The organism is Streptomyces sp. NPDC058289 (assembly GCF_042880975.1).
GTDB lineage: Bacteria > Actinomycetota > Actinomycetes > Streptomycetales > Streptomycetaceae > Streptomyces > Streptomyces stoeckheimensis.
In genome coordinates, this window is the sequence record NZ_JBHVYI010000005.1 from 55,501 (window position 1) to 109,913 (window position 54,413).

Genomic DNA, 54,413 nt, shown 5'->3' on the forward strand with positions numbered 1-54,413 from the left:
CGCTGGACAAGGCCTGCAAGCCCGGTGCGGTGCTCGCCACCACGACCTCCTCGCTCCCGGTGATCGCGATCGCCCGCGCGACCTCGCGGCCCGAGGACGTGATCGGCATGCACTTCTTCAACCCGGCTCCGGCGATGAAGCTGGTCGAGGTGGTCCGGACGGTCCTGACCGCCGACGACGTGCACGCGACCGTCCGCGGGATCTGCGTTCAGGTGCGCAAGCACGCCGTGGACTGCGGGGACCGGGCCGGCTTCATCGTGAACGCGCTGCTGTTCCCGTACCTCAACAACGCGATCAAGATGGTCGAGCAGCACTACGCCGGCATCGACGACATCGACGCGGCGATGAAGCTGGGCGGCGGCTACCCGATGGGGCCCTTCGAGCTCCTCGACGTGGTCGGCCTGGACGTGTCGCTGGCCATCGAGCAGGTGCTGCACAAGGAGTTCCGCGACCCGGGCCTGGCCCCGTCCCCGCTCCTGGAGCACCTGGTCGCTGCGGGCTGCCTGGGCCGGAAGACCGGCCGCGGATTCCGTGAGCACGCCCCCCGCCGGTAACCCGCGGCAGGCCCACGGGCCCCAAGAACAGGATGCGTGGGGAGGGCTGCTCGGGTCCGCCGGACCCTCACGGCGGACGAACCCTCCCGAGGAGCACTGTGTGCCCAGTGCGAGCCCTCCCCCGCATCCCATCCCGTCCCACCCCCCTCGGGAGCGCTCTCCCGCTCGAATGAAGTACTTTCGCTCTATGTCCCAGCCCGCCAAGACCTCACCCCGCGCCACCGCGGCCTCCGACGCCCCGGAGACCCCGGCCGGTACCAAGGCGGCCGCGCAGCGGCTCAAGATGCGCCGCGAGCTCGCCGCGGCCGCCATGGAGCTCTTCGCGAACAAGGGGTACGAGGCCACGACGGTCGACGAGATCGCCTCGGTGGCCGGGGTCGCGCGCAGGACCTTCTTCCGGCACTTCCGGTCCAAGGAAGAGGCGATCTTCCCGGACCACGACGACACCCTGACCCGCGCCGAGGCCGTCCTCGACGTGGCCCCGGCGCACGAGCACCCGCTCGACACCGTGTGCCGCGGGATCAAGGAAGTCATGAAGATGTACGCCGCCTCGCCGGCGGTGTCGGTCGAGCGCTACCGGCTCACCCGCGAGGTGCCGGCGCTGCGGGAGCGGGAGATCGCCTCGGTCGCCCGCTACGAGCGGCTGTTCACCCGCTACCTGCTGGCCCATTTCGACGAGACCGACCACCACGACGGCAACGACGACCCGCTGCTGGCGGAGGTCGCCGCCTCGGCGGTGGTCACGGCCCACAACCACGTGCTGCGGCGCTGGCTGCGGGCGGGCGGGCAGGGCGACGTGGAGGCGCAGCTCGACCACGCCTTCTCGATCGTGCGCAAGACCTTCGGTTCCGGGATCGGCGCGGGGCGCACGTTGAGCACGGCGCCGGAGCCGGCGCCCGCCGCCGCCCCGGCCTCGGTGCGCACGCAGGGCGAGGTACTGGTCGCGGTGGCCCGTACGGATGCCCCGCTGGACGAGGTCATGCGGACCATCGAAGAGGCGCTCAGAAACAAGTAGGCGACACATCCAGGCGACACACGTCACAGCGGCCGCTCCCGTTCCGGGGGCGGCCGCTTTCGTTTGTCCGAGTTGCCCCTACTCGCGGGTAACTCTGATCGATCATCGCTCATCCGTGCAGGTCAATCGGCAAATGAGAGAAAGTTTTGGCACGCGGTGCCTTGCTGAGTGACACGGGGTGCCATACGTTGAATCTCGTCCGGATGTCCCCGCGATCCAGCCCACTCGGCACGGAACGCGCCCCGGATGCCTGCGTCACCAGGCCTCCCGCACCGCCCCACCACAGGCAACGCGCAGCTCCACCCCAGCCGAATCGACGGCGCCCCAACGCATCGCTCCACGCTCATCGCTCCACCCCCACCGCTTCGCCGCACAGCAGCTCAACGCACCCCGTTTCCCTCAGCGCACCCTCATCAGCGCACGGCCGGAGGCAACACCGTGAAGGACATCCTGGACGCGATCCAGTCGCAGGCCGCGACGGCCGCCGACTTCGCTGCCCTGCCGCTCCCCGACTCGTACCGCGCGATCACCGTGCACAAGGACGAGACGGAGATGTTCGCCGGGCTCACCACCCGCGAGAAGGACCCCCGCAAGTCCCTGCACCTCGACGAGGTCCCGCTCCCCGAGCTGGGCCCGGGCGAGGCCCTGGTCGCCGTCATGGCCTCCTCGGTCAACTACAACTCCGTGTGGACCTCGATCTTCGAGCCGGTGTCCACCTTCAGCTTCCTGGAGCGCTACGGGCGCCTCTCGGAGCTCACCAAGCGCCACGACCTGCCGTACCACATCATCGGCTCCGACCTCGCGGGCGTCGTCCTGCGCACCGGTCCCGGCGTGAACGCCTGGAAGCCGGGCGACGAGGTCGTCGCGCACTGCCTCTCGGTCGAGCTGGAGTCCTCCGACGGCCACAACGACACGATGCTCGACCCCGAGCAGCGCATCTGGGGCTTCGAGACCAACTTCGGCGGCCTGGCGGAGATCGCGCTGGTCAAGTCGAACCAGCTGATGCCCAAGCCCGACCACCTCAGCTGGGAGGAGGCCGCCTCCCCCGGCCTGGTCAACTCCACCGCCTACCGCCAGCTGGTCTCCCGCAACGGCGCCGGCATGAAGCAGGGCGACAACGTCCTGATCTGGGGTGCCAGCGGCGGACTCGGCTCGTACGCCACCCAGTTCGCACTGGCCGGCGGCGCCAACCCGATCTGCGTGGTCTCCTCCCCGGAGAAGGCCGACATCTGCCGGGCGATGGGCGCGACGGCGGTCATCGACCGCAACGCCGAGGGCTACAAGTTCTGGAAGGACGAGCACACCCAGGACCCGAAGGAGTGGAAGCGCTTCGGCAAGCGCATCCGTGAGCTCACCGGCGGCGAGGACATCGACATCGTCTTCGAGCACCCGGGCCGCGAGACCTTCGGCGCGAGCGTCTACGTCACCCGCAAGGGCGGCACCATCACCACCTGCGCCTCGACTTCGGGCTACATGCACGAGTACGACAACCGCTACCTGTGGATGTCCCTGAAGAAGATCATCGGCTCTCACTTCGCGAACTACCGCGAGGCCTGGGAGGCCAACCGCCTGATCTCGAAGGGCAAGATCCACCCCACCCTGTCGCGGGTCTACTCCCTCGAGGAGACCGGCCAGGCCGCCTACGACGTCCACCGCAACCTCCACCAGGGCAAGGTCGGCGTGCTGTGCCTGGCCCCCGAGGAGGGCCTCGGCGTCCGGGACCACGAGCTGCGCGCCACGCACCTCGACGCCATCAACCGCTTCCGCAACGTCTGAGACAGCCTCAAAGGCCAAAGGGACAGCCTGAGATGACAGAGCGCCAGAAGGACCGTCCGTGGCTCATGCGGACGTACGCCGGCCACTCCACGGCCGAGGCGTCCAACGAGCTGTACCGCCGCAACCTCGCCAAGGGCCAGACCGGCCTGTCGGTCGCGTTCGACCTGCCGACGCAGACCGGCTACGACCCCGACCACATCCTCGCCCGCGGCGAGGTCGGCCGGGTCGGGGTCCCGGTCTCCCATCTGGGCGACATGCGGCGGCTGTTCCAGGACATCCCCCTGGAACAGATGAACACCTCGATGACGATCAACGCCACCGCCATGTGGCTGCTGGCGCTCTACCAGGTGGCCGCCGAGGAGCAGGGCGCGGACATCGCCCAGCTCCAGGGCACCACCCAGAACGACATCGTCAAGGAGTACCTCTCGCGCGGGACGCACGTCTTCCCGCCCGGGCCCTCGCTCCGCCTGACGACGGACATGATCGCGTACACGGTCAACCACATCCCGAAGTGGAACCCGATCAACATCTGCAGCTACCACCTGCAGGAGGCCGGGGCCACTCCGGTCCAGGAGATCTCGTACGCGATGTCCACGGCCATCGCGGTCCTGGACTCGGTGCGCGACTCGGGCCAGGTCCCGCCGGAGCGGTTCGGCGAGGTCGTCGCCCGGATCTCCTTCTTCGTGAACGCGGGCGTCCGCTTCATCGAGGAGATGTGCAAGATGCGCGCCTTCGGCCGCATCTGGGACAAGGTCACCCGCGAGCGCTACGGCATCGAGAACGAGAAGCAGCGCCGCTTCCGCTACGGGGTCCAGGTCAACTCCCTCGGCCTGACCGAGGCGCAGCCGGAGAACAACGTCCAGCGCATCGTGCTGGAAATGCTCGCGGTCACCCTTTCCAAGGACGCCCGCGCCCGCGCCGTGCAGCTGCCGGCCTGGAACGAGGCCCTGGGCCTGCCCCGGCCCTGGGACCAGCAGTGGTCGCTGCGCATCCAGCAGGTCCTGGCCCACGAGAGCGACCTGCTGGAGTACGAGGACATCTTCGCCGGCTCGCACGTGATCGAGGCCAAGGTCGAGTCCCTGGTGGCCGAGTGCCTGGCCGAGATCGACCGGATCCAGGAGATGGGCGGCGCGATGGCGGCCGTCGAGTCCGGGTACCTCAAGGGCGAGCTGGTCTCCTCGCACGCCGCGCGGCGGGCCCGGATCGAGGACGGCCAGGACAAGATCGTCGGCGTCAACTGCTTCCAGCAGACCGAGGAGAACCCGCTCACCTCCGACCTGGACGGCGCCATCATGACGGTGGACGGGGCCCTGGAGGCGCAGACCGTCGAGCGCATCGGCCGCTGGAAGGCCGAGCGCCAGGAGTCCTCGGACCGGCAGGGCGGCGGCGACCCGTTCGTCTTCCCGACGGTCATGCAGGCCCTGGACCGGCTCAAGGATGCCGCCGCCGGGGACGAGAACCTGATGGAGGCCACCCTGGAGTGCGCCCGCGCCGGCGTCACCACCGGCGAGTGGTCGAGCGCGCTGCGCGAGGTGTTCGGAGAATTCCGGGCTCCGACCGGGGTCTCCTCGGCCCCGGTGGCCGTGACCGCCGAGGAGGGGACCCCCATGGCCCTCGTCCGCGCGAAGGTCTCCCGTACGGCCGAGGACCTCGGCTCCGGCCGGCTGCGCCTGCTGGTCGGCAAGCCCGGCCTGGACGGGCACTCCAACGGCGCCGAGCAGATCGCCGTACGGGCCCGCGACGCCGGCTTCGAGGTGGTCTACCAGGGCATCCGGCTGACCCCCGAGGAGATCTCCTCGGCGGCCCTGGCCGAGGACGTGCACTGCGTGGGACTGTCCATCCTGTCCGGCTCGCACAGCGCGCTCGTTCCGGACGTACTGGAACGCCTGCGGGCGGCGGGGGCGGGTGACATCCCCGTCGTGCTCGGCGGCATCATTCCGAATGCCGACGCCGTGGCGCTCAAGGAGGCCGGGGTGGCGGCGGTCTTCACCCCGAAGGACTTCGGCATCACGGAGATCATCGGCCGTATCGTCGACGAGATCCGCAAGGCCAACAAGCTCCACCCGCTCGGCGACGCCGACGACACCGCTATCACAGACATCACCGCAAGCACGGAGGTCCCCGCATGACCACGCCCTCTTCCCCGGTCAACCGGCTGCGGCCGCGCCGCTCCTGCCTCGCGGTGCCGGGTTCCAACCCCCGGTTCCTGGAGAAGGCCCAGGGCCTGCCGGCCGACCAGGTCTTCCTGGACCTGGAGGACGCCTGCGCCCCGCTCGCCAAGGAGGGCGCCCGCCACACGATCGTGGACGCGCTGAACAACGGCGACTGGACCGGCAAGACCCGCGTGGTGCGCGTCAACGACTGGACCACCCACTGGACGTACCGCGATGTGATCACGGTCGTCGAGGGCGCCGGTCAGAACCTCGACTGCATCATGCTGCCGAAGGTCCAGGACGCCCAGCAGGTCGTGGCCCTCGACCTCCTGCTGACGCAGATCGAGAAGACGATGGGCTTCGAGGTCGGCAAGATCGGCATCGAGGCGCAGATCGAGAACGCCAAGGGCCTGGTGAACGTCGACGAGATCGCCGGCGCCTCGCCGCGACTGGAGACCATCATCTTCGGGCCGGCCGACTTCATGGCCTCGATCAACATGAAGTCCCTGGTCGTGGGCATGCAGCCGCCCGGCTACGGCGCGGACGCGTACCACTACATCCTGATGCGGATCCTGATGGCGGCCCGCATGCACGACCTCCAGGCGATCGACGGCCCCTTCCTCCAGATCAAGAACGTCGACGGCTACCGCGAGGTCGCCGGGCGCGCGGCGGCCCTGGGCTTCGACGGCAAGTGGGTGCTGCACCCCGGCCAGGTCGACGCGGCCAACGAGGTCTTCTCCCCCTCCCAGGAGGACTACGACCACGCCGAGCTGATCCTCGACGCGTACGACTGGTGCACCTCCGAGGCCGGCGGCAAGAAGGGCTCGGCGATGCTCGGCGACGAGATGATCGACGAGGCCAGCCGCAAGATGGCGCTGGTCATCTCGGGCAAGGGCCGCGCGGCGGGTATGCAGCGCACGACCAAGTTCGAAATCCCGGAGGCCTGAGCACCATGCAGTTCGGACGCACCTACGAAGAGTTCGAGATCGGCGCGGTCTACAAGCACTGGCCCGGAAAGACGGTCACCGAGTACGACGACCACCTCTTCTGTCTGCTGACCATGAACCACCACCCGCTCCACATGGACAGCAACTACGCGGAGAACACGACCGACTTCGGCAAGAACGTCGTCGTGGGCAACTACATCTACTCGCTGCTGCTGGGCATGTCGGTGCCGGACGTCTCCGGCAAGGCCATCGCCAACCTGGAGATCGAGTCGCTGCGGCACGTGGCGCCGACCTTCCACGGCGACACGATCTACGGCGAGACCACGGTCCTCGACAAGACCCCGTCCAAGTCCAAGAACGACCGCGGCATCGTCTACGTGGAGACCAAGGGCTACAAGCAGGACGGCACCCTCGTCTGCGTCTTCCGGCGCAAGGTGATGGTCCCGACCGAGACGTACATCAAGGAGCGCGGCGGCGAGCAGCCCGGCCGCCCCACGCTGAAGGAACAGGGGAAGTAGAACCATGAGCCGACTTGCCCAGACCGCCGGCCTGACGGACGACCAGAGGGACATCCTCAAGACCGTCCGGGAGTTCGTCGACAAGGAGATCATCCCGGTCGCGACCGAGCTGGAGCACCGGGACGAGTACCCGCAGCAGATCGTCGACGGCCTCAAGGAACTCGGCCTCTTCGGCCTGATGATCCCGGAGGAGTACGGCGGCCTGGGTGAGTCGCTGCTCACCTACGCGCTGTGCGTCGAGGAGATCGCGCGCGGCTGGATGTCCGTCTCGGGCATCATCAACACGCACTTCATCGTGGCGTACATGCTCAAGCAGCACGGCACCCAGGAGCAGAAGGAGTACTTCCTTCCGCGGATGGCGCTGGGCGAGGTGCGCGGTGCGTTCTCGATGTCCGAGCCGGGGCTCGGCTCCGATGTGTCGGCCATCACCTCCAAGGCGGTGCAGGACGGCGACGAGTACGTCCTGAACGGCCAGAAGATGTGGCTGACGAACGGCGGCACGTCCACGCTGGTGGCCGTTCTGGTGCGCAGTGACGAAGGACACCCGGAGGGCACCGCGCCCCACAAGTCGATGACGACCTTCTTGATCGAGAAGGAGGCCGGCTTCGGCGAGGTGCGTCCCGGCCTGACCATCCCGGGCAAGATCGACAAGATGGGCTACAAGGGGGTCGACACCACCGAGCTCATCATGGACGGACTGCGCATTCCGGCCAATCGGGTCCTGGGCGGGGAGACCGGCCGAGGGTTTTACCAAATGATGGACGGGGTCGAGGTCGGCCGCGTCAATGTGGCGGCCCGTGGTTGCGGCGTCGCGCAGCGTGCGTTCGAGCTGGGTGTCTCATATGCCCAGCAACGTCACACTTTCGGCAAGGCCATCGCCGAGCACCAGGCGATCCAGTTCAAGCTGGCCGAGATGGCTACCAAGGTCGAAGCCGCCCATGCGATGATGGTCAATGCAGCACGCAAAAAGGACTCCGGGGAACGAAACGACCTCGAAGCAGGGATGGCGAAGTACCTCGCCTCCGAGTACTGCAAGGAGGTGGTGGAGGACGCGTTCCGTATCCACGGTGGCTACGGCTTCTCGAAGGAGTACGAGATCGAGCGTCTCTACCGAGAGGCACCCATGCTGCTCATCGGTGAAGGTACCGCCGAGATCCAGAAAATGATCATCGGGCGACGCCTGCTCGAGGAGTACCGGCTCCAGGGCTGAAAGTCCCTTTTGCGGTAAATCATCCAGTGGTTTTCCGCAAAAGAGTCACTAGCAGTCACTGGCTCACGGCCATCGACTCGGCTTCTGGCTTGCCCAGTTGTTGCGCGCAACCGATAGCATTCCAGTAAAGCCGCCGTCCCGTCCCCCCGTTTGCGGCGCGGCATCACCCGCTACGAAGGTCATCCATGCCCCACAGCCAAACCTCTGCACCTCGCGTCGGCCTCCTCGGTGGACGCCTCGCGCGCGGAGCATCGCCGTGGCTTCTGCCGACCGTCGCCACCGCCGCCCTCAGCCTCACCCGGGCCCGCAAGTCCGGGCGCTGGGCGGCAGTGGCCGTGCCCACCACCGCGCTCGCGGCGGGCATGCTGTGGTTCTTCCGCGACCCCGAGCGTGAGATCACGCAGGGCCGGGTCATCTCGCCCGCCGACGGTGTGGTGCAGAGCATCATGCCGTGGAAGGACGGGCGCACCCGCGTCGCGATCTTCATGAGCCCCCTGAACGTCCACGTCAACCGCGCGCCCCTCGCGGGCACGGTGACGTCCGTGGAGCACATCCCCGGTGGATTCGTTCCGGCGTTCAACAAGGAGAGCGAGAACAACGAGCGCGTCGTCTGGCACTTCGACACCGAACTCGGCGACATCGAGATGGTGCAGATCGCCGGCGCCGTCGCCCGTCGCATCGTCCCGTACCTGCCGGCCGGCACCAAGGTGGAGCAGGGCGAACGCATCGGTCTGATCCGCTTCGGCTCCCGCGTCGACATCTACCTCCCCGAGGGCGTCGAGGTCGCGGTCGAGGTCGGACAGGCCACCACCGCGGGGGTGACCCGAATTGACCGTGACTGAACCTGAAACTCCGGCGAACCTGTCGACGCCCGCTTCGGGCTGGGTTCCCGAGGCTGCCGAGGACGAGTCCACCGAGGACGACATGCCGCTGTCACTGCGGCTGTCGATAGCGGACACCCTGACCCTCGGCAACGCGACGTGCGGATTCATGGCGGTGTACTTCACCACCACCGGGATCCTCATCCCGCACCTCACCGGCAGCGGCGAGCTGGGCATGGCGCGCAGCAGCGCGGCCACGGCCGTGATACTGATGCTGCTCGCCGCGGTCTTCGACCTCTTCGACGGCATCGTGGCCCGCAAGCTGCGCAGCTCGCCGATGGGCGCGGAGCTGGACAACCTGTCCGACCTGATCAGCTTCGGGCTCGCCCCGGCGTACTTCGTGCTCGTCTACGGCATGGTCGCCGAGGACGCGGTGCAGAAGATGTCGGCGCTGGCGGCGATCGTCGTCCTGCTGGCCGTCGTCCTGCGCCTCGCGAGATTCAGCTGCGTGACGATGAAGGACGGCATGTTCCAGGGCATGCCGAGCCCCTTCGGTGCGCTCACGGTCGTCTCGATCGTGCTGCTGGAGCTGCCGTTCATCCCGACCCTGCTGGCGATCGTCGGCGTGGCCTGGTTGATGGTGAGCCGGGTCGAGTACCCCAAGCCGCGGGGTGTCCTCGCGGTGGCGATGCTCAGCTGGATCGTCGCGGCGATGGGCCTGCTGGCCGCGTGGGCGTTCGACGCGCCGGGCGGCGGGGTGCTGCTCCAGACCGGCTGCGCGCTGCAGATCGCTCTGGCGGCGACCATCCCGCTGTTCGCGACGACCCGTCGCGCGAACACGTTCCGCCACAACCGTCGCGAGGCGAGGGCCACCCAGGCCCCGTAGCCTCCGGCCGCACGCACGAAGGGCCCCCGACCGCCACCAGGCAGCCGGGGGCCCTTCCGCATGACCGGGCGGCCTACGCCGCTGCGGGGGCCCTACGCCGCTGCGCGGGCGGAGGTCCCCTACCCGCCCCGCGCAGCGGTGATCCGGCGCCGGGGCCGGGGGAGGGCGCGGCTCGCGCATAGGCTTGGTGTCGGAAAACCGCCAGCCCGGGGGGCGGTCTGCCCTGAGGATGGAGCCATGTACACCGACACGGAGCGTTGCGTACGGGCCGTCCAGTCGAAGGACGCACGGTTCGACGGCTGGTTCTTCACCGCCGTGAGGACCACCGGCATCTACTGCCGCCCCAGCTGCCCCGCCGTACCGCCCAAGGTCGAGAACATGACCTTCCTGCCCAGCGCCGCCGCCTGCCAGCAGAACGGGTACCGGGCCTGCAAGCGGTGCCGGCCCGACACCTCCCCGGGCTCCCCCGAGTGGAACGCCCGCGCCGACGCCGTCGCCCGCGCCATGCGCCTCATCCAGGACGGGGTGGTCGACCGTGAGGGCGTCCCGGGGCTGGCCACCCGGCTGGGGTACTCCGCCCGCCAGGTGGAGCGCCAGCTGGGCGCCGAGCTCGGCGCGGGGCCGCTCGCCCTGGCCAGGGCCCAGCGCGCGCAGACCGCCCGGCTGCTGATCGAAACCTCCGGGCTCCCGATGGGCGACATCGCCTTCGCCGCCGGGTTCTCCTCGATCCGGACCTTCAACGACACCGTCCGCGAGGTCTTCGCCCTGGCCCCGAGCGAGCTCCGGGCGCGGGCGGCCGGCCGGGGGACCGTCCCGGGCGGCGGACCCGGCCAGGTGCCGGGCACCATCAGCCTGCGGTTGCCCTTCCGTGCCCCGCTCACCCCGGACAACCTCTTCGGCCACCTCGCCGCGACCGCCGTCCCCGGGGTCGAGGAGTGGCGGGCGGGCGCCTACCGCCGCACGCTCCGGCTGCCGTACGGCACCGGCGTCGTCGCCCTCACCCCGCAGCCCGACCACATCGGCTGCCGGCTCGCCCTCACCGACCTGCGCGACCTCACCATCGCCATCAGCCGCTGCCGCCGGCTCCTGGACCTCGACGCGGACCCCGAGGCCGTGGACGAGCAGCTGCGCGCCGATCCGCTGCTGGCCCCGCTCGTGGCCAAGGCTCCCGGCCGCCGGGTGCCGCGCACCGTCGATGCGGAGGAGTTCGCCGTACGGGCGGTGCTCGGCCAGCAGGTGTCCACCGCTGCGGCCCGTACGCACGCGGCCCGCCTGGTACGCGCCCTCGGCGAGCCGGTGACCGACCCCGACCCCGAGGGCGGGCTGACCCACCTGTTCCCCACCTCGCAGGCACTGGCCGAGCTGGACCCGGAGTCCCTGGCCCTGCCGCGCAGCCGGCGGACCACCTTCACCACGCTCGTCTCGGCCCTCGCCGACGGCTCGCTCCCGCTCGGCATCGACAGCGACTGGGAGGCGGCCCGCGCCCGGCTGGGCGCACTGCCCGGCTTCGGGCCGTGGACCACCGAGATCATCGCGATGCGGGCCCTGGGCGACCCGGACGCCTTCATTCCGGCCGATCTGGGGATCCGCCGGGCGGCGAAGGGGCTCGGGCTGCCCTCCACGCCCGCGGCGCTGACGGCCCGCGCTGCGCACTGGCGGCCCTGGCGCGCGTACGCCGTGCAGTACCTGTGGGCCACCGAGGACCACGCGATCAACGTCCTGCCCGTCTGACCCCCCACCGACTTCCGAGGAGAGCCATCATGAGCAGCAGCACGAGCAGCACCCGCCAGCACACCGTCGTGGACAGCCCCTACGGGCCGCTCACCCTCGTCGCCGCCGACGGGGTCCTCTGCGGCCTCTACATGACCGGGCAGCGCCACCGTCCGGCCGAGGAGGCCTTCGGGGAGCGCGTCGCGGCCGGGGAGGCCCCCTTCCCGGAGGTCGTGCGGCAGCTGACCGCGTACTTCGCCGGGGAGCTCACCGAGTTCGACCTGCCGGTCCGGCTGGAGGGCACCGAGTTCCAGCGCAGCGTGTGGGAGCAGCTCGTACGGATCCCCTACGGGCAGACCTGGTCGTACGGGGAACTGGCCGCCAAGCTCGGCAAGCCGAACGCCTCGCGCGCGGTGGGGCTGGCCAACGGGAAGAACCCGGTCGGCATCATCGTGCCGTGCCACCGCGTGATCGGGGCGTCCGGCTCCATGACCGGCTACGGCGGCGGCATCGACCGCAAGGTGCGCCTGCTGACCTTCGAGTCCGGAGCCGAGCAGCTCTAGGAGCTCTAGGAGCTCTAGGACTCAGCCGACCGGCGGTGCGATCGCTTCGAGGTCGGCGACGGTGCCGGACATGACGGCACGAACGTGCCGGGTGAGGTGCTCCACCGGCCAGTCCCACCAGGCGAGGGCGAGCAGGCGGGCGATCTCCTCGTCGGTGTGGCGGGTGCGGATGAGGGTGGCCGGGTTGCCGCCGACGATCCCGTAGTCGGGGACGTCGTCCACGACCACGGCGCCGGCGGCGATGATCGCGCCGTGCCCGATGCGCACCCCGGGCATGACCATCGCGTTGTAGCCGAACCAGACGTCGTTGCCGACGACCGTGTCGCCCCGGCCGGGCAGGCCGGCGAGCAGGTCGAAGTGGTCGGCCCAGGACCCGCCCATGATGGGGAACGGGAACGTGGAGGGACCGTCCATGCGGTGGTTGGCGCCGTTCATGAGGAACCGGACCCCGGTGCCCAGCGCGCAGAACTTCCCGATGACCAGCTTCTCCGGCCCGTAGTGGTAGAGCACGTTGCGGGTCTCGAACGCGGTGGGGTCGTCCGGGTCGTCGTAGTAGGAGTACTCCCCCACCTCGATCAGCGGCGAGGTGACCAGCGGCTTCAGCAGGACCACGCGCGGCTGGTCGGGAAACGGGTGGAGCACCGTCGGGTCGGCGGGGAGGGAACTCACGGCTAGATGACCACCAGCGGGACCAGCAGTGCGAAGGCGGCGCCGGCCTCGACCGCGTAGGCGTACAGGGACGGGTGCTGGACGGGGGCCGCGAGCAGGACCACGCTCTGCTGGGCGGCGGCCGCCCCGACCCAGTCGGCGTCGGCGCCGAGGCCGCCCTGGTACCAGCCCTCGCAGGCGCCGGGGCCGGTGACGGCGAGGACGTCGTCCTCGCGGCGGTAGAAGGCTTGCCAGCCCTCGGCCGGCGCGGACCAGGCCTCGAAGTCGGTGAACTGGGCCCAACCGCCGTCGCGGATCGCGGTGTCGAACATCCAGACCGGCACCCCGTCGGGAGTGACCTCGCCGCTCTCCTGCTGGTCGGTGGTGAAGTGGACCATGGGCAGGGCGTCGGGCCCGTCGGCGGTGCTGGGCCAGGCGTACATCGTGATCATTTGCTGAATTCTGTCCTGCTCGGTGTAGGCACGGAATAACGAGCGGAAGGGGCTACGAGGCCTGCGACCTGCGGCCGTTCTCCAGCTCCACGGTGCCCTCGCCGGTGCGCAGGACCCGGCACGCCTCCATGGTGCGCAGGCCCAGGGATCCGAGCAGATGGTCCGTCAGCTCGGCCGGTTCCACCAGCCGCCACGAGATCAGCTCCTCTTCCTGGAGCTTGATGGACGCGAGCTGCTCGGCGTCGAGCACGCCGCCGTCGTAGAGGTACGCGACGAGCGGGGGCCGGCCCGCGCCGAGCGACCAGTCGACGGCGAGCAGCCGGCCGAGCGGCACGTCGATGCCGATCTCCTCGGCGCTCTCCCGGCGGGCGGCCGTGCGCGGGGACTCCCCCGTGTCCGACTCGATGGTGCCGCCCGGCAGCGCCCAGCCCTCCCGGTAATTGGGCTCGACGAGGAGCACCCGGCCCTCGGCGTCCCGGAAGAGGGCGGCCGCTCCGGCCAGCACCCGGGGCAGGCTCGAGATGTAGGTGGCGTAATCATCGGTGGTGGTCACGCCGCAACCCTACCCAGCCGCCCCGGGTGGCCGGGGATCACTCTTCTCCGGTGCCGCCCGGCGGCCCGTCCTCCCGGTCGCGGTTCCTCGACTCCGCCACGCGGCGCAGGCGGGGGTGGCGGGCCGGGCCCTGTTCGGTGATGGCGTCGCCGACCATGGCCTTGACCGCGTCCCGGAGGCCGTGGAGGGCGTGGTGGCGGACGGGGCCCGCACCCGGGTCCTCGCGCAGCTCCTTCACCAGGGCCCAGCACAGGAGCAGCATCACGACCACGAACGGCAGCGCGACCAGGATGGTGGCCGTCTGGAGGGACTTCAGGCCGCCCGCGACGAGGAGTACGGCGGCCACGGAGGCCATCAGCACGCCCCAGGTGACCACGAGCCAGGTCGGCGGGTTCAGGGAGCCGCGGCTGGTGAGGGAGCCCATGACGAGGGAGGCGGAGTCGGCGCTGGTGACGAAGTACGTCATCACCAGGAGCATGGCGATCCACGAGGTGACCGTGCCGAGCGGGAGCGCGTCGAGCATCGCGAAGAGCGAGGCCTCGGTGCCCTCCTTGGCCTTGGCTGCCATGTCGGCGACGCCGGTGGAGTCGAGGCGGATCGCGGTGCCGCCCATGATGCAGAACCAGACGACGGTGGCGCCGCTGGGCACCAGGAGCACGCCGACGAGGAACTCGCGGATGGTGCGGCCGCGCGAGATGCGGGCGATGAAGGTGCCGACGAAGGGCGCCCAGGAGAGCCACCACGCCCAGTAGAAGATCGTCCACGCGCCGAGCCACTCGCTGTCGGTGAAGGCGCCGGTGCGGGTGGCCATCGGGAGCAGCTCGTGCAGGTAGCTGCCGATGCTCGCCGGGATCACGTCAAGGATGTAGACGGTCGGGCCGAGGACGAAGACGAAGGTCATCAGGGCCGCGGCGAGCACGATGTTGATCGTGCTGAGCCATTTGACGCCCTTGTGCAGCCCGGAGAAGGCGGAGAGCACGAAGGCGGCGGAGAGGGAGCCGATGATGATCAGCTCGACCGTGGTCGAGTCCTCGATCCCCGTGGTGATGTTGAGTCCCTTGGCGACCTGGAGGGCGCCGAGGCCGAGGCTGGTGGCGGTGCCGAAGACGGTCGCGAAGACGGCCAGCAGGTCGATGGCCTTGCCGGGCCGGCCGTTGGCCCGCTCCTCGCCCATGAGGGGGACGAAGGCGGAGCTGAGGCGGTTGCCGCGGCCCTTGCGGAAGGTCGCGTAGGCGAGGGCGAGGCCGGCGATGCCGTAGATCGCCCAGGGGGTGAGGGTCCAGTGGAAGAAGGAGTAGTCGAGCGCGGCGCGGGCGGCGTCACCGGTGCCGGGGGCCGCGCCGGAGGCCGGGGGCGGATTCAGGTAGTGGGTGAGCGGCTCGCCCACTCCGTAGAACATGAGCCCGATCCCCATGCCCGCGCTGAACATCATCGCGATCCACGCGAGGTTCGTGAACTCCGGCTCCGAGTCGTCCCTGCCGAGGCGGATCCGGCCGAAGCGGCTGATCGCGAGCACGACGCACATGACGAGGAACACGTCGGCGGCGATCACGAAGAGCCACGCGAAGTTGCTGAGCACCCAGGCCAGCGCGCTGCTCGACGCCGAGTCGAAGGAACTCTTCCCGAGGGCCGCCCAGGCGACCACGGCCAGGACGGAGATCACTCCGATGGCGACGACGGTCCGGTCGGGAGTGCCGTCCGTACCGCCGGCGCCGCCAGTGCCGTCGCCAGGTCCTGCGGACCCGCCACCTGGGGAATCCGGACGTGGCTGTTCCAGTGAATCCGTGCTCATGCGGCCACACTATGCGGGCCTATATCCCTATTTAGGGGTATGCCGCGCCGTGTGTGGCCCAGGCCACGCATGGGCATAGGAGGATCCTCCGGATAGGCTCAGGGGTGGCGCGACTGCACTGTTCGATAGCAAGGGATTAGCAAGGTGACGGACGGAGCAGTAACTGAGACCGCGCGCGTGCTCATCGCCGCGGACAAATTCAAGGGCTCGCTCACGGCCGTTCAGGTCGCGGAGCGGGTGACGGCCGGCCTTCGCAAGGCCGTACCGGGCGTGGAGATCGAGACCCTCCCCGTCGCGGACGGCGGCGACGGTACGGTCGCGGCCGCTGTGGCGGCCGGTTTCGAACGCCGGGAGGTACGGGTCACCGGACCGCTCGGTGACCAGGTCACGGCCGCTTTCGCCCTGCGCGAGGGCACCGCGGTGGTCGAGATGGCGGAGGCCTCCGGGCTCCAGCTGCTGCCGGCGGGTGTCTTCGCCCCGCTGACGGCGACCACCTACGGCTCCGGCGAGCTGCTGAAGGCCGCACTCGACGCGGGAGCGCGCTCGATCGTCTTCGGTGTGGGCGGCAGCGCCACCACCGACGGCGGTGCGGGCATGCTGGCCGCGCTGGGCGCGGTGTTCCTGGATGCGAACGGTGAACCGGTCGGTCCGGGGGGCGGCGCGCTGGCCGGGCTGGCCTCGGCCGACCTGTCGGGCATCGACCCGCGCATCAAGGAGATCGACTTCGTCCTGGCGAGCGACGTGGACAACCCTCTGACGGGTCCGAAGGGCGCTCCGGCGGTCTACGGCCCGCAGAAGGGGGCGTCGCCCGAGGACGTGGCGACGCTGGACGCGGCGCTGGCGCACTTCGCGGTGGTCCTGGAGAAGTCGATCGGCTCCCTGGCCGCCGAGGCGGCGGTTTCGCCCGGCGCGGGCGGAGCGGGCGGCATCGGCTACGGGGCCCTGCTGCTCGGTGCCTCGTTCCGCCCCGGCATCGAGCTGATGCTCGAGGTGCTCGGCTTCGCGCCGGCGCTGGAGCGGGCCACTCTGGTCATCACCGGTGAGGGTTCGCTGGACGAGCAGACCCTCCACGGCAAGGCTCCGGCCGGTGTCGCGGCGGCGGCTCGCGCGGCGGGCAAGCCGGTCGTCGCGGTCTGCGGCCGCCTGCTGCTCACGCAGGAGGCCCTCCAGGCCGCCGGCATCCAGCGGGCCTACCCGCTCACGGACCTCGAGCCGGACCCGGCGGTGAGCATCCCGAACGCGGGGCCGCTGCTGGAGCGGGTGGCGGAGAGCATCGCGGCCGACGTCCTCTGACGAGGCGTCCGCCCTGTCCGACGGCCCGGATCCCCTGACAGGGGGTCCGGGCCGTCGGCGTGTGCGGGGGGGGTGTCCCCACCCCACGCTCCCGAACGGGAAGTGCGCTACGCCTTCGCCGCCGCGAGGAGGTGGGCGGTGGTGACGATCCGGGCGAAGCCGCCGCCCTGGAGGTTGACCGCGGTGGCGGTGGCGAGCTGGTCGGCCGTCAGCCGGGGTGCGTCCGGGCCGGGTTCGGCGGCCAGGTCGAAGGTGTGCGTGGCGTCGAGCGGCACGAGGACCTCGTAGCCCAGGTTCCCGGCCATCCGGGCCGTGGTCTCGACGCACATGTTCGTCTGGATCCCAGCGACGACGAGCTGTCCGACGCCCTGGGCGGTGAGCCAGTCGGCGAGGTCCGGGGTGCCGTAGAAGGAAGAGTTCACGGACTTGGTGACGTGCAGCGCGGCCCGGCCGGCCCGCTCGGCGACGAAGTCCTTGAAGGCGTACCCGGGCTGGTCCGGCGAGAGGACGGAGCCGGCCATGCGGGAAGCGTGCTGCACGAGAACGAGAGGACGGCCGGTCTCCTGCCAGGCGTCCATCAGCGCGGCGATGTTCTCCTCGGCGGCCGGGTTGTTGCGCGGCCCCCAGAAGTCGGAGTCGTCGAAGCCCTGTTGGACGTCGATCACCAGCAGGGCACTGTTCGCGGCGAGCTCGATGTCGGTCGTGGTCGTGGTCGTGGTCGTGGTCGTCTGAGTCGTCGTGGTCGTGCTCTCGTTCGTCATGCCCTCATCCTGGGCGGCCCCTCCCCCTCGAACCAGTACCACCCGGCCCGCGAACCGATGAGATCCTGCCATCGTGGCAGAACCGGGCCCGGAGCGGCCCGAAGTCCGGCTCCGCCCCAGGTCGGGGGCCTCGCGGCGGCATCCGCCGGGGGCTCGGCCCTCCCCTTCGGCACGGCCTCCGTGGCAGACTCACGGCCATGCACCGCGTTGCGATCGTCGTTCAGCCCGGCATCCGCGCTTTCGACCTGGCCGTCATCACCGAGGTCTGGGGGCATGACCGCGGCCACAACGGAGTACCCCCCTTCGAGCTGCGCCGGTGCGCCCTCGACACCGGCCCGATCCCGCTCCCCGGAGGGCTGACCCTGACCCCGGACCGCGGGCTCGACTGGCTCGCCGGCGCCGACCTCGTCGTGGTTCCCGCGCTGGACCGGCCCTGTGACCCGACGCCCGAGCCGGTCCTCGCCGTCCTGCGGGACACCCACGCCCGGGGCATCCCGGTGGCCGCCCTGTGCGCGGGCGCCTTCATCCTCGCCGAGGCCGGGCTGCTGGCCGGCCGCCGGGCCGTGACCCACTGGTCGCTGGCCCCGGCGCTGGCCGGGCGGTACCCCGCCGTGCGCGTCGAGGAGGCCCCGCTCTACGTCGGGGACGACGGGCTGTGGACCTCCGCCGGGGTCGCCTCCGGGATCGACCTCTGCCTGCACTTGGTCCGCGAGGCCCACGGCTCCGAGGCGGCCGCCGCCATCGCCCGCTCGATGGTGACCGGCCCGTTCCGCACCGGCGAACACGCCCAGTACCTGGACCGCCCGACCCCGGTCGCCGACCGTACCGCCGAGGCGCTGGCCCTCGTACGGGAGCGGGCGCTCGGGCGGCTGCACGAGGCGCTGGACGTGGCCACCCTGGCCCGGTGGGCCGGGATGTCCCCGCGGTCCTTCGCCCGGCACTTCGCCGCGTCGACCGGCACCACCCCGCACAAATGGCTCCTGGGCCACCGTCTGGACGAAGCCCGCAAACTGCTGGAGCGCACCGATCATCCGGTCACCGAGGTGGCCCGGCGGGCCGGATTCGCCAGCGAGGTCACCTTCCGCCAGCACTTCACCTCGTACGTCGGCACGAGCCCCCGCGCGTACCGTGCGGCCGCTACCGCACCAGGACCCCCGGGGCCTCCCCCAAACCCCGCCGACAGTGTTAGAAATGGCTCATGACCGGACGTTTTGGCCCACCCAGGGGCTCCGAAGGAGCGCCCGAGGACAGGCCCCCGTCCGAGGACGGGTCCCCACCCGGAATCGGGCCCGGACACGAACCCGGAATCGGCCCCGCACACGGGCCCGGCCGCAGTCGCGCGCGCCGCCTCGCACACCGCCTCACCCGCCCGTTCTCCCGGCTGTTCGCCCACCTCTCGCTCGGCGCCCGCAGCGTCGCCGGCCAGGTCTTCGCCCTCCAGGCCGTCCTCGTCCTTGTGCTGATCACGGCCGCCGCCTCGGCCCTGTTCTTCCAGGCCCGGTACGACAGCCAGCGCGACGCCCGCAACCGCTCCCTCGCCGCCGCCGAGTCCTTCGCGCACGCCCCCGGCCTCCCCGCGGCCCTGGAGTCCGCCGACCCGACCGCCGTGCTCCAGCCGCTGGCCGAGGGCGCCCGCCGGGCCTCGGGCGTCGATTTCATCGCCGTCATGACATCCGACGGGATCCGGTACACCGACTCCCGCCCCGAGCTCATCGGCCGGCGCGCCACCGGCGACCTCTCCCGCGCCGCGGCCGGACAGGCCTTCACCGAGACGTTCCAGGGAAAGCCCAGCGACGTGGTCCGCGCCGTGGTCCCCGTACGGGACTCCGCGGGCACGGTGGTCGGCCTGGTCGCCACCGGCATCGAGGTCGAGAACGTCGGCGACGTGGTCGAGGGCCAGCTGCCCCTGCTCCTCGGCGCGGCCACCGGCGCCCTGCTCCTGGGCACCGGCGGCGCCGCCCTCGTCAGCCGCCGGCTGCGGCGCCAGACCCGGGGCCTCGGCGAGGCCGAGATGACCCGGATGAACGAACACCACGAAGCGGTTCTGCACGCCGTCCGCGAGGGCGTCCTGATCATCGACGCCGAGGGCCGGCTGCTGCTCGCCAACGACGAGGCCCGCCGCCTCCTCGACCTGCCCGCCGACGCCGAGCTGCGGCACGTGGGCGAGCTCGGCCTCGATCCGCCCACGGCCGCGCTGCTGACCTCCGGGCGGGCCGCCACCGACGAGGTCCACCGTGCGGGCGACCGGCTCCTCGCCGTGAACGTACGCCCGACCAAGCCCTACGGGGGCCGCCCGTCCGGCACCGTGACCACCCTGCGCGACTCCACCGAGCTCGCCGCGCTCTCCGGCCGGGCCGCGGTCGCCCGCGACCGCCTCCAGCTGCTCTACGACGCCGGCGTGCGCATCGGGACCACCCTGGACGTGGTCCGCACCGCCGAGGAGCTCTCCGAGGTCGCGGTCCCGCGGTTCGCGGACTTCGTCACCGTCGAGCTGCTGGAGCCCGTGCTGCGCGGCGAGGAGCCCGGCGGTGGCACGCACACCGAGATGCGCCGGGCCGCCATGACCGGGGTCCGCGTGGATTCCCCGCTCCAGCCGGTGGGCGACGTCATCCGCTTCGTGGTGGCGACCGCGCCGATGTCGGCGGCCCTGGACGCCGGGCGGGCGGTCCTCGCGGCCGATCTGAACTCCGCCTTCGGCTGGCGGGCCCAGGACCACGACGGCACCAGGGTGGCCCTGGACTACGGACTGCACTCGCTGATCTCCGTACCGCTCCAGGCCCGCGGGGTGGTCCTCGGCATGGCCAACTTCTGGCGGGCCGACACCCCCGAGCCCTTCGACGAGGAGGACCTGTCCTTCGCCGAGGAGCTGGCGGCGCGAGCCGCGGTCTCCATCGACAACGCCCGCCGCTTCACGCGCGAGCACGCGGTGGCGGTGACCCTCCAGCGCAGCCTGCTGCCGCGGGTGCTGCCCGACCTGAGCGCCGTGGACGTCGCATTCCGGTACCTGCCCGCGAAGGCGGGGGTGGGCGGGGACTGGTTCGACGTGATCCCGCTCGCCGGGGCTCGGGTCGCGCTGGTCGTCGGCGACGTGGTGGGGCACGGGGTGCACGCCGCCGCCACCATGGGCCGGCTGCGGACCGCCGTGCACAACTTCTCCACGCTCGACATGCCGCCCGACGAGCTGCTGGGCCACCTCGACGAGCTGATCGACCGGATCGACCAGGACGAGTCCTCGGCCGACGAGGATGCCGGGGAGGGCGAGTCCTCGAGCGTCACCGGCGCCACCTGCCTGTACGCGGTGTACGACCCGGTGTCCGGCCACTGCGCCATGGCCAGCGCCGGCCACCCCGGCCCGGCCCTGGTCGGGCCCGACGGGGAGGTGGAGTACCCCGAGCTCCCGATCGGGCTGCCCCTGGGCGTCGGCGGGATGCCCTTCGAGGCCGTGGAGCTGCAGTTGCCCGAGGCGAGCCGGCTCGTGCTGTTCACCGACGGGCTGCTGGAGGACCGCGACCGGGACTTCGACACCGGCCTCGGCCTGCTGACCGCGGCCCTGTCCCGGCCGGACCGCAGCCCCGACCAGGCCTGTTCCGACGTCCTGGCCGCGCTGCTGTTCCCGGCGCCGAGCGATGACATCGCCCTGCTCATCGCCGACACCCGGCGGCTCCCGGCCGAGCAGATCGCGGAGTGGGAGGTGCTCCCGGACCCCTCGGACGTGTCCCGGGTCCGCCGCGCGGGCTCCGCGCAGCTCACCGCGTGGGGCCTCGGGGACGTCACCTTCACCGCCGAGCTCATCCTCAGCGAGCTGATCACCAACGCCATCCGCTACGGCACCCCGCCGATCCGGGTCCGGCTGCTCCGCGACCGCACCCTGATCTGCGAGATCTCCGACGGCAGCAGCACCTCACCGCACCTGCGCTACGCGGCCACGACCGACGAGGGCGGGCGCGGCCTGTTCCTCGTCGCCCAGTACGCGGAGCGCTGGGGCACCCGGTACACGGACCGCGGCAAGGTGATCTGGGCGGAGCTCCCGCTGACGGGCGCGGCCGAGCCGCCGCCCCCGGCCGTCGTGGACCTGGAGGCCCTGGAGGACCTGGCCTGGTAGCCGGAGGGCGGTGACGCACGCTCTAGAGCCGGGCGGACAGGCGGGCCTTGGCCTCGGGCCATTCGTCGGCCAGCAGGGAGAAGTACACGCTGTCGCGCCAGGTGCCGTCCGGGCGCAGGCGGTGGCGGCGCAGGACGCCTTCGCGCTGCGCTCCGAGGCGGGCGATCGCGGCCTGGGAGCGGGTGTTGAGGTGGTCCGTCTTGAGCTGGACCCTGCCCATGCCGAGGTCCTCGAAGGCGTGGGTGAGCAGGAGCAGCTTCGACTCGGTGTTGACGGCGCTGCGCCAGTACGCGCGCCCGTACCAGGTCCAGCCGATCTCCAGGCGTTCGTCGGCCGGGCTGATGTCGAGGTACGTGGTCCAGCCGACGGCCTGGCCGCTCGCGAGGTGGATGACGGCGAAGGGGAGGTAGTCGCCCTCCAGCACGGTGTCGAGCCTGGCGCCCAGCTCCTCCTGCGTCTGCGGCGCGGGGCCGCCCTGCCAGCGCCAGACCTCTTCGTCGCGGCCGCCGGCCTCGTAAAGATCGGGGAGATGGCTCCTGGTCAGCGGCTCCAGACGGACGTGGCGGCCGGTGAGCGTGATGGGGGACGGCGACTTGGCAGGCATGACAGAAAAGATAATCTCGGTTTGCGCTAGAGGCAAGCAATTATCGCTCTAGTGCAAACGATCGGCCCTCACCGATCGCCGATCGGCAATCACCGCATCCGGGCCAGCAGCACCGCCACGTCGTCCTGCGGGGCCTCCGGGAGGAGGCGCGCCAGGATCGTGTCGCAGAGGGCCTCCAGGGGCTCTCCCGCGCTCCTCAGGGCATCCGCCAGCCCTGCCATCCCCTCGTCCAGGTCCCGGTCCCGGGACTCGATGAGGCCGTCCGTGTAGAGCACGAGCAGGCTGCCCGGCTCGAGCCGGACCTCCTCCGTGCGGAACTCCCGTCCACCCGTGCCGAGCGGGGTTCCCGGCGGGCCCTCCAGGAAGGTCACGGCCCCGGCGGCCGTGACCACGGCCGGCGGCGGGTGGCCGGCGCGGGCGATGACGCACGCGCCCGTCACCGGGTCGTGGACGGCGTAGACACACGTGGCCATCTCGTCCTCGCCGAGGTCGGCCACCACGGCGTCCAGCGACCGGAGCATCTGCTCCGGGGTCACCTGATGCCGCGCCAGGGTCCGTACCGCTGTGCGCAGTTGGCCCATGACCGCGGCCGCGTGGATGCCGTGGCCCATCACGTCGCCGATCACCAGGCCGGTCCGGCCGTCCGGCAGTTCGATCACGTCGAACCAGTCCCCGCCGACGTCGTGGTCGCTGGCCGGCAGGTAGCGGCCGGTCAGCTCCAGGCCGGCGACCTCGGGCAGGACGTTGTTGGTGAGGCTGCGCTGCAGCGTCAGGGCCGCCGCGCGCTGGGTGGTGTACATCCGGGCGTTGTCGATGTTCAGGGCCGCCCGGGCCACCACCTCGTCGATGAGCACGCAGTCCTCGTGGTCGAAGACCTCGCGCCCGCGCACCCGGGTCACCACGACCACCCCGAGCACCCGGCCGCGGGCCACCAGCGGGACCATGCGGGCGCAGCCGAGAGTGGCCAGGTACGCGCGCAGCGCTCCCGCGCGCGGATCCTTGATCAGGGCCGGGATGTCGGCGGTGAAGAGGTTCATCGCCACGCCCTCGGTGATGACCTGCTCGTAGGCGGTGCCCGCCGGGATCTGGAAGGTCTGCCCGGCGGTCAGTTTCGAGGTGGGCGCCGCCGGGTCCGGAAAGAGCGAGGCCAGGCGGCGCAGCACGCCCCGGGTGGACGCGCCGGCCTCGTCCGGATCCAGTACGGCTTCCAGGAGCTGTACGTCGGCCGAGTCCGCGAGCTGCGGTACCAGCACCTCCACGAGCTCCTGGGCCGTCTGCCCGAGGTCCAGCGTGGTGCCGATGCGGGTACCGGCCTCGGAGAGCAGGGCGAACCGGCTGCGCGCCCGCTCCGCCTCCGCCTGGGCGCGCTGCCCGTCGGTGATGTCGATGAGGGAGGCGATCAGGCCGAGCCGCCGCCCGGAGCCGTCCAGCAGCGGGGCGTAGGAGCAGGACCAGGTCCTGTCGTGGTCGGGGTCGGCGGGGGTGCGGCCGGTGCGCCGGACGTCCACGACGGCGGAGCCGCACTCCAGCACCTTGCGCATGAGCCGTTCGAGCGCGACGGCATTGACCCCGGGCACGACCTCGGTGAGCCGTTTGCCGATGTGCTCGGCGGCGGACACCCCGTTCATCCGGGCGAGGGCGTCGTTGACGCGCAGGAAGCGCAGGTCCGGGCCGAGGGTGCCGAGGCCGATCGGCGACTGGGTGAACAGGCTCTGCAGCGCGGCGAGCGAATCGCGCATCCGCAGGACCTCGGAGGTCTCCACGGCGATCAGCATGGAACCGGTGCGCCCCTGCGGATCGGGTGAGGGCAGGATCCACATCTCCATCGGGACCTGGTGTCCGTCACGGTGGCGCACGGGCAGGGTGCCGACGACCGTCTCCCCGGCCTGGACCCGGCGGGTCAGCTGGTCGGCGAGCTCGTGGTTGGCGTCGGGGACCAGCACGTCGGAGCCCTGCCTGCCGAGGATGTCCTCGGGGCGGTGGCCCAGCAGGTCCTGGGCGGCCAGCGACCACTCGACGACGAGCCCGTCGGCGTCCTCCCGCCACAGGGCGATCGGCAGCAGTTCGCTCAGTACGCCCGCGTACCCGACAGCAGCCACCGGCTGGTCCGGTACCTCGCTCGTCTCCTGGTACGTGTCCAATGCGCCGACCTCACCCCAGGGGGCCCGATTCCTACCGATTCACCCTATCCGAGCCTTCGCCGCCCGGCGCTGTGTCGGGGCGGACGGCACGGATTCCGGCTTCGGGCGGAGCCAGGGCAGGATCACGGTGACCCACACCAGAACGATGTAGAGGATCAGGGCCCCCCACCAACCGTCCAGCGCGCCCCGCTGGAACTGGACCAGGCCGGCGAGGACCCCCGCGAACAGGGCTGCTCCAAGTGGAAGTACGCGTTCGAGCGGCCGACCGGCAGCGGTTCCCCGAGGGTGGACCGCACCCAGTCGGGCCGGCCGCAGCTCCGTGCCGCGGGGCCCCGGCCGGGTACCGGCCATACCTCCGGCTCGGCCCCGGACCGGGCGCCCCACAGCCGGGCTGCTACTCCCAGTCGTCCCAGGGCGGGTCGATGTCCTCGTCCTCCGGGCCGAAGAGCGACTCCTCCGCCCGCGGGGCCGGCGGGGACTGGGCGGGCACGGCGGCGGAGGCGACCGCGACGGCCCGGGCGGCCGGGGCGGGCGTGGCGGGTGTGGCCGCGTCCGGGGTGACCGCCGCGCGGGCGGTCGCCGCCGGGGCGGCTCCGGTCGACGTCTCCGGGTCCCCCGCGCCCGGCTCGGGCTGCGCGCCGCCCAGGGTCCGCAGGATGCCCTCGGCGTACTTGGCGAGCTTGGCCTCGCCGACCCCGCTGATCGTGCCCAGCTCCGCGACCGTCCCGGGCAGCTGGGTCGCGATCTCCCGCAGCGTCGCGTCGTGGAAGACGACGTACGCCGGCACGCCCTGCTCCCGCGCGGTCTCGGCGCGCCACGCGCGGAGTGACTCGAACACCGGCACGGCGGCCGCCGGCAGGTCGACCGGTACCCGGCCGCCCTTCCCGGAGCGCGATCCGCCGGACTCCCTGCGGGAGGAACCGGCCGCCGGCGCCGCCTCCTTGCGCATCGGGACGCTCCGGCGCCCGCCCAGCACCTCGCCGCTGGCCTCGGTCAGCACCAGCGTGCCGTAGTCGCCTTCGACCGCCAGCAGTCCGAGCGCCAGCAACTGCCGTACGACCCCGCGCCATTCGTTCGTGCCCAGGTCCGCCCCGATGCCGAACACCGAGAGCCCGTCGTGGTCGAACTGGATGACCTTGGCGGTCTTCTTGCCCTGCAGGATGTCGATGATCTGGCCGGCGCCGAACTTCTGACGCCGTTCCTTGGCCAGCCGCCACACCGTGGACAGCAGCTTCTGCGCCGGGACCGTCCCGTCCCAGGACTCGGCCGGCGTCAGGCAGGTGTCGCAGTTCCCGCAGTCCGGCGCGCCGGTCTGGCCGAAGTACGCCAGCAGCCGTACCCGGCGGCAGCCGACCGTCTCGCACAGCGCGAGCATCGCCTCCAGGTGTCCGGCCAGCGCGCGGCGGTGCGCCTCGTCGCCCTCGGAGCCCTCGATCATCTTGCGCTGCTGCACCACGTCCTGGAGCCCGTACGCCAGCCAGGCCGTGGCCGGCTCCCCGTCGCGGCCGGCACGGCCGGTCTCCTGGTAGTAGCCCTCGACCGATTTGGGCAGGTCCAGGTGGGCCACGAAGCGCACGTCCGGCTTGTCGATGCCCATGCCGAACGCGATCGTGGCGACCACCACGACCCCGTCCTCGCGCAGGAACTTCGACTGGTTCGCCGCGCGCGTCCGGGAGTCCATGCCCGCGTGGTAGGGCACGGCGTCGATGCCCTGCTCGACGAGGGCGGCCGCCGTCTTCTCCACCGAGGCCCGCGAGAGGCAGTAGACGACCCCGGCGTCGCCGGGGTGCTCGGTGCGGATCAGCTCCAGCAGCTGCTTGACCGGGTTGTTCTTCGCCACGATCCGGTACTGGATGTTCGGCCGGTCGAAGCCGGCCACGAAGTGGCGGGCTTCCTCCAGGCCGAGGCGCGCCGCGATCTCTGCGTGCGTGGCCTCGGTGGCCGTCGCGGTCAGCGCGATCCGGGGCACCTTCGGCCAGCGCTCGTGGAGCATGGACAGCGCGAGGTAGTCGGGGCGGAAGTCGTGGCCCCACTGGGCGACGCAGTGCGCTTCGTCGATGGCGAAGAGCGAGACCGTGCCCCGGTCGAGCAGCCGCTGCGTCCCTTCGGTGCGCAGCCGCTCGGGTGCCAGGTAGAGCAGGTCGAGCTCGCCGTCGAGGAAGGCCTGCTCGACCGCGCGCCGGTCGTCGGACAGCTGCGTCGAATTGAGGAACCCGGCCCGCACTCCGAGCGCGTTGAGGGCGTCCACCTGGTCCTGCATCAGGGCGATCAGTGGGGAGATCACCACTCCGGTGCCCGCTCTGACCAGCGCCGGGATCTGGTAGCAGAGCGATTTGCCGCCGCCGGTGGGCATCAGCACCAGCGCGTCGCCGCCACCGGCCACGTGCTCGATGATCTGCTGCTGCTCGCCGCGGAACGAGTCGTACCCGAAGACGCGGTGGAGCACCTGCTGGGCGTCGGGGATCTCGACGGCTGCTTCGGAAGGGGTCATCCCAGAAGCCTAGCGACCTCCTCGGACACATCCGCCCGGATCCCCTCGGCCCTGTGGATATCCCGGAAGGACGCCCCGGCCCCGCACGCGGCGGCGCGGCCGGGCGCCTCCACGGCCCGACCGGTGACACAGTGGAAGATCTCCCGTATCTCCCGGCCTCCGAGAGGAACACGCGATGTGGCAGCCCGACGGGTGGGACGTGCGCGTCCGCCTCGGCGTCCTCACCCCGCACGCCGATGTCGGCCCCGAGTCGGAGCTGCGCGCCATGGCTCCGACCGACGTGGGCGTGCACGCCGCGCGGGTGCCGTTCCGCGCGATGGGACACGGCGGCGCGATGGACCCCACCATTCCGCTCGCCCCCGTACGGGCCTTCGCCGAGCCCCCGCACGTGGACGATGCCGCCGAGCTGCTGGCGGCCGCCCCCGTGTCGGTGATCGCCTACGCCTTCACCAGCTCCGCCTACGTCATCGGCCCGCGCGGGGAGGGGTACATGCTGGACCGGCTGCGCGAGCGCACCCACGGGCTTCCCGTGGTGGCCACCTGCGCCGCCACCGCCGAGGCGCTGCGGGCGCTGGAGGTCGGCCGGCTCGCCCTCGTGGACCCGCCGTGGTTCGACGAGACGCTGAGCGACCTGGGCCGCGGCTACTACGAGGACGCCGGGTTCGAGGTCCCGTACGCCGCCCCCTGCGGCCTGCCCAGCGGGCAGACCCTCATCGGGCCGCGGGCCCTGCACGACTGGGTGGCCTCGCACGTCCCCGACACCGCGGACGCGGTCGTGATCGGCGGCAACGGATTCCGCGCCGTCGGGGCGATCGCGGCCCTGGAGGCCACCCTGGGCCGCCCGGTCCTGACCGCGAACCAGACGCTCCTCTGGGCGGCCCTGCGCGCGGCGGCCACCCCGACCACCCCCATCACGGCCTACGGCCGGCTGTTCTCGACGGCCTGACCGGCAGGACACCCCCCAAGGCTCCGGCGCCTCCCCGGCCGCCTGCGCGCCGTGCGCCCAGCCGAAATATGATGAGCCCGGGTCTTTCGCGCAGCGGAAGCAGAGGCACATGGACGACGTATCCCGGAGCGGTCCGTGACCCCGCGCCGGCCTCCCCGGCCCGCCAGCGCGGATCTGCTGAGCATGCTGGGCCGGCTCACCGCCCAGGCGCGGGAGGGCGCGGAGCTGCAGCAGGCCCGGGTGGAGCTGGCCGAGGCCCTGCAGCGCGAGCTGCTGCCCGCCTCCCTGCCCGTGACGCCGGGGCTGAGGGTCGCGGCCCGGTACGCGCCCGCCCGGCGCGGCCTCGACATCGGCGGTGACTGGTACGACGGCTTCCGGGTGGCGGGTGGGGCCCTGGCCTTCTCCATCGGCGACGTACAGGGGCACGATGTGGCGGCCACCGCCTTCATGGGGCAGGTCCGGGTGTGTCTGCGCGCCGTGTCCGCCGTCGTCCTCGATCCTGGCGAGGTGCTGAGCCAGGCCAATGACGTGCTGCTCTCGATGGACAGCGAGCTGTTCGCGACCTGCAGCCTGCTCCGCTTCGATCCGCGTACGTGGGAGCTCCAGACGGCCCGCGCCGGCCACGTCCCCACCGTCTGGGCCACCGTCGACGGCCGGTACGGCATCGCCGAGGACGCCGGCGGCCCGCCGCTGGGCACGGTCGCCGGGGCCCGGTACCCGGTGACCCGCCGGAGGCTGACGGAGGCGGGCTCCATCGTCCTGGTCACCGACGGGGTGGTCGAGGGGCCGTCGTTCCCGATCGAGGTGGGGCTGGAGCGCGTGGCCCGGATCGTCGGGGAGGCGGCGGGGGCCGATCCCGACGAACTGGCCGCCGAGGTGATGAAGGTGGCCGATTTCACCGGCCACGCCGACGACGCCGCAGTGCTCGTCCTCAGCCACGACGCGGCGGGACCACGCTGACCCTCCCCCGGCAACCAGCCGGCCGTCCACGCGTGTCACGCCCTGCCGAGGCGCCCGGGCCGTTGTCTGATGCAGTGGTGCGCACCGTGGAATGGCGACGTCCGGCCGAAGCCCTCCTTCGGATCCTCGGGGTCGCCGTCGCCTACCACGCGACCGGTCGGCTCGGCCTGCTGCTGCACGTGAGCGTCGAGGGTGCGGTCGTCACGCCCCTGTGGCTGCCCACCGGCATCGCCCTCGCCTGCCTGCTGTGGTTCGGGCCTCGGATCTGGCCCGGCATCGCACTCGGGACCTACCTCGCCATCGAGCGGATCAGTTCGTTCGATCTCGTCGATCTCGGAATCGTCGCGGGCAACACCCTCGCTCCGCTGTGCGCCTACGCGCTGCTGCACCGGGCGGGCTTCCGCCACGAACTGGACCGGCTGCGGGACGGTCTGGCGCTGGTCTTCCTGGGCGGCCTGCTGCCGATGCTGATCAGCTCCACCACCGGGACCTGGACGCTGGTGCTCACCGGCGACCTGCCGCTCCCGAGCTTCTGGCCGGTGTGGTCGGCCTGGTGGGCCGGCGACACGATGGGCGTCCTCCTGGTGACCCCGCTGCTGCTGGTCCTGCGCCGGGCCCGGCTGCCCCGGGACCCGTACCGGGTGGCCGAGGCGGCGGCTCTGGCGGTCACGGTCGGCGCCGTCACCCTCACGGCCACCCGCAGCTCCCTGTCCCTGCTCTTCCTCGTCTTCCCCCTGCTCATCTGGGCCGCGGTGCGCTTCCGACTTCCCGGCGCCGCACCGTGCGCCCTGCTCGTGTCCGTCCTGTCGATCACGGCGGCGACCGACCGTGCCGGACCCTTCGCCGGCCACACCCTCTTCGAGGTCATGGTCAACCTCCAGGCGCTCAACGGGGCGGCCGCCCTGACCGCGCTGCTGCTGGCGGCGCTCGTCACGGAGCAGGACGACATCCGCCTGAAGATCGAGGAGGTCTGCGAGGACCTGGCCGACGTGGTGGCCCGCCTGGCCCCGCCGAAGGACTGACCGGCGGCACCCGCCCGGAGACGGCCTGGGCCTGGCCTGGGCCTAGGCCGGCAGGATCACCCGCGGCGCGTCGGCCGTGTCGAGCACCGCCGCGATCCCCTGCGCGAGGCGGGGAATGCCGTCCGCCGGGATTCCCGCGATGTTGATCCGCCCCGAGGTGGTGCCGTAGACGGCGTACTGGCGGCGAAGCCGGAGCATCTGGGGCGGGGTGAGCGGCAGCATGGAGAACATCCCCTTCTGCCGTGCCAGCGACCGTGCCCGTTCCGCATGGCCCAGCGCGCTCAAGTGGGCGACCAGATCGGCCCGGTTGGCCATGATCCGGCCCCGCATGACGTCCAGTTCCGCCCGCCAGGCGGCCCGTAGGCCCTCGTCCTCCAGGATCGTGGTCACGACGGCCGCGCCGTGCTCGGGCGGCATCGAGTACAGCGTCCGGGCCGCGTTCTGCAAGGCCGTCTCCGCGTGCCGCACGGCCTGGCCGGAGGCACCGAGAACGATCGCGCAGCCGACGCGGTCGCTGTAGAGGCCGAAGTTCTTGGAGCAGCTGACCGCGATCAGCATTTCCGGCACGCGCGCCGCCAGCATCCGCGTGGCCAGCAGGTCGGCCTCCAGGCCGTCGCCGAGCCCGTGATAGGCGAGGTCGACGAAGGGCACCCAGCCGCCGCGGACGGCAGACTCGGCCAGCGCCTCCCAGTCGTCGAGGAGGGGGTCCACACCCGTGGGGTTGTGACAGCACCCCTGGAGCAGGACGACGTCGTCCCGCCGGGCCTGGCGCAGTTCGCGCAGCACGCCTGCCGTGTCGAAGCCGCCCTCGGCGTCGCGCCAGCCGTACGGACGGACCTTCAGCCCGGCGGCCTCCAGGATGGGCCGGTGGTTGACGTAGGCCGGATCGCTGACCCACACCGTGGTGCCCGGGCGGGTCCGCCAGATCAGATCGGCCAGCAGCCGCAGTGCGCCGGAGCCCGCGACGGTCTGAACGGCCGCGGCCCGGTCGGCCGGTCCGCCCGGTCCGGGGCCCAGGACCAGGTCCAGCAGGGAGCGGTTGAAGGCCGCGTTGCCGGAGAGCCCGCGGTACTCCTTGGACTCCGAGCGCTCCGCCAGGCGCATCTCGGCCTCGCGCACGGCGGCCATGACGGGCGTGGTTCCCGTCTGGTCCCGGTAGACGCCGAGGACCAGGTTCAGGCGTTCGGGCCGCTCGTCGGTGCCGAACTCGTAGGTCAGGTCCCACAGCGGGTCGGTGGGCGGCGGCGGGAGGAGCTCAAGCATCTGCGGGCACCTTGGGTCGTGGGCGGCGGTTGGCGAGGACGACGCCTGCGGTGATGAGGGGGACGCCGATGAGCACGGCGAGGGTCGGCGACTCACCGAGCAGGGGGACGGCGAGCAGGACGACGGCGACGGGGCTGAGGCTGCCGACGACGGAGCTGCGTTCGGCGCCCAGCCTGCGGATGGCGAAGGCGTACAGCAGGCCCGCGCACAGCCCGACTCCGAGTCCCTGCACGACCAGGAACAGCACGATGTCGCTGCCCGCGGCGTGCGCGATGCCCGTCGGGAGCACCCCCGTCAGGACCAGGACTCCGATCACGGCGAAGGAGGGCAGGCAGAGCAGTCCGATCGATCCGACGGGATCAAGGTCCACCTCGCGCAGTCCCACCGTGTAGAGGGCCCACAGCCCGCTGGCCACCAGGAGCGTGCCGGTCCCCGCGAGTACGTCCGTGTCCACCGGAACGACGTAGCGCCAGACGAGGGCGACCACACCGGACGCGATCAGCGCGAGCCCGGCCGCCTGCGTTCCCCGGGGAACTCCGTGTCCGCGGCGGACCATGATGGCGGAGACGAACAGCGGGACCATCCCGGGGACGATCGAGCCGACGAAGGCCGCGGACGTCAGCGCGCCGCCGTGCATCGCCGCCAGGAAGAAGGGCACCCCCGCACCGCAGATGATCTTGAGTGCGACACCCGGCCGCACTGCGGCGATGCGGCGGCGCCGCCGCCACAGGGCCGGGAGCAGGACGAGGAGGGGGACGCCGAACCGCAGCAGGGCCGCGTCGGCCGGCAGGAGGGACGAGGCGCTCAGGGCGCGGGCGCTGAGCGCGAAGGCCGCCCAGATCGCCACGGTCAGCAGGAGGGCCAGCATGCCCTCGGCCTGCGGGGAGAGCCCGAACCGGCCGGGGTGTCCGGCCTTCGGGCCCGCCGCGTCGGGAGGCGCGGTCGCCGGGGTGGTGTTCGTCGCGACCAAGGAAATTGCTCCAGCCTCTGAGAGCGGACCGGTCCGGCCCGTTCCAGGGCAACGCTAGGGCTTCGGGCGGGGCAGTCGATTGCCAGTTCTGCCTCTCAGACATACGTTTGGGGCAGAATCTGCCAAGGAGTAGCCATGGACGCAGTCGATCTGCAGATCATCAGGGAATTGCAGGCCGACGGGCGCCTGTCCAACCAGGATCTGGCCGACCGTGTCCGGCTCTCCCCGTCGCCCTGTCTGCGCCGGGTTCGGCGCCTGGAGGAAGCGGGCCTCATCCGCGGCTACACCGCCATGGTCGACCAGGTCGCCTTCGGACTCCCGGTCACCGTGTTCGTCCGGATCCGCCTCGAACGCCACACCGCGGAAGCGGTGAGGCTGTTCGAAGAGCACGTCGCGGTCATCGAGCACATCCAGGACTGCTACCTGATGGCGGGAAGCAGCGACTACCTGCTCCGGGTCGTCATCGAAGACCTCGAAGCCTACGAAGCCCTGGTGCGCCACCGGATCCACGCCATCCCCGGTATCGCCTCGATCGAGTCGAGCTTCGCGTACGGCAGCGTCAAGCAGTCCAGGACGTACCCGCGGCCCAGCCCGGGCGCATCGAGGCGAGCACCGTCCTCCTGAGCCGATCACGGCGGTCAGCCTCTGGCGGGGCCCAGCCGGTCAGCGGGGCCCAGCCGGTCATCCGCCGATCGGAGCGGAGACGGCGGCGAGGTGGCGGGCGACCTGCGCGGGGTGGGTGAGCTGGGGGTGGTGCCCGGCCCCGTCGATCTCGGCCACCGGGTGGTCCACGGCCTCGACCAGCGGATCGGCCGAACCCACGACGATCCGGACCGGGACGGTCACCCGGTCCAGCAGCGCCCGCGACCGCCGACGTCCGGCGACGTCCGTCCGCAGGGCCGCGACCACGCGGCGGGCCACGCCGCTACGGCGCAGGTCCGCCGCGGCGCTCTCCACCTCCGCCCCCTCGGGGACACCGAGCGTCCGGGCCAGCCGGGCGGCGGACATGCGGCGCATCATCGGCGCGGCCAGGCCCGAGCGGGCGAGCCGGGAGGCGGGTGCCTGCAGGAACGCCGGGGAGATGAGCACGAGGCCGCTGATGCGGTCCGGGTGTTCGACGGCGAAGCGCAGCGCGGGTCCGCAGGCCAGGGAGTGCGCGACCAGCGTGGGGCGGGTGCGCACCGGGCCCAGTAGATCGGCCAGCCACGCGTCCACCGGCCGGGCCGTAGCGGCCGAGCGGCCCAGGCCGGGCAGGTCGGGGGCCAGGACCGGGCCGGGGAGGAAGGGGGCGAGGGGCGCCCAGAGGTCCGCGTTCATCGGCAGTCCGTGCAGGAGGACGTGGTCGGGGCGGTGCCGCTCTCCGCTCACCCAGGTACGGCTGCCCGCCACCTCGGAGAAGCCGTACGGCCTCAGCCAGGGCGAGGCGGCCCCGAACCGGGCGGCCACCAGGTCGTCGGCCCACCCGCGCAGGGCGTCGGCGGCCGGGGGCATCTCCAGGCCGGCGCTCGCCGCGAAGGCGCGGGCGGAGGCCGTCGGGTAGCGGTCGGTGGACAGGAACGCCAGCGTCTCGGGATCGGCGCCGGTCAGCTTGCGCGGCAGGCGCCGCAGCAGGCCGGCGGGGACGGTCCGCCGGGGTGCCCGTACGCCGGTGTGGTCGGCGATCGTCCCGATCAGCTCGGGCAGGAGCGGGGTGCTGTCGTCGAGCACCCAATAGTGCTCGCCCGCGGGCGACGCGGGGACCTCCGCCAGGAACCGTACGAAGTAGTCGATCGTGGCGATCGGCAGGAAGGTGTCGGGGCCGCCGGGCAGGGCGGGAAGCCGGCCGTTCCACAGGTCCTCGACGAGGGCGGCCAGGCCGATGTACTGGCCCGGCCCGATCACGGTGCTGGGGTTGGCGATGGTCAACGGGACCCCCAGGGCGCGGGCCCGGGCCCGCACCGCGAGATCACCTTCGAACTTCGACGCCTCGTACGCTCCCAGCCCGGCGTAGTCGGGCCGGCCTTCGGACGCGCTCACCCGGTACCCGCTGATGTGCACCAGCCGCCGCAGCCCCGACAGTTCGGCGGCCCATTCGAGCACGTTGAGCGCCCCGGTGACATTGGTCGCCCGCGCCTCCGGCACGCCGAGGCCGAAGGCGAAGCGGCCGGCGGCGTTGTAGACGTCGCGCACCTCGGGCAGTCCTGAGAGCGGTCGCGTGATGTCGGCGGCGACGATGTCCAGCCCGCCGGTGTCGACGCCCTGGGAGATCAGCCAGGGGGTGAGGGTGTCGTTGCGCACGGCTGCCGCCACCCGCTGCCCCCGGGTGAGAAGTTCCGCGACGAGCGAGCGGCCGATGAAGCCGGTCGCGCCGAAGACGATCGCGTCCATGAGACTCCTTGAAGAGATCCGATCGAATAGATCGGTCTACATATTTTGAGGTCAAAAAGAAGCCCGCCGGTCACGGCGGGCCGTGTCAGGCCAGCAGCGCGCCGATCTGACGGGAGACGCTGTCCAGCGGCCCCCTGCTGCGGTGCGCCCGGGCCAGCAGGAGGGCCCCCTCGACCAGGGCCAGGATCGTGACGGCGAGGTCGTCGGCGTCCGGACGGCCCTCCAGTTGTGTGCGCAGGGCCTCCTGCCAGGAGGCGTAGACCTCCGAGCACACCTCGTGCAGCGGGTCGCTGGTGGCGGCCATCTCCAGCGCCACGGTGGCCACCGGACATCCCTTGCGCCAGCCCGACTCCTCCAGCCGGTCACCCAGGTGCCGCAGCACCCCGTCGACGAACTCCGCCACGGACGGACTGGAGCCGGCCAGTCCCCCGAGGGCGTCACCGATCATCCCTCCTGCCCGCCGGACGGATTCGCCGACGAGCTGGTCCTTGCCGCCGGGAAAATGGAAGTAGAGCGAGCCGCGGGGCGCGCCACTGGCCGCGATCACTTGATTGAGCCCGGCGCCGAAGTAGCCCCCGGCCTCGATCAGCTCCTGCGTCGCGTCCAGCAGTCGGTCGCGCGTCTCGGCACCCTTCTGTCCCATGGCACCAGACTAGACCGATCTACATATTCTTTCAATCGTTCGCCCGTTCCCCCGAGCCGGTCAGGCATCCATCGCCGCCGCGAAGGCCGCGTAGGCACGCTCCTCGAACAGCACGAACCGCACCTCCTCCACCTCGGTCCGCACGGACCGTACGGTCTCCACCGCGATCCGCGCCCCGTCGTCCAGGGGCCATCCGTAGATGCCGGTGGAGATCGCCGGGAAGGCGACGCTACGGGCTCCCAGCTCGTCGGCGACCCGCAGCGACTCCCGGTAGCAGGAGGCCAACAGCTCGGAGCGGTCCTCGTCGCGCGACCAGACCGGGCCGACCGTGTGGATCACGTGCTCCGCCGGGAGCCGGCCGGCCGTGGTGGCGACGGCCCGGCCCGTCGGGAGGCCCTTGCCGTAGTGGGAGCGGCGCAGGTCCTCGCAGGCGGCCAGGATCTCCGGGCCGCCGCGCCGGTGGATGGCTCCGTCGACCCCACCGCCGCCGAGGAGCGAGGAGTTCGCGGCGTTGACCACCGCGTCGGCCTCCTCGGCCGTGATGTCGCCCAGAACGAGCGTGATGCGCGGCATCGGATTCCCTTCCTTCGCAGGTGGTGCAGGTTATCGACATCTCGACGGCCGCTGCCGGAATATGTGCGCCCGCCGCGTGGTCAGCGAGATTTCGTCTCGGTGGCGTCGAACTTCCGCGTGGGGACGGTGCGCAGCTCCGGCCGGGTCGAGCTTCCGACGGAGGCGGCTCCTGCCGTCGCCGCAGGAAGGATGCGGCTCAGCAGCGGACCGGTGAGCGCGGTGGTCGTCACCGCCATCACCACCATGAGCGAGTACAGCTTCGCGTCCAGGAGGCCGAGCTCCAGGCCCACGCCGAGAACGACCAGTTCGGTGAGTCCGCGCGTGTTCAGCAGGGCGCCGAGCGCAGCCGCGTGGCGGCCGTCGAGCCCTCCGATGCGGGCACCGACGTACGCGCCGACGAACTTCCCGGTCACGGCCACGACCAGGATGGTGGCCAGCTGACCGAGGTCCGATGCGTTCAGACGGGAGAGGTCGACCTTCAGGCCGGACAGGACGAAGTACACGGGGAGCAGGAGCAGACCGCACAGCGGTTCGACCCGTTGCAGCACTCCGTCCCGGAGCGTGCCGTCCGTTCCCCGTGGCAGTACGGCACCGAACAGGAACGCGCCGAAGATGTAGTGGAGCCCCAGCCATTCGGTGAAGGCGGCCGAAACCAGGAGCCCACCGAGTACGAGGGCGAGAAAGTTCCTGTTGCCCGCCCGGCCGCCCTGCTCGTCCTCGGAAACCATGCGGGCCGCCCGACGGAGCAGCGGGCGGACGACGGTGACCATCAGCGCCACGTACGGCACCAGCAGGGTCAGCCACCAGTCGAAGCGCTCGCCCGTGGCGACGGCCACCACCACGGCGAGCAGGGTCCAGGCCAGCAGGTCGGTGATGGCGGCGCAGGCCAAGGCGGTGGCACCGATCCGGGTGTTGGCCAATTTCCGGTCGGCGATGATCCGCGCCAAGACGGGAAACGCCGTCACGGACATCGCGACCGAGAAGAACAACACGAAGCCGAGGGACGATCCTTCGTGATGCGAGGACACCAGCGTCAACGCCAGTGCGGCGCCCAACACCAGCGGCAGCAGGGTGGACCAGAGGGATGTCCACAGGGTGGCCCGTCCCCCGCCTCGCAGGATGCCGAGGTCGAGCTCGCTGCCGACGACGAACATGAAGAGCGCGACACCCACGCCGGCGAGTGCGTTGAGCAGGGGCCGCACCTCGGTGGGGAAGAGGGCGCCGGAGAGTTGGCTGCCGAACAGGGTGGGCCCCAACAGCACCCCGGTGAGGATCTCGCCGATCACCGCAGGCTGACCGAATCTGCGCGCCAGCGCCCCCATCGCTCGCGCCAGGCCCAGGATCACGGCCAGACCCAAGAAGAGGTGGACGGCCTGGGACTCGGTCACCGCCGGCCTCCGGGCGCGTTCGGCTCATCACGCCTGAGAGAGGCAGAGCAACTCGTCATCACGAAAACTCCTCACAACTCGTCGTGGGTACGACACGTCGAAGCTCCGGTGGTTCAGGGCGACTTGGGAAGCTCGCCCCGATCGACCGGAGCTTCGTTGCTTACGTGACGGGCCGGCGCCGGCGGTGTCCGCGGTCATCGCCCGGTCATGGCGGCCTCAGCGAGCCGCGGAACTCGGCTCCGAAGCCCGGATGGTTCCCAGGAAGGGATGCCAGACGTGCTTCGGGTCGCTCTCCACCTCATTGATGACCGCGCGCATGGCAGTCAGGGCCCTGGGGTGCTCCTCGTACATGTCTCCCTGGAGGAGCTGCAGTACGTCCAGTCGGAACCTCGGGTGCTGCACGAAGACTCCGAAGAGGAGGTTCAGCCGGTAGTAGATCGAAATGAACTCGTACCAGTTCCGCGTTCCGATCTTCTGGAGGCGTGCGTACTCGGCGAATTGGTCGGCGTCGTAGCGGTCGGCCTTGAACGCCGCGACGATGTCCTCGCACGCCAAGCGGGCCGTGTTCATGGCGATGCCGACGCCGCTGGAGAAGATGGGATCGACGAACCGGGCCGCGTCTCCGACCATGACGAACCGGTCTCCGCTGACCTGGTCCATCGAATAGCTGTAGTCGCCCTCCGCCTTGAACGGTCGCACCCGCTCACACTTCTTCAGCTCTTCCGCGAGGTCCGGCCGGGAGCTGACGAACTCCCAGAAGAACTCCTCCCGATCCGCGTTGAGATTACCGAAGTTCTTCTTCTGCGTCACCACCCCGATGCTCGTGATGGTGTCCGTGATCGGTATTTGCCAGACCCAGGTGTCGCTGATCGGAAGGAAATGGACATGGATGTGGTCGATTTCCTTGGGCGACTTGGCAAGAGCCTTCCGATCGAGGCCCTCGAACCAGGTGTGGATGGCGTACTGGTTGAAGTGCGGGTCCGGCACCTTCAGCTTCTGCTGCCGGCCGAGAAACGTGCTGCGACCGGATGCGTCGACCACGACGCGCGAGGTGAAGTCCACGGAACGAGGGCCCATGCCGACGGTCACGGTCACCTTGTCCGGGTCGTCGAAATCGACCTTCTGCACGCGGACGTTCTGGAACACCTTTGCGCCCAGGGACTCGGCGTTCTTGAGCAGGATGAGGTCGAACTTCCCGCGGTCGACATGGTAGGTGAAGATCCGGTCGACCCCCTCCTGTGCGCGCTCGCCGAAGGCGACCTCGGCATGGCCGTCGAAATCCAAGCCGTCGAAATCCAGCGCCAGGGGGGCCGCATGGACCTTCCTGTACGTGTCCGGAGTCGTCCACGAGGCGCCGTACTTCTTCGGGAACCCAGCCGCTTCGATCTCCGCCATCGCACCGGTCTCCAGCAGGACGCGCGTGGTGGCCGGGACCAGCGACTCGCCGACGTGCGGCCGGGGAAATATCTCGCTCTCGAATACCGCGACCGAAAGCCCGGCCTTGGCGAGATAGGAAGCGGCGGTGGAGCCGCCCGGGCCGCCCCCCACGATGATCACATCAAAGTCTACGGTCATCCTCAACCCCTCTTCAACCGGTTTGACTGAACAACGCCGAGCGAGCAATAGAAGCGAATCCGCCTCATATTCCTCCTCGCTTTGGCTCGAAACGTGGCGTCGCTCGACAGTCAATCCACGGAACAGCCGGCAGTGCAAGCTTCTTCATCGAAGGTGGTAGCGGCGCTTAACCGAAGTACCACTCACGTTCCACCGGGGAGAAGTTCCATCGGGAATTGATGTCGCTTTGATTCCCCGGATGTACAAATGGGGATCGAGTCAAGAGATTCATCCCGCGAGGAGGAATCCGGGGCTCATGCCGCCGTTATCGAGCCGTACCGGGTTCGACGGCTTCGGCGAGGTCGCCGTCCCAGCCCGTCGGAAGGTCCCGGCGATGGGCCGGCAGGGGGAAACCGGATCGTGTCGGACGGCTGGGAGGGGGTTGTGATCACAGCCGTCCCTAGGTTTGCAGCGCGGCCGGGGCATCCGGCCGACGGGTCCCGGGGACCCCCCGGATCTGCGGTGCGCACACCTCCGCGGGAGCGAAACCCCATGGCAATCCCCTTGATCAGGACGGCCGCCCGGCTAGGGCTCGGCGTCGTCACGGCCATCGCCGTCTGTCCGCTGGTGCCGGCGTCGGCGGCGGCAGGCGGGTCGGCGGACCTCGTGGTCCCGCGGGACCATCCGACGATCCAGGCAGCGGTCGACGCCGCCGCCCCCGGTGACCGGATCTCCGTCCGGCCGGGTGTCTACCGCGAGCAGGTGGTGATCGGCAAGAACGTGTCGATCACCGGGTCGGGCGACGGGAAGACGACGATCCAGGCTCCGCAGACGCTGACCCCCGGCGACGACGGCGGCAACTCGATCGTCGAGATCCACAACGGCGCGTCCGTCTCGCTGTCCAAGCTCGCCGTCAGCGGGCCGGGCTCCGGCACGTGCGACAGCGGCGCGCTCGGCGCCGGCATCCGCGTGCTCGGGGGTGCGCGGCTCGACCTCGGCCACGCCGCCGTCACCCACATCACCGACACCCCGGCCGCGGGCTGCTTCCACAGCGCGAACGCCGTCCTCATCGGGGACCTGCCGACCGGTACGGGTTCGGCGAACATCCACGACACCAAGATCACGGGCTACCAGGGCGCGGGGGTGGTCGTCCTCAACGAGGGTTCCACCGCCACCATCGAGCGCAGCACCGTCACCGGGCACCCGACCCTGTCGACCGACGGCATCGAGTTCGTGGAGGGCGCGGTCGGCCGTGTCGTCAAGAACACCGTCAGCGACAACGAGTGCCGGGAACCCGACCCGGGGTGCGGCCCCGACTTCTTCAACGAGTTCCAGCACGCGGGCATCCTCGCCGACGCGCCGGGCACCGTCGTGGAGCACAACCGGATCGTCGGCAACCAGGTGGGGATCTACGTCGCCGGTACGGGCCTCACCATCGGCGCCAACGACCTCCGGCGGAACTCGTACGTCGGAATCGCCCTCCAGGACGGTTCGTTCACGGTCCGGAAGGACCGGATCACGGGCGGGGTGCACGGTGTCGCGGTCATCGCGTCGGCGGTCGACACGGACGCGGAGCTCGACGGCGTGAAGATCACGCAGACCTCGGGCGCGCCGGTACAGACCTTCGAGTGCTGCGGCTTCACCGCCACGGCGACCGTGAAGCCGTAGCGACTTCCCGCCCGGGCCCCTTCGTGTCCGCCCCTACCGGCCTTCGCCGTCCGCCTCCTCCAGGCTCTCGGCGAGGCGGGTGAGGGCCGTGCGGAGCGCCGCGCGGTCGGCGTCGGGCAGGGCCGTCAGCGCGTGCTCCAGGCGGCGTTCGTGGGCGCGGGTCCAGGCGGCAAGCCGCAGCCGGCCGGCATCGGTGGCGCTGACGGCGGCGGCGCGCCGGTCCTCGCTGTCCACCGCCCGGGTCACCAGCCCGTTCAGCACCATCGTGGCGACGAGTCCGCTCACCGTGGACTGCGCGAGGCGCTGGCGGGCGGCGAGTTCGCTGACGCGGACCGGGGAATGTTCGACGCAGACCTGGAGGAGTTCCACCTGGGCCATGGGGAGCTGCTCCCAGGGGTACTCCGTACGGATCGATGCGCGCAGCGCACGACGCAGGCGGGTGACGGCCACGGTCAGCGCCCGGGCGTCCGGGGAGCCCGCGCCGGGCTGCGCGTCAGGGGCGCCGGGCGGGCCCGGCATGGGTGCCATACCGACCACGCTACTCGCGCGCAGCTCATCCGCGTCCTCTCAGCGCCTCGTCTCGTACCTGGTCAGGACCACGCCGCCGGGAAGCGTCCGCGTCTCCACCAGGTTCAGGTTCACCCAGCTGTCCAGGGCGGTGAAGAACGGCGTGCCGCTGCCCACCAGGACCGGATGGGTGGCGATCGCGTACTCGTCGATCAGCCCGGCGCGCATGGCCGCCCCTGCGAGCGTTGCGCCGCCGATGTTCATTGGGCCGCCCTCCTCGGCCTTGAGCCGGATGATCTCGGCGATCGCGTCGCCGGTCACCAGGCGGGTGTTCCAGTCGACCTTGTCGATCGTCGAGGAGAACACCACCTTCGGCGTGTCCCGCCAGTTCCGCGCGAACTCGATCTCCGCCGGGGTGGCGCCCGGCTGCTGATCGCCGGTGGGCCAGTAGGAGCTCATCGTCTCCCACAGCTTGCGCCCGTACAGCGACAGGCCACTCGCCTGCTCGTGGTCGAGCCACCACTGGAACAGCTCGTCGCTCGGCGGTCCGCCCCAGCCGATGTCGTCGCCGGCCGCGGCGATGTAGCCGTCCAGGGTCAGGTTCATGCCGTAGATCAGTTTCCGCATGGCTCAGCCTTCCGTTCGCGGGTGTCCGGCGTATGGACCAGCGCGGCGCGGGAACTCATCGGTGCCCGATCCGGACTCGCCGGTAGCCCTCGTACTCGGGATCAGCGTGGTGCAGTCGGCCGACTCGGACAAGCGGCCCGATCTCGACCAGTGCGTCCAGCGCCGGCCGAGCCCGGCCACCAGGGCGGCCCCCCGGAATCCTGGACGGAATTCTTTACGGATTTTCCCGGCATTTTTGGCCCCCTATATTTAGCGCCGCCTTTTTTCGCTGTGGCCATGTCCGCGGCGTGCAACCTCGCGGGTGCGTTCGCTCGCCTTCTGCGCCCGGTCCCGACTGGTCGCGGCGGGAGCCCCCTGCGTGTGTGGAGCGCGCCCTCAGGCGGCCTTCTCGCGGAGGTGACGCCAGACGGCCTTGGCGGCGTTGTGGCCCGACATGCCGTGCACTCCGGGGCCGGGCGGGGTGGCCGAGGAGCACAGGAACACGGCCGGGTGGGCCGTGTTGTACGGGGACAGGGTGAGCTTGGGGCGCAGCAGGAGCTGAAGCCCGGAGGCCGCTCCGCAGGCGATGTCGCCGCCGACGTAGTTCGGGTTGCGGGCGGCGAGCTGCGGCGGGCCCGCCGTGGCGCGGGCGAGCACCAGGTCGCGGAACCCGGGTGCGAAGCGCTCCAGTTGACGCTCGACGGCTTCGGTGAGGTCGCCGTTCCAGCCCGCCGGGACGTGCCCGTACACCCAGAAGGTGTGCTTTCCCTCGGGCGCCCGGCCGGGGTCGACCAGGCTGGGCTGTGCGGCGATGAGGAACGGGGTGCGCGGGACCCGCCCGCCGGAGGCCAGTTGCAGGGCCGCGTCGATGTCTCGGGTGCGCGGACCGATCTGTACGGTGCCGGCCCGGCGCGGCTCCTCGGCGGTCCAGGGGACGGGGCCGTCCAGGGCGTAGTCCAGCTTGAACACGGAGGCGCCGTAGCGGTAGCCGTCGTAGACCCGGCCCAGGCGCGCGATGCGGGCCAGCGCGGTCGGGGAGGTGTCGAAGACGTACGCCCGGGCCGGCGGGAGGTCGTCGAGCCGCTTGACCTCGAACCCCGTGTGGACGGTCCCGCCGAGGTCGCGCAGGTACCCGGCGAGGGCGTCGGAGATCGACTGCGACCCGCCGCGCGGCATCGGCCAGCCGTTCGCGTGCGCGGCGAGGGCGAAGACCAGGCCGACGGCGCTGGTCCCGATCCCGCCGAGCGGGGCGATGACGTGCGCGACGAGCCCCGCGAACAGGGCGCGGGCACGGTCGTCGCGGAAGCGGCTCAGCAGCCAGGTGGAGGGCGGCAGCCCGGCCAGCCCGAAGCGGGCGAGGGTGAGCGGGTCACGGGGCAGTGCGGTGTTCGGCAGCGACATGAAGTCCCGGGCCAGGGTGTCCCACTTGCCGAGGAACGGATCCACCAGCCGCCGGTACGTGCCCGCGTCGCGGGGCCCGAAGGACGCGGCCGTCTCCGCGACGGAGCGGGAGAGCACGGCCGCCGTACCGTCGTCGAAGGGGTGCGCCATGGGCAGCGGGGCGTGCAGCCACTCCAGCCCGTACTGCTTGAGGGGCATCGTGGAGAAGACCGGGGAGCCGGCGCCGAGCGGGTGCACCGCCGAGCAGGGGTCGTGCCGGAAGCCGGGGAGGGTGAGCTCCTCGGTCCGGGCCCCGCCGCCGACGGTGTCCGCGGCTTCGAAGACGGCCACCGAGAAGCCGCGCCGGGCCAGTTCCACGGCGGCCGTCAGCCCGTTGGGCCCGGCCCCCACCACGACCGCATCGAGGATCGACGGCACTTGCGACTCCTTCGTCCGGCGGCGCCACCGCCCCCAGGGTATTGCGCCTGTCCATAGGCGGCTCCGCGATCCGCGCCGACTCCGTTCGCTCCGGGCTCAGCCGTGCGCCCGGCCGTGGGCTCAGCCGTGCTGCCGGCTCTGGTGCCGGGCGCGGTCCCGACCGCCGTCTCACTCGCCCCGCAGCAGCTCCCGGATCCGTACGGCCGTGGCCTCGTCCCGGCCGACCGCGAACGGCAGCGCATTGTCCCGGTCCACCCGGAAGGGGACCCCGTCGACGGTGCTCTGGGAGCCGCCCGCCTCGGCGACCAGCAGCAGCCCCGCCGCGTGGTCCCAGGCCGAGGGCCAGTTGAAGGCCAGGCCGTCCATCTCTCCCCGGGCCACCTTCAGGTACTCCAGGCCCGCCGAACCGCAGGCTCGGGAGGCGACCCCGGGCACGTCGAGGCGCGCCAGCACGCGCCGCTCGGCCTCGGTGGTGTACAGCGGGTGAGCGGTCGCGACCCGCAGCTCGGCGCCGGGATCCGGCGAACCGCTCAGGATCCGCTCGCCGTTGACGTAGGCGCCCTGTCCGCGCACGGCGGTGGACATCTCCTCCAGCGCCGGGGCGAAGGTCCAGGAGGCGAGGAGCTCTCCGCGGTGCGCGAGGGCGACCAGGGTGCAGAACTCCGGCTCGCCGTGCACGAACTGCCGGGTCCCGTCGACGGGGTCCACGATCCACACCGGGGCGTCGGCGCGCAGCGCCTCGTAGACCGTGGGATCGGCGTGCACCGCTTCCTCGCCGACCACGGCCGAGCCGGGCAGCAGCCGGGTCAGGGCCGCCGTGAGGTACTCCTCCGCCTTGCGGTCGGCGTCGGTCACCAGGTCGTGCGGGCCGCTCTTCTGGTCCACCTCGTGGTCCGCGAGCCGGCGGAACCTCGGCATGATCTCGATCGCCGCCGCTTTGCGAACGGCTTCGTCGACGTCGGACAGGTTCCGGGCGAGGAATTCATCGATCATGCCTCCAGCAAAGCACGCCCGGCTGACAAACCCCACCGCCGGACCCGGCGGGCGGCGGGACCCCGGATGGACCGCGGATGAACGCGCCGCCGGGCGGGCGGTGCGGAGCGGAGCGGGCCATGACGACCGGTGGGTGAAGACCGGGCGGTGAGGACCGGGCAGCGAGGACCGGAACCCGGTCCGCCTCCTGGTGGGATCCGGCCACCCGTGCTACACCGGCCGGGCCCGGCCCTCTCCCTCCCCCACACCACCGTCTGGGAGCCCTTCATGCGCCGCCCCGCCCGCTCCTCCCGCCCCTCCCGCCCTTCTCGCCCCTTCCGCCCCCTCCGCCCCCTCCGCCGCGCCGCAGCCCTGCTCGCGACCGCCGCCACCGCCGCGGCCGCGCTCGTGGTCACCGCGCCCGCCGCCCCCGTGGGCGCCGCGTCCGTCCTGCCCTCGCTGCCCGCGCCGAATGCCGCCGGGCTGACCCTGCGGACCTGGTCGGTGGCCGCGGGACAGAGCGACCGCATGGGCGACGCCTCCGTGACCTCCGCCGCGGTCTTCGCCGCGCACGGCGGCACCCCCTCGATCGATCCGGTCCAGGTGCCGGTGCGGGTACGCATCCTGCTGCCGGAGGACTACCAGCGGGACCCGGCGCACCCCTACCCCGTGCTGTACCTGCTGCACGGCGGCACGGGCGACGTGGAGCAGTGGTCGAAGACCGACGAGGGCAATGTCACGGCGAACCTGAAGGGCTCCGCCTTCAAGGGCATCGTCGTGATGCCGGAGGGCGGCAAGGGCGGCTGGTACAGCGACTGGCCCGGGCACACGGACGGCTTCTTCGCCCCGCAGTGGGAGACCTTCCACGTCCAGCAGCTGGTCCCGTGGATCGACGCCAACTTCAACACCGTGCGGGCGGCCTCCGGGCGCGCGGTCGCGGGCGTCTCGATGGGCGGTTACGGGGCCCTGCGCTACGCCGGCCGCCACCCGGAGCTGTTCTCCGCCGTCGGCGCCTTCTCGCCCGGCACGGACATCTACGACCCGGGCGCGCAGAGCATCATCACCAACTCCACCTGGCAGGTGGGGGCTTCGATCCTGTGGACGGGCCTGTTCGACGGGAAGTTCCGGGTGACCGGCGACACCCCGTACCGGATGGCCACGGTCTTCGGCCCGCCGAGCACCTGGCCCGAGCAGAACCCGGTCAACCTGGCGCTCGACGGCAAGTACGCCTCGTACGGCGGGAAGATGGCCCTGTACGCGGGCGGCACGGGCGGTACGGGCGAGAAGGAGATCGGCGCGATGACCGCGGCGCTCCACCAGGACCTGAAGGACCGCGCGGTCACCCACCGCTACTGCCGGGGCGCGGGCGACCACGCGTGGCCCTACTGGGGCCCGGAGCTCAAGGACTTCGTGGCCTACGCCTACGGCCCCGCGCCGGAAACCCCGCAGGCCCCGGCCCCCTGCCCCAACGGCTGGGGGCCGGAGACTCCGTAGCCCGGCCCGGGCTGGTCGGCGGCGAGGTCACCGACCACCGCGCGCTGCGGGATCAGTGCTCGTACGCACCGTCCTGGAGGTACTGCGGGCCCTGCTCGCCCTGTACGTACTGCGCGCCCTGCTCCCGGGACGCCCCGTTCAGTCCCTGCGGCGCGACGCTGCTGTGGTTGTCCGCGAAGGCCGGGCCCGCACCCAGCCCGGCCAGGGCGAAGGCGGCGGTGGCGGCTATGGCGGCGGCTCTGATGTTCATACTGGTCCCCCCGGGTCCGGCCGGCCCCTGGTCGGGCCGGCTCGGGGACAGGCTGTCAGGACCGGTCGGAGTCCTGCAACAGCATCGCGGCGATCCGCTCAGCGCGCCCCGGCGCCGAGGTCCTCCAGGAGCGACAGCCCCGCCGCGCGGTGCTCGGCGGCCGCGACCGGATCCGTGTCCTCCAGCAGGACCGCGATCCCCTCGTGGGCCAACGCCTCCTCGTGCCGGTACCCGAGCCCGGGGGCCAGCTCCAGCGTCTGCCGGTGCAGGCTCAGGGCTTCCCCGGGCAGTCCCGCGAGCCGGCAGGTCTCGGCGTAGGCGCCCAGGAAGCGGACCTTCCAGTGCTCCTCGAACAGCTCGTCCAGCAGGGCGAACGCCTCCCGGTGGCTGGCCAGCGCCTCCTCGTACCGGCCCATCCGGCGCAGCCCGACGGCCAGGCAGTTGAGGGACCACGCCTCGTTGTTCACGTGCCCGTCCTCGCGGGCCAGGGCCAGCGCCCGGTGCAGGTGCTCCGAGGCCTCCTCGGGCGACTCCGCGGCGATGGCCACGCCGAGGGTGATGAGGGCCGTCAGGGTGGGCGGCCACGCGGGGTCCGGGTGGGACACCTCCAGCACCTCCCGGGCCCGTCGCGCCGCCTCCTCGCGGTCGCCCAGCTGGAGCAGCGCCCAGGCCTCCGAGGCGGCCGCGTGGGCCGCGCCCGCCGGGAGGCCGGCTTCCCCGTACAGCTTCCCGGCCAGCCGGAACAGTTCGAGCGGCTCCTCGGCGCTCCCCCGGTCCCAGCTCAGGTAGCCGCGGCGCAGGGCCAGTTCGGCTTCCGAGCGGGCGTCCCCCACCTGTGCCACCCGTACTCCGGCGGCCTCGTACGCCGTTGCGGCCTCGGCCATCCGGCCCGCGTTGTAGCGCGCGAAGCCCAGGTCGCTGTAGGCCTCGGCCAGGCGCAGCGGATCTCCCAGGCGTTCGGCAGCGGCCAGCGAGCGTTCGAAGAGGTGGTTGAGGTGGGTCGTGCCGCAGCGCCGTGCGAAGTACGCCCGCAGGAAGCGCGGCAGTTCGCACACGTGCGTGTCCGCCCCGACGGCGACCGCCGTCTCGAAAGCGGCGATCATCGTCTCGTACTCCGAGGTGAGCCAGGCGCAGGCCGCGTGCTTGTCGGCGAACCGCGGCAGTTCGGCCGGGGGGCGGCCCGCGGAGGGCAGCCGTCCCGGCGAGAGGACCGGCATCGCGGCGTCGGCCGCGGCCGCCGCGTGCACGAAGTAGTCGAGGAAGCGGCCCAGCGCACGCTCCCGCTCGGCCGGGGAGTCCTGCTGCGCACAGGCGCCGCGCGCGTGCTGGTGCACCAGGTCGTGCAGCCGGTAGCGGCCCGCCGTCGGCTGCTGGACCAGGTGCGCGTCGACCAGGTCCTCCAGCATCTCCCGGGCGGCGCGCAGCGGTACGTCCGCCAGGGCCGCAGCCGCGTACGCGTCGAAGGATCCGCCGGGCAGCAGGCCCAGCATCCGGAACAACCGGCCCTGGGCCCGGTCCAGTTGCCGTACGGACATGGCGAAGGCGGTGTCGAACTCGCTCGCGCCCTCCGCCAGCCGCTCGACGAGGATGCCCACCGTCCAGCCGGGCCGGTGCCGCAACCGGGCCGCGGCCAGCCGCAGGGCCAGCGGCAGGTGGCCGCAGAGCCGCAGCACCTCGGCGGCGGACTCCGGTTCGCGGGCGAGGCGGCCTTCGGGGCCGCCCGGGTCTCCGCTGGCCCGGGCGAGCAGCTCCGCGCTCTCCCGCGGGCTGAGCACGTCGAGCGAGACCGGGGGCACTTCGTCCAGGCCGAGCAGCCGGTTGCGGCTCGTGATCAGGACGACGGAGTCGCCGGCGCCGGGCAGCAGCGGGCGGACCTGCTCCGCGTCGGCCGCGTTGTCGACGACCACGAGGGCGCGCCGGCCCGCCAGCTCCGCGCGCCAGCAGGCCGCCAGCTGTTCGAGGCCCTCCTGCGGGACCCTCTCGGACGGCACGTCGAGCGCCCCGAGCAGCATCCGCAGCGCCGAGTCGGGATCGAGGGGGTCCCGGCCCTCGGTGAATCCGTGCAGGTCCACGTAGAGCTGGGCGTCCGGGTAGTCGGCGGCGAGCCGGTGTGCGGCGTGCACCGTCAGGCAGGTCTTGCCCACGCCCGCCATGCCGTCGACGGCTACACCCCGGTGGCTCTCCACCGCGGCGAGCACGGCGGCGAGTTGGCTCTCGCGTCCGGTGAAGTCGGGGACGTCGCGCGGTAGATCGTTGCGGGGCCGCGGCTGGACCTGGCGGCCGGCCTTCGGGGGCGCCGGCAGCGGGTTGGCGGACCCGAGCTCCCAGAGGGGTCGCAGCGGGCGGGGATCGCGTTTGACCAGCCGGCAGAGGGCGACCACCGCGGACCAGGGTGGCGCGGTCTGGCCGCTGAGGTAGCGCGAGAGCGAGGAGGAGCTCAGTCCCGCCTCCTTCGCGAGGGCCCGTACACCGAGCCCGGAAAGCTCCTGGAGCAGCCGCAGCCGTGCGGCCAGCTCGCCCTGCGGGTCGGCCCCGGCCGTCCGCCGTTCCATGTCCACGGTTCCCCCCGTATCCCTGTCCCGCCGCGCCCGAATTATCCGGGGCCGCGTATCCGCTGGTCAAGGATGTTCCGCCTGTCCCAGGGTGTCCCACCGTCATCGCCGCGACGGGTCGCTGCGGCTGTTATGGAGTCACACCCCGAGGGGGGCACCGGAAACCCGGAACCCCGGAGGACCGCAAGACCAGTAGAGGAGCACACCGAGATGCAGTCCCGCATGCAGAACCCCGCCGTCGTCCTGTCCGGCGCGATGCAGCCCATCCAGGAGATCTTCAAGGCCGTCCACTCCGGTGGAGTGGACGGGCAGACGCTGGAGCTGGTCCACCTGCGGGTGAGCCAGATCAACGCGTGCAGCTCCTGTGTCGACAGCGGCGCCAAGGCGGCCCGCAAGGCCGGGGTGAGCGAGGAGCGGCTGGCCACGGTCGCCGTCTGGCGCGAGACCCCGTACTTCACCGAGGAGGAGCGGGCGGCCCTGCTGCTGGCCGAGGCCGCGACCCGGCTGGCCGACCGTCCCGACGCGGTGAGCGACGAGGTCTGGGACACGGCCGCCACCTACTTCGACGAGAAGCAGCTCGCCGCGCTCGTCCTGATGATCGGCGTCACGAACCTGTTCAACCGGCTCAACGCCACGACCCGGCAGATCGCCGGCGCGTGGTGACGACGGGAGCGGACCGCCCCGCTTCCTAAGCCGACGATCCAGATCCGGCCCATCACCCCGACTCCCGTGAGGAAGACCGCCATGACGAACACCGACCGACCCGCGAAGAGCACGTTCGAAGGGTTCACCGACGAGGAACGCGCCGCGATGAAGGAGCACGCCAAGGAGCTGAAGGCGTCCGCACGCCGCGGATCCCGCGCCGACAAGGCGGCGGAGGAGGAGGCCTCCGTGGTCGCGAAGATCGCCGAGATGCAGGACTCCGACCGGGTCATGGCGGAGCGGGTCCACGCGATCGTCAAGGCGAGCGCGCCCGGCCTCGCACCGAAGCTCTGGTACGGGATGCCGGCGTACGCCCGGGACGGCAAGGTGGTCTGTTTCTTCCAGAGCGCGGAGAAGTTCAAGGCCCGCTACGCGACGCTCGGCTTCAGCGACCAGGCCCACCTCGACGAGGGCTCCATGTGGCCGACCTCCTACGCCCTGACGCAGCTGACGGCCGCGAACGAGGAGATGATCGCCACCCTCGTGAAGAACGCGGCACACTGAGAGGCACACTGAGAGGAAGCCTGCCGACGGCCGGCGCCGGACCTAGGAGAACACCGATCGTGCTCACGCCCCATGTCCTCACGATCGGTGCGGAGCTCCCGCCCGCCGCGCAGGCACCGTCCGACGGGTCGACAGCCGTGTGGCTGGTCGACACCGACGACCGCGAGGGCGCGGCGGCCCGGCTGGCTCCGGAGACCCTGGACCCGGCCGAGCAGGAGCGGGCGGCCTCCTTCAAGCGCAAGGAGGACCGGCGCCGCTACGTCACCTCCCACGTGGCGCTGCGGGTGCTGCTCGGGGCCTGGCTGGACCTGGCCCCGGGCCGGGTACGGATCACCCGCGCCCCGTGCCCCTCGTGCGACGGCCCCCACGGACGTCCGGTGTCCGAGGACGGACCGGTCCACTTCTCCCTGTCGCACAGCGACCGGCTCGCACTGATCGCGGTGGGCCGGGCGCCGGTGGGCGCCGACGTGGAGACGCTGCCCTCGGCATCGGCCGTGGCCGACCTGGCCGGGCAGCTGCACCCGCGGGAGGCCGCGGAGCTGAAGGCCCTGGCCCCGGAAGAGCGGCCCGCGGCCTTCGGCCGCGTCTGGGTCCGCAAGGAGGCGTACCTCAAGGGCCTGGGCATAGGTCTCGCCCGGGGCCTCGCCCTCGACTACGTGGGCGCCGGCGACACCCCGACGAGCGGCCTGTCCGGCTGGTCCCTGACGAACGTGGCCGTCCCCCCGGGCTTCACCGCCGCCGTGGCGGTGGAGACCGACCGCTGACGGCGCGGCGTCCTACCGCAGGAGGTCGAGGGCCGTCCGCAGGTCGGTGGTGGCCAGGGTGGTGAGGGGCGCCCGCGCCTGCGGGTCGTAGCCGCGGGGGACGCCTTCGATCAGGACGATCAGGGCCAGGTAGGCGCGGTACATCGCGATCCGTCGGCGCTCGTCGGGCGTGAGGGGTGCGGGGCGGTAGCCGGCCAGGAAGGCCGGGTCCCGGGTGATGTCGTCGAAGAGCGCGGTGGATACGAGGTCGGCGAGCGGATCGCCCCAGAAGGACCGTTCGCCGTCGAGGATCCCGGTGATCTCCAGGCGTCCGTCCCGCTCGGCGAGCAGGATGTTGCCCTCCCACAGGTCGAAGTGGACGAGTGAGGGGTCGGTCACCTGGTCGAGGAGCCGGCCCCGGGCACGGACGAGGGCGAGGACCTCGTCGAGGTCGACGGGCAGTGCGGGCCGGAAGCGGCGGGCGTCCGCGCAGACGTCGGCCAGCATGCCCTCGAAGGCGGTCCGCCAGCTCGCGGCGGCGCCGGCCGGCGGATGCGCGTACGGATAGCCGAACGCGGAACCCCGCAGCCGGTGGAGGCCTCGGACGAGGCGCCCGAGGTCGGTGCGGAGCCTGGCCTGGTCCTCGGCGCCGATCCCGGGGCGCAGCCGCTCCCAGGGTTCGCCCTCCAGGTGGGTCATCAGGAGGTAGTCGCCGTCGATCGCGCTCCGGCCGAAGCCGGTCGCCACGACGCCCGGCACCGGAAGTGCGGGCACCGCCGAGGCACGCCGGTAGAACTCCGCTTCCGTGCGCATCAGCGCGTGCTCGTAGGTCATGAGGGGCGTGCCCGCGGGTGGCGCGACCTTGAGCACGGCCGACTCCGTTCCCGCGCCCCGGTCCAGGGTGAGCAGGTGGACGGAGTTGAAGGTGCCGCCCGCCAGCTCCCGGCTGCCGAGCACCCGGGTGTCCGGTCCCCGGGCGTGCGCGATCGCGCGGGCGATCTGCTCGTCGGTCAGTGTCCGCTTCATCGCACGTGACCTCCGGTCGGTGAGCGGTGCGTGGTCCTCGGCGACAGGTGGGGCGGCAGCTGGTCGCGTACCTCGCGGCCCGTTCGCCGGCCGGGGGCTTCGGGCGCCCGGTCCGCCACGGGAGAGCGCTCTCCCTCTGCGGGAACCTAACGCGCGTTCTCGGCCGAGGTCAAGGAACCGGGCGATCAACTCCCCTCCGGGGAAGGCGAGTTTCCCGGGCGAGCCCCATGGGCCGCCGTACCGGTGTCGCGGGGCGGGCGGGCCGCCGAGGTCGACCGGGGCTCGATTCCCGGATGTTGCGCCAAGGCGTTCCCTCGCGGGGGTGGCCTCCGCTAGCTTCTGACCTCAACTCCCCCACCCCCCTCTCACTCCCCTTCCCAGCTCCGGGCGGATCGCTATGAGTCGTTCCATCGCGTTGCGCGATGTCAGCAAGAGATACGGGCGGGGCTCGCTCGCCGTCGAGCGCGTCTCCCTCACCGTCGAGCCGGGCGAGTTCCTGGTTCTGCTGGGGCCTTCGGGCTGCGGCAAGTCCACCGTCCTGCGGATGATCGCGGGACTGGAGGACATCACCGAGGGCGCACTGTTCCTCGACGGCGAGTACGCCAACCACATGCCGCCGAGCGAGCGGGACATCGCGATGGTGTTCCAGAGCTTCGCGCTGTACCCGAACATGACGGGCCGCGCCAACATCGGATTCCCGCTGAAGCTGCGCGACCCCCGCGGGGATCACGAGCCGCAGGTGGAGGCCACGGCCCGGATGCTGGGCATCGAAGACCTCCTCGACCGCTTCCCCGGACAGCTCTCCGGCGGCGAACGCCAGCGGGTGGCGATGGGCCGGGCCATCTCCCGCAAGCCGTCGGTGTTCCTGATGGACGAGCCGCTCTCCAGCCTGGACTCGAAGCTCCGCGGCCACCTGCGGGCCGAGATCGCCCGGCTGACCGCCGAACTCGGCGTCACCACGGTCTACGTCACGCACGACCAGTCCGAGGCCATGTCGCTCGGGCACCGCGTGGCGGTCATGCGGGGCGGCGTCCTCCAGCAGGTCAGCTCACCACGGGACACCTACGCCCTGCCGGCGAACGTCTTCGTCGCGGCGTTCATCGGAACACCCCGCATCAGCCTGCTCCAAGCCGTCGTCCACGCACCGCTGGGCGCGGGCATGTGGATCGATCTGGGACGCCACCGGCTCGCCCTTCCCCAACCCCTCAGCCCCGATCACCAGTTGCTCCGGATCCAGCAGGGGCGTCCGGTCATCGTCGGCTTGCGGTCGGAGGCGGTCCGGATCGCACCGCCGAGCCAGGCACGGCCGGGCGAGGTGGCGATGACGGGCATCGTCGAGCACGTCGAGTACCAGGGGCACGAGGCGCTGGTCCACGTGGACACGGGCTCGCGCCCCGCGGTGGTGGCGGATCTGGAGTCGGCGCGGCGGCCGGCCGCCGCTCCCGGGCGCAGCCTCAGGCGGCAGCAGAGCGGCTTGGGCCGGCTCAGGGCCCGGGCCGTGGAACGGCTGTCCGGCTCGGTGGCGGTCCTGGACGCGCCGCCGGAATCTCCCCGGGGGCCCGACGCGGGCGTCGCCGCGGAACGGCTGGGGGCGGTGCGCAGCGACCTCGTGGTGCGCACGGGACCGCACGTCCGGGTGCGGGTGGGGGCGCAGATCCCGCTCCTGGTCGATCTCGCGCAGCTGTACGTCTTCGACCATGCGGGGCGACGGGTGTCTCCGGCCGGGGACGGGCTCGCCCCTCTGGAGCGGTAGCGCCCGGTTCCGGAGCGATGGCGCCCGGGTGCCGGTCGGCCCACCTCGCAGGCTGCGGGGTGGGCCGGGGGGTCAGTGTGCCGCCCGCTCCTGGAGCGTGGTCCGCCAGGCCGGGAGCGGCTCCTCGCGTTCGGGTTCCGTGCGGTGTCCGCCGCGGGCGAAGAAGTCGGCGAGGGGCAGGATTCCCGCGCCGACGGTGACGGCGTCGGGGCCGAAGGTTCCCAGGTCGATGCGGACGTTGGCGGCCGGGTACGACAGGGCGTAGGAGGTGGCGTAGGACCGTACGGAGTCCAGGAAGCGGGTGCCGAGCTGCAGGCCGGCCCAGCCGCCGACGAGGATGCGTTCGGGCTGGAAGAGGTTGATCAGGTCGGAGAATCCCGCGCCGAGGTATTCGGCGGTCTCTTCCAGGACGGCCAGGGCGGTCGTGTCGGCCCGGGGAGCGGCTCCGTCGGGGCCCGGCTCGGGGTAGGCGGCGGCGAGCATCGCGGTCAGGGCGGTCTCCTCGTCGGCGTCGGCCGGCGGGCGTCCGCCTGCCTCGGCCCAGCGTTCCAGGAGGGCCTCGGCCCCCGCGTACGCCTCCAGGCAGCCCTGGGCTCCGCAGCGGCAGCGGCGTCCGCGGACGCGCACGGTCAGGTGGCCCCACTCGATGGCGCGTCCGGTCCGCGTGTCGTCGCTGACCACGCAGGCGCCGACTCCGGAGCCGAAGAGCACGACGACGGCGTTGTGCGCCCCGCGTCCGGCGCCGAACCACATTTCGGCCTGGCCGAGGGTCTTGGCCCCGTTGTCGATGTAGTACGGGACGGTTTCGGGCAGCAGGTGGGAGTCGCGCAGCATCCGCTCCAGGGGAACCGCGTCCCAGCCGATGGTCTGACCGTGGACGACGGCGCCACCCGCGGTCCGCGCGACGATGCCGGGAACGCCGATGCCGACGCCCAGGAGCCGCTCGGGTGCGATGCCGGCCCTGTGCAGGACCTCGGCGATGCCCTCGCGGAGGTGTTGCACGACGACGGTGACGTCGTAGCGGTCGATGCGGCGGGGGCCCCCCCCCCCCCGCGGGGGCTCCACCCCGGGGCGCTCCGAGAAGCGCAGGTGCAAGATGCAGATGGGGAAGCGGGGGTCCCCCACCACCACCCCCCACCAGT

General features: G+C 71.9%; 47 protein-coding genes (1 of these 47 running past the window's edge). 24 read left to right on the forward strand and 23 right to left on the reverse strand.

The features are described from left to right. The 11 genes from ACFVX6_RS03725 to ACFVX6_RS03775 all read left to right on the forward strand — a co-directional run. Positions 1–554: the end of a 3-hydroxyacyl-CoA dehydrogenase family protein gene (locus tag ACFVX6_RS03725; RefSeq protein ID WP_389687579.1), read on the forward strand. The gene continues 1,279 nt to the left of window position 1, outside the view; 554 of the gene's 1,833 nt are visible here — the last part of the coding sequence; its start codon lies off the left edge, out of view; it ends in the stop codon at positions 552–554. Positions 555–741: 187 nt separating this feature from the next. Beyond that, positions 742–1,569 carry a TetR family transcriptional regulator gene (locus tag ACFVX6_RS03730; RefSeq protein ID WP_389687581.1) on the forward strand — a complete coding sequence of 276 codons (828 nt, stop codon included), beginning with the start codon at positions 742–744 and terminating at the stop codon, positions 1,567–1,569. A gap of 438 nt (positions 1,570–2,007) precedes the next feature. Next, the gene (gene ccrA, locus ACFVX6_RS03735) at positions 2,008–3,345 is read left to right on the forward strand and encodes a crotonyl-CoA carboxylase/reductase (RefSeq protein WP_389687583.1); all 1,338 of its coding nucleotides are present in this window, start codon (positions 2,008–2,010) and stop codon (positions 3,343–3,345) included. A gap of 32 nt (positions 3,346–3,377) precedes the next feature. Then, entirely contained in the window at positions 3,378–5,474 is a 2,097-nt protein-coding gene (locus ACFVX6_RS03740) for a protein meaA (protein ID WP_389687585.1), read from the forward strand. Then, a complete protein-coding gene (locus tag ACFVX6_RS03745) occupies positions 5,471–6,445 on the forward strand; it encodes a CoA ester lyase (RefSeq protein ID WP_250740413.1) in 975 nt (324 codons plus the stop codon). The genes ACFVX6_RS03740 and ACFVX6_RS03745 overlap by 4 nt, the downstream gene beginning before the upstream one ends. 5 nt (positions 6,446–6,450) lie before the next feature. Further along, entirely contained in the window at positions 6,451–6,963 is a 513-nt protein-coding gene (locus ACFVX6_RS03750) for a MaoC family dehydratase (RefSeq protein ID WP_053681718.1), read from the forward strand. 4 nt (positions 6,964–6,967) lie between these two features. Then, on the forward strand, positions 6,968–8,173 hold the full coding sequence (locus tag ACFVX6_RS03755; RefSeq protein WP_250740414.1) for an acyl-CoA dehydrogenase family protein: 1,206 nt from the start codon (positions 6,968–6,970) through the stop codon (positions 8,171–8,173). A gap of 185 nt (positions 8,174–8,358) precedes the next feature. Beyond that, a complete protein-coding gene (locus tag ACFVX6_RS03760) occupies positions 8,359–9,015 on the forward strand; it encodes a phosphatidylserine decarboxylase (protein WP_250740415.1) in 657 nt (218 codons plus the stop codon). Between the two features lie 82 nt (positions 9,016–9,097). Further along, complete coding sequence (pssA, locus tag ACFVX6_RS03765) at positions 9,098–9,880, forward strand: CDP-diacylglycerol--serine O-phosphatidyltransferase (RefSeq protein ID WP_389687748.1); 783 nt, start codon at positions 9,098–9,100, stop codon at positions 9,878–9,880. 237 nt (positions 9,881–10,117) lie between these two features. Beyond that, the gene (locus ACFVX6_RS03770) at positions 10,118–11,611 is read left to right on the forward strand and encodes an AlkA N-terminal domain-containing protein (protein WP_389687588.1); all 1,494 of its coding nucleotides are present in this window, start codon (positions 10,118–10,120) and stop codon (positions 11,609–11,611) included. 29 nt (positions 11,612–11,640) lie between these two features. Further along, positions 11,641–12,153, forward strand: coding sequence for a methylated-DNA--[protein]-cysteine S-methyltransferase (locus ACFVX6_RS03775; protein ID WP_389687590.1), 513 nt, complete (start codon positions 11,641–11,643; stop codon positions 12,151–12,153). A gap of 21 nt (positions 12,154–12,174) precedes the next feature. Here the strand turns inward: ACFVX6_RS03775 and ACFVX6_RS03780 are convergent, their stop codons facing one another. Genes ACFVX6_RS03780 through ACFVX6_RS03795 form a run of 4 tightly spaced genes read right to left on the reverse strand, consistent with a single transcriptional unit; the run spans position 12,175 to position 15,598 of the window. Continuing rightward, positions 12,175–12,822: a CatB-related O-acetyltransferase gene (locus ACFVX6_RS03780; RefSeq protein ID WP_389687592.1), complete on the reverse strand. Its 648-nt coding sequence runs from the start codon at positions 12,820–12,822 to the stop codon at positions 12,175–12,177. Positions 12,823–12,824: 2 nt separating this feature from the next. Then, complete coding sequence (locus ACFVX6_RS03785) at positions 12,825–13,253, reverse strand: hypothetical protein (RefSeq protein WP_389687594.1); 429 nt, start codon at positions 13,251–13,253, stop codon at positions 12,825–12,827. Positions 13,254–13,305: 52 nt separating this feature from the next. Further along, positions 13,306–13,806 (reverse strand): NUDIX domain-containing protein, encoded by a 501-nt coding sequence (locus ACFVX6_RS03790; protein WP_389687596.1) that lies wholly within the window; start codon positions 13,804–13,806, stop codon positions 13,306–13,308. 37 nt (positions 13,807–13,843) lie between these two features. Continuing rightward, a complete protein-coding gene (locus ACFVX6_RS03795; protein WP_389687598.1) occupies positions 13,844–15,598 on the reverse strand; it encodes a BCCT family transporter in 1,755 nt (584 codons plus the stop codon). Between the two features lie 144 nt (positions 15,599–15,742). On the opposite strand from ACFVX6_RS03795, the gene ACFVX6_RS03800 reads away from it, so the two are divergent. Further along, on the forward strand, positions 15,743–16,891 hold the full coding sequence (locus ACFVX6_RS03800; RefSeq protein ID WP_388497414.1) for a glycerate kinase: 1,149 nt from the start codon (positions 15,743–15,745) through the stop codon (positions 16,889–16,891). Positions 16,892–16,998: 107 nt separating this feature from the next. Here ACFVX6_RS03800 and ACFVX6_RS03805 read toward each other — a convergent pair whose 3' ends face one another. Then, the gene (locus ACFVX6_RS03805; RefSeq protein ID WP_389687750.1) at positions 16,999–17,586 is read right to left on the reverse strand and encodes a cysteine hydrolase family protein; all 588 of its coding nucleotides are present in this window, start codon (positions 17,584–17,586) and stop codon (positions 16,999–17,001) included. Between the two features lie 263 nt (positions 17,587–17,849). Between ACFVX6_RS03805 and ACFVX6_RS03810 the strand changes: the two genes are divergently transcribed. Both ACFVX6_RS03810 and ACFVX6_RS03815 read left to right on the forward strand, forming a co-directional pair. Further along, entirely contained in the window at positions 17,850–18,854 is a 1,005-nt protein-coding gene (locus ACFVX6_RS03810) for a GlxA family transcriptional regulator (protein WP_389687600.1), read from the forward strand. Continuing rightward, the gene (locus tag ACFVX6_RS03815) at positions 18,851–21,754 is read left to right on the forward strand and encodes a SpoIIE family protein phosphatase (RefSeq protein WP_389687602.1); all 2,904 of its coding nucleotides are present in this window, start codon (positions 18,851–18,853) and stop codon (positions 21,752–21,754) included. Before ACFVX6_RS03810 ends, ACFVX6_RS03815 begins: the two co-directional genes overlap by 4 nt. Positions 21,755–21,776: 22 nt before the next feature. Here the strand turns inward: ACFVX6_RS03815 and ACFVX6_RS03820 are convergent, their stop codons facing one another. The 3 genes from ACFVX6_RS03820 to recQ form a co-directional block, all read right to left on the reverse strand. Then, positions 21,777–22,358: a GNAT family N-acetyltransferase gene (locus ACFVX6_RS03820; RefSeq protein WP_389687604.1), complete on the reverse strand. Its 582-nt coding sequence runs from the start codon at positions 22,356–22,358 to the stop codon at positions 21,777–21,779. 89 nt (positions 22,359–22,447) lie between these two features. Continuing rightward, complete coding sequence (locus tag ACFVX6_RS03825; RefSeq protein WP_389687606.1) at positions 22,448–24,499, reverse strand: SpoIIE family protein phosphatase; 2,052 nt, start codon at positions 24,497–24,499, stop codon at positions 22,448–22,450. Between the two features lie 394 nt (positions 24,500–24,893). Then, positions 24,894–26,990: a DNA helicase RecQ gene (gene recQ, locus ACFVX6_RS03830; RefSeq protein WP_389687608.1), complete on the reverse strand. Its 2,097-nt coding sequence runs from the start codon at positions 26,988–26,990 to the stop codon at positions 24,894–24,896. Positions 26,991–27,165: 175 nt separating this feature from the next. Here recQ and ACFVX6_RS03835 point away from each other — a divergent pair, with 175 nt between their 5' ends. The 3 genes from ACFVX6_RS03835 (at position 27,166) to ACFVX6_RS03845 (ending at position 29,918) form a co-directional block, all read left to right on the forward strand. Then, positions 27,166–27,936, forward strand: a complete 771-nt coding sequence (locus tag ACFVX6_RS03835; protein ID WP_389687610.1) for a maleate cis-trans isomerase — start codon at positions 27,166–27,168, stop codon at positions 27,934–27,936. Positions 27,937–28,071: 135 nt separating this feature from the next. Beyond that, entirely contained in the window at positions 28,072–28,896 is an 825-nt protein-coding gene (locus tag ACFVX6_RS03840) for a PP2C family protein-serine/threonine phosphatase (RefSeq protein WP_389687612.1), read from the forward strand. Between the two features lie 74 nt (positions 28,897–28,970). Then, a complete protein-coding gene (locus ACFVX6_RS03845) occupies positions 28,971–29,918 on the forward strand; it encodes an MASE1 domain-containing protein (protein WP_389687752.1) in 948 nt (315 codons plus the stop codon). Positions 29,919–29,960: 42 nt separating this feature from the next. On the opposite strand, the gene ACFVX6_RS03850 is transcribed toward ACFVX6_RS03845, so the two are convergent. Both ACFVX6_RS03850 and ACFVX6_RS03855 read right to left on the reverse strand, forming a co-directional pair. After that, a complete protein-coding gene (locus tag ACFVX6_RS03850; RefSeq protein WP_389687614.1) occupies positions 29,961–31,181 on the reverse strand; it encodes an aromatic amino acid transaminase in 1,221 nt (406 codons plus the stop codon). Next, positions 31,174–32,151, reverse strand: a complete 978-nt coding sequence (locus ACFVX6_RS03855; RefSeq protein ID WP_389687616.1) for a DMT family transporter — start codon at positions 32,149–32,151, stop codon at positions 31,174–31,176. The genes ACFVX6_RS03850 and ACFVX6_RS03855 overlap by 8 nt, the downstream gene beginning before the upstream one ends. A gap of 135 nt (positions 32,152–32,286) precedes the next feature. Between ACFVX6_RS03855 and ACFVX6_RS03860 the strand changes: the two genes are divergently transcribed. Continuing rightward, the gene (locus tag ACFVX6_RS03860; RefSeq protein ID WP_389687618.1) at positions 32,287–32,775 is read left to right on the forward strand and encodes an Lrp/AsnC family transcriptional regulator; all 489 of its coding nucleotides are present in this window, start codon (positions 32,287–32,289) and stop codon (positions 32,773–32,775) included. 57 nt (positions 32,776–32,832) lie between these two features. Here ACFVX6_RS03860 and ACFVX6_RS03865 read toward each other — a convergent pair whose 3' ends face one another. The 5 genes from ACFVX6_RS03865 to ACFVX6_RS03885 form a co-directional block, all read right to left on the reverse strand. Continuing rightward, the gene (locus ACFVX6_RS03865; RefSeq protein WP_389687620.1) at positions 32,833–34,518 is read right to left on the reverse strand and encodes an alpha/beta fold hydrolase; all 1,686 of its coding nucleotides are present in this window, start codon (positions 34,516–34,518) and stop codon (positions 32,833–32,835) included. Positions 34,519–34,603: 85 nt separating this feature from the next. Beyond that, the gene (locus ACFVX6_RS03870) at positions 34,604–35,161 is read right to left on the reverse strand and encodes a TetR/AcrR family transcriptional regulator (protein ID WP_389687621.1); all 558 of its coding nucleotides are present in this window, start codon (positions 35,159–35,161) and stop codon (positions 34,604–34,606) included. A 60-nt stretch (positions 35,162–35,221) separates the two neighbouring features. Beyond that, on the reverse strand, positions 35,222–35,734 hold the full coding sequence (locus ACFVX6_RS03875; RefSeq protein ID WP_389687623.1) for an O-acetyl-ADP-ribose deacetylase: 513 nt from the start codon (positions 35,732–35,734) through the stop codon (positions 35,222–35,224). A gap of 80 nt (positions 35,735–35,814) precedes the next feature. Beyond that, positions 35,815–37,122: a cation:proton antiporter gene (locus tag ACFVX6_RS03880; RefSeq protein ID WP_389687625.1), complete on the reverse strand. Its 1,308-nt coding sequence runs from the start codon at positions 37,120–37,122 to the stop codon at positions 35,815–35,817. A gap of 216 nt (positions 37,123–37,338) precedes the next feature. Further along, a complete protein-coding gene (locus ACFVX6_RS03885; RefSeq protein WP_389687627.1) occupies positions 37,339–38,811 on the reverse strand; it encodes an NAD(P)/FAD-dependent oxidoreductase in 1,473 nt (490 codons plus the stop codon). A 417-nt stretch (positions 38,812–39,228) separates the two neighbouring features. Here ACFVX6_RS03885 and ACFVX6_RS03890 point away from each other — a divergent pair, with 417 nt between their 5' ends. Beyond that, the gene (locus ACFVX6_RS03890; protein WP_389687629.1) at positions 39,229–40,344 is read left to right on the forward strand and encodes a nitrous oxide reductase family maturation protein NosD; all 1,116 of its coding nucleotides are present in this window, start codon (positions 39,229–39,231) and stop codon (positions 40,342–40,344) included. Positions 40,345–40,377: 33 nt separating this feature from the next. Here ACFVX6_RS03890 and ACFVX6_RS03895 read toward each other — a convergent pair whose 3' ends face one another. From ACFVX6_RS03895 to ACFVX6_RS03910, 4 genes are all read right to left on the reverse strand, one after another. Next, complete coding sequence (locus tag ACFVX6_RS03895; protein ID WP_389687631.1) at positions 40,378–40,872, reverse strand: MarR family winged helix-turn-helix transcriptional regulator; 495 nt, start codon at positions 40,870–40,872, stop codon at positions 40,378–40,380. A gap of 39 nt (positions 40,873–40,911) precedes the next feature. Further along, positions 40,912–41,478, reverse strand: a complete 567-nt coding sequence (locus tag ACFVX6_RS03900) for a dihydrofolate reductase family protein (protein ID WP_389687633.1) — start codon at positions 41,476–41,478, stop codon at positions 40,912–40,914. Between the two features lie 375 nt (positions 41,479–41,853). Further along, on the reverse strand, positions 41,854–43,275 hold the full coding sequence (locus ACFVX6_RS03905) for a phytoene desaturase family protein (RefSeq protein ID WP_389687635.1): 1,422 nt from the start codon (positions 43,273–43,275) through the stop codon (positions 41,854–41,856). A 168-nt stretch (positions 43,276–43,443) separates the two neighbouring features. Beyond that, entirely contained in the window at positions 43,444–44,268 is an 825-nt protein-coding gene (locus ACFVX6_RS03910; protein WP_389687637.1) for an inositol monophosphatase family protein, read from the reverse strand. A gap of 207 nt (positions 44,269–44,475) precedes the next feature. Here ACFVX6_RS03910 and ACFVX6_RS03915 point away from each other — a divergent pair, with 207 nt between their 5' ends. Continuing rightward, positions 44,476–45,741 carry an alpha/beta hydrolase gene (locus ACFVX6_RS03915; RefSeq protein WP_389687639.1) on the forward strand — a complete coding sequence of 422 codons (1,266 nt, stop codon included), beginning with the start codon at positions 44,476–44,478 and terminating at the stop codon, positions 45,739–45,741. A gap of 52 nt (positions 45,742–45,793) precedes the next feature. On the opposite strand, the gene ACFVX6_RS03920 is transcribed toward ACFVX6_RS03915, so the two are convergent. After that, a complete protein-coding gene (locus tag ACFVX6_RS03920; protein WP_389687641.1) occupies positions 45,794–45,991 on the reverse strand; it encodes a hypothetical protein in 198 nt (65 codons plus the stop codon). A 98-nt stretch (positions 45,992–46,089) separates the two neighbouring features. Further along, positions 46,090–48,543, reverse strand: coding sequence for a tetratricopeptide repeat protein (locus ACFVX6_RS03925; RefSeq protein ID WP_389687643.1), 2,454 nt, complete (start codon positions 48,541–48,543; stop codon positions 46,090–46,092). 210 nt (positions 48,544–48,753) lie between these two features. Between ACFVX6_RS03925 and ACFVX6_RS03930 the strand changes: the two genes are divergently transcribed. The 3 genes from ACFVX6_RS03930 to ACFVX6_RS03940 all read left to right on the forward strand — a co-directional run bounded on the left by ACFVX6_RS03930 (position 48,754) and on the right by ACFVX6_RS03940 (position 50,513). Then, on the forward strand, positions 48,754–49,206 hold the full coding sequence (locus tag ACFVX6_RS03930) for a carboxymuconolactone decarboxylase family protein (RefSeq protein ID WP_389687645.1): 453 nt from the start codon (positions 48,754–48,756) through the stop codon (positions 49,204–49,206). A gap of 81 nt (positions 49,207–49,287) precedes the next feature. After that, a complete protein-coding gene (locus ACFVX6_RS03935; RefSeq protein ID WP_389687647.1) occupies positions 49,288–49,749 on the forward strand; it encodes an iron chaperone in 462 nt (153 codons plus the stop codon). 59 nt (positions 49,750–49,808) lie between these two features. Then, positions 49,809–50,513, forward strand: a complete 705-nt coding sequence (locus ACFVX6_RS03940) for a 4'-phosphopantetheinyl transferase family protein (RefSeq protein ID WP_389687649.1) — start codon at positions 49,809–49,811, stop codon at positions 50,511–50,513. Between the two features lie 12 nt (positions 50,514–50,525). On the opposite strand, the gene ACFVX6_RS03945 is transcribed toward ACFVX6_RS03940, so the two are convergent. Beyond that, positions 50,526–51,518 carry a phosphotransferase family protein gene (locus tag ACFVX6_RS03945; protein WP_389687651.1) on the reverse strand — a complete coding sequence of 331 codons (993 nt, stop codon included), beginning with the start codon at positions 51,516–51,518 and terminating at the stop codon, positions 50,526–50,528. 397 nt (positions 51,519–51,915) lie between these two features. On the opposite strand from ACFVX6_RS03945, the gene ACFVX6_RS03950 reads away from it, so the two are divergent. Further along, positions 51,916–53,271 carry an ABC transporter ATP-binding protein gene (locus ACFVX6_RS03950; protein ID WP_389687653.1) on the forward strand — a complete coding sequence of 452 codons (1,356 nt, stop codon included), beginning with the start codon at positions 51,916–51,918 and terminating at the stop codon, positions 53,269–53,271. 72 nt (positions 53,272–53,343) lie between these two features. Here ACFVX6_RS03950 and ACFVX6_RS03955 read toward each other — a convergent pair. After that, on the reverse strand, positions 53,344–54,413 hold a 1,070-nt coding region (locus tag ACFVX6_RS03955; RefSeq protein ID WP_389687655.1), incomplete at its 5' end, for an ROK family protein.

Bases quoted from the DNA above. Each gene is read 5' to 3' on its own strand.
- ACFVX6_RS03730 (WP_389687581.1), top strand. From the start codon at position 742: ATGTCCCAGCCCGCCAAGACCTCACCCCGCGCCACCGCGGCCTCCGAC.
- ACFVX6_RS03740 (WP_389687585.1), top strand. From the start codon at position 3,378: ATGACAGAGCGCCAGAAGGACCGTCCGTGGCTCATGCGGACGTACGCC.
- ACFVX6_RS03745 (WP_250740413.1), top strand. From the start codon at position 5,471: ATGACCACGCCCTCTTCCCCGGTCAACCGGCTGCGGCCGCGCCGCTCC.
- ACFVX6_RS03750 (WP_053681718.1), top strand. From the start codon at position 6,451: ATGCAGTTCGGACGCACCTACGAAGAGTTCGAGATCGGCGCGGTCTAC.
- ACFVX6_RS03755 (WP_250740414.1), top strand. From the start codon at position 6,968: ATGAGCCGACTTGCCCAGACCGCCGGCCTGACGGACGACCAGAGGGAC.
- ACFVX6_RS03760 (WP_250740415.1), top strand. From the start codon at position 8,359: ATGCCCCACAGCCAAACCTCTGCACCTCGCGTCGGCCTCCTCGGTGGA.
- pssA (WP_389687748.1), top strand. From the start codon at position 9,098: ATGCCGCTGTCACTGCGGCTGTCGATAGCGGACACCCTGACCCTCGGC.
- ACFVX6_RS03770 (WP_389687588.1), top strand. From the start codon at position 10,118: ATGTACACCGACACGGAGCGTTGCGTACGGGCCGTCCAGTCGAAGGAC.
- ACFVX6_RS03775 (WP_389687590.1), top strand. From the start codon at position 11,641: ATGAGCAGCAGCACGAGCAGCACCCGCCAGCACACCGTCGTGGACAGC.
- ACFVX6_RS03785 (WP_389687594.1), bottom strand. From the start codon at position 13,253: ATGATCACGATGTACGCCTGGCCCAGCACCGCCGACGGGCCCGACGCC.
- ACFVX6_RS03795 (WP_389687598.1), bottom strand. From the start codon at position 15,598: ATGAGCACGGATTCACTGGAACAGCCACGTCCGGATTCCCCAGGTGGC.
- ACFVX6_RS03810 (WP_389687600.1), top strand. From the start codon at position 17,850: ATGCACCGCGTTGCGATCGTCGTTCAGCCCGGCATCCGCGCTTTCGAC.
- ACFVX6_RS03815 (WP_389687602.1), top strand. From the start codon at position 18,851: ATGACCGGACGTTTTGGCCCACCCAGGGGCTCCGAAGGAGCGCCCGAG.
- ACFVX6_RS03820 (WP_389687604.1), bottom strand. From the start codon at position 22,358: ATGCCTGCCAAGTCGCCGTCCCCCATCACGCTCACCGGCCGCCACGTC.
- recQ (WP_389687608.1), bottom strand. From the start codon at position 26,990: ATGACCCCTTCCGAAGCAGCCGTCGAGATCCCCGACGCCCAGCAGGTG.
- ACFVX6_RS03835 (WP_389687610.1), top strand. From the start codon at position 27,166: ATGTGGCAGCCCGACGGGTGGGACGTGCGCGTCCGCCTCGGCGTCCTC.
- ACFVX6_RS03850 (WP_389687614.1), bottom strand. From the start codon at position 31,181: ATGCTTGAGCTCCTCCCGCCGCCGCCCACCGACCCGCTGTGGGACCTG.
- ACFVX6_RS03860 (WP_389687618.1), top strand. From the start codon at position 32,287: ATGGACGCAGTCGATCTGCAGATCATCAGGGAATTGCAGGCCGACGGG.
- ACFVX6_RS03865 (WP_389687620.1), bottom strand. From the start codon at position 34,518: ATGGACGCGATCGTCTTCGGCGCGACCGGCTTCATCGGCCGCTCGCTC.
- ACFVX6_RS03870 (WP_389687621.1), bottom strand. From the start codon at position 35,161: ATGGGACAGAAGGGTGCCGAGACGCGCGACCGACTGCTGGACGCGACG.
- ACFVX6_RS03875 (WP_389687623.1), bottom strand. From the start codon at position 35,734: ATGCCGCGCATCACGCTCGTTCTGGGCGACATCACGGCCGAGGAGGCC.
- ACFVX6_RS03890 (WP_389687629.1), top strand. From the start codon at position 39,229: ATGGCAATCCCCTTGATCAGGACGGCCGCCCGGCTAGGGCTCGGCGTC.
- ACFVX6_RS03895 (WP_389687631.1), bottom strand. From the start codon at position 40,872: ATGGCACCCATGCCGGGCCCGCCCGGCGCCCCTGACGCGCAGCCCGGC.
- ACFVX6_RS03900 (WP_389687633.1), bottom strand. From the start codon at position 41,478: ATGCGGAAACTGATCTACGGCATGAACCTGACCCTGGACGGCTACATC.
- ACFVX6_RS03910 (WP_389687637.1), bottom strand. From the start codon at position 44,268: ATGATCGATGAATTCCTCGCCCGGAACCTGTCCGACGTCGACGAAGCC.
- ACFVX6_RS03920 (WP_389687641.1), bottom strand. From the start codon at position 45,991: ATGAACATCAGAGCCGCCGCCATAGCCGCCACCGCCGCCTTCGCCCTG.
- ACFVX6_RS03925 (WP_389687643.1), bottom strand. From the start codon at position 48,543: ATGGAACGGCGGACGGCCGGGGCCGACCCGCAGGGCGAGCTGGCCGCA.
- ACFVX6_RS03930 (WP_389687645.1), top strand. From the start codon at position 48,754: ATGCAGTCCCGCATGCAGAACCCCGCCGTCGTCCTGTCCGGCGCGATG.
- ACFVX6_RS03935 (WP_389687647.1), top strand. From the start codon at position 49,288: ATGACGAACACCGACCGACCCGCGAAGAGCACGTTCGAAGGGTTCACC.
- ACFVX6_RS03945 (WP_389687651.1), bottom strand. From the start codon at position 51,518: ATGAAGCGGACACTGACCGACGAGCAGATCGCCCGCGCGATCGCGCAC.
- ACFVX6_RS03950 (WP_389687653.1), top strand. From the start codon at position 51,916: ATGAGTCGTTCCATCGCGTTGCGCGATGTCAGCAAGAGATACGGGCGG.